Origin of the sequence: Actinomadura sp. 9N407 (genome assembly GCF_044326315.1) — a bacterium.
In the GTDB taxonomy this organism is placed as follows: domain Bacteria; phylum Actinomycetota; class Actinomycetes; order Streptosporangiales; family Streptosporangiaceae; genus Spirillospora.
This window is the reverse complement of the sequence record NZ_JBIRAW010000054.1, coordinates 1-47445: the sequence shown is the minus strand read 5'-3', so window position 1 is coordinate 47445 and position 47445 is coordinate 1. Positions and strand designations below refer to the sequence as shown.

Sequence of the window (47445 nt, the reverse complement as noted above, 5' to 3'; positions counted from 1 at the left end):
TTTCCAGATCTGGAAGGGCGAACACGCCACGACTCAACGAAGGGACCAGCCCGCCAGAGACGGGGACTAGGGGGCGGAGCCCCCAGCCGGGGGGCGTGGGGGGCGGAGCCCTCCCACCCGGATCCGAGCGCGCCCCGAAGCGAGCGCCAGCGAGCGCAGGGGCGCGAACGGTCCGCCTGGGGGTCTGGGGGTGGTCCCCCCAGGAGACTCAGTGGAAGAAGTGGCGGGTTCCGGTGAAGTACAGGGTGATGCCCGCCTTCTCTGCGGCGGCGATGACCTCGTCGTCGCGGATGGAGCCGCCGGGCTCGACGATCGCCCGTACGCCGGCCTTGGTCAGGACCTCGAGCCCGTCCGGGAACGGGAAGAAGGCGTCCGAGGCGCCGACGGCCGTGGCGGTGCGCTCGTCGCCGGCGCGGGAGACCGCCAGCCGGGCGGAGTCGACGCGGTTGACCTGGCCCATGCCGACACCGACGGTGGCGCCGTCGGCGGCCAGCAGGATGGCGTTGGACTTGACCGAGCGGCAGGCCTTCCAGGCGAACGCCAGGTCGCGCAGGGTGGTCTCGTCGGCGGCCTGGCCGGTCTTGAGTTCCCAGCCGGACGGGTCGTCGCCGGGGGCGTCGACCTTGTCGACGGTCTGCATCAGCAGGCCGCCGTCGACGCGGCGGTACTCGACCTGGTTGGACGGGCCGTCCGGGCAGACCAGCAGCCGGATGTTCTTCTTGCGGGTGAGGATCTCCAGGGCCTCGGCCTCGAACGCCGGGGCGACCAGGACCTCGGTGAAGACGTCGGCGACCTGGCCGGCCATCGCGGCGGTCACCGGGCGGTTCACGGCGATGACGCCGCCGTACGCGGAGACGGGGTCGCAGGCGTGGGCCTTGGCGTGGGCGTCGGCCACGTCGGCGCCGATCGCGATGCCGCACGGGTTGGCGTGCTTGATGATCGCGACGGCGGGCTCGGCGAAGTCGTAGGCGGCGCGGCGGGCCGCGTCGGCGTCCACGTAGTTGTTGTACGACATCTCTTTGCCGTGCAGCTGCTCGGCGCCCGCGAGGCCGCCGCCGGTCTGCTCGCCGTAGAGGGCGGCGCGCTGGTGCGGGTTCTCCCCGTACCGCAGGACGGCCTTGCGCTCCCAGGCGGCGCCGAGGAAGTCGGGCCACTTGGAGTCGGTGCCGATCTCATCCGGCGCGTACTCGCTCGCGAACCAGGAGGCCACGGCGACGTCGTACGCGGCGGTGTGAGCGAACGCACGGGCGGCGAGCCGCTGCCGTTCGGCCTGGGTGAAGCCGCCCGCGGTGACCGCGTCGAGGACGTCGGCGTAGGAGGACGGGTCCACGACGACGGCGACACCGGCGTGGTTCTTGGCGGCGGCGCGGACCATGGTGGGGCCGCCGATGTCGATCTGCTCGACGCACTCGTCCGGCTTGGCGCCCGAGGCGACGGTGTCGGCGAACGGGTAGAGGTTGACCACGGCCAGGTCGAACGGCTCGACGTCCAGGTCCTCCAGCTGCTGCCGGTGGTCGTCCTTGCGCCGGTCGGCCAGCAGGCCCGCGTGCACCTTGGGGTGCAGGGTCTTGACGCGGCCGTCCAGGCACTCGGGGAATCCGGTGAGCTTCTCGACCTTCATCACCGGTACGCCGGCGGCGGCGATCCGGCCGGCCGTGGAGCCGGTCGAGACGATCTCCACGCCGGCCTGGTGCAGGCCCTTGGCCAGCTCCTCCAGCCCCGTCTTGTCGTACACGCTGATCAAAGCGCGCTTCACCGGCACTTGCCGGGGGGTTTGGGGGGTCGTCCCCCCGGAATTATTCGCGACCCGAGTCACCGGCCCTAGTCCCCTCGTCGTCTGCGCCCTCAGCTACTGCGGGCGTGTTGCAGGTCCTGCATTTCATGGAGACCCGCCTGCCCTGCACGGTCCAGCCGTCGCGGGCCAGGCGCCCGATGACCTCGACCATGAGCCGGCGTTCCACCTGCTTGATGCGTTCGTGCAGGGAGTCTTCGTCGTCGTGCCAGCGGACGGGCACGGCCTCCTGGGCGATGACGGGTCCGGTGTCCACGCCTTCGTCGACGAAGTGCACGGTACAGCCCGTGACCTTGACACCGTGCGCCAGGGCGTCCCGCACCGCGTGGGCTCCGGGGAACGACGGCAGCAGCGCGGGATGGGTGTTGATCGTGCGGCCGCCGAACCGGGCCAGGAAGCGCGGGCCGAGGATCTTCATGAACCCGGCGGACACCACCAGATCGGGCTCGTGCTCCTCGACGGCCGCGGCGAGCGCCTCGTCCCAGCCGCGGCGGTCGCCGAAGTCGGGGATCCGGACGGTGAACGTGGGCAGCCCGGCCCGTTCCGCACGGTCCACACCGCCCGTTCCGTCGCGGTCCGCGCCGACCGCGACCACCTCGGCCCCGTAGGCTGGATCCGCGCACGCGTCGAGCAGCGCCTGTAGGTTGGTCCCCGCGCCGGAGACGAGGACGACGAGCCGGGCGGGCACCATGACTCCCCTGGTGGACGGTACTGGTGGGGTGGGGTTCGAGCGAGGCCGTGGCTTCACCGGCCGCAACGAAGCTTATCGGCCGGGTTCGGCGCGTCGTCATCCGCACCACAGGTCGGCACCAGCCGGCAGCAGGAGGAAGAGAACGTGAGTGAGCAGCCGGGACAGGGCGACGGCGACACCGGCCGGGACACCGTCCCCACCACCGGCGGGCCCGCCGGGAAGGACGGCGAGGCCGGCGATGCCGCGCGCGCGGGCCGCAGAGCCCTCTGGCTGGGCGGTGGTGCCCTCCTGCTGACCCCCTTCTTCTTCCCGGTCGGCATGGTCCTCGGCATCGCGGCACTGGTCGTCGGGATCAAGGCCCGCAGACTCGCGAGCAAGGAGCGTTCCACCGCTCCGGGCGCCGTCCCCGGCATCGTGCTCGGTGCGATCGGCCTGGCTTTCGCGAGCCTTTCACTGGTGACGACGGCCGTGCTGTGGCCGGAGTTGAGCGACCGCCAGGAGTGCCTCAGCTCGGCCAACACCACCACTGACGAGAACGCCTGCCGCGACAGTTTCGTCCAGAACGTCGAAGAGAAGCTCAATCTCCCCAAGGGGAGCATGGACCCCTACAAGGACATGTTCTGAGCCGCCGGCCCTGAGCTTCTGAGCCGCTGGCACTGAGCGGCCGCCCCTGAGCCTCTGGGCTCCTGGTCAGTCCTGGTCCTCTCTGAGGACGTAGATGGCGCCGCCCCGGTTCTCGATGCGTTCGGGATCGTCGCGGGGCGAGGGGACGTCGCGGGGGCGAGGCTCCGGCTCCCGAACGGCGCGTTCGATCGGCTCCTCCTCGGCGGTCCACTCCGGCTCCGGCTCGGGGTGGGACGGATCGTCCTCGGTGGGCTCGGGCCGTGGCGGCGCGGGAGTCCGGCCGCCTCTGGGCCTGGCCGCCTTGCGGGGCGCGAGGATGGGCTCGGCCTCTTCGAACTCCAGCGGGTCCGCGGTGTACGGGGCGGGCTTCCGCACGGGTGGGGCCGGCCTCTCCCGGCGCTCGGGCGCCGGGGCGTCCTCGGGGACGGGGGCGGCCAGCACGGGCGCGACGGGAGTCTTGCGGGACTTGCCGCCCTTACCCGCCTTGCCTTCCTTGACGTTCTTGGCTTCCTTGCCTTCTTTGGCAGCCTTGGCGGCCTTGCGGGTGTCGCGCCGGCTCGGGGGCTCCGGGTACGGCTCGGCGGGACGGCGTGCGGCCCGCCGGTCGGCCAGCCAGGCCACGATGGCCGCCGAGATGCCGACCTCCAGGGCCGCCATCATGCCCACCTGCCACGGTGAGGGGCCCACGGTGGCCATCCGGCCGCCGCCGAGGGGTCCGCCCGCCAGGGCGCTCAGGAAGGCCGCCACAACGCCTGTGAGAGCTCCGCAGACGAATCCCCAGAGCGGGGCCGCCTCCGAGGTCGCGCTCGGCATCGCGCGGACCGTCAGGACGCCTCCGACGGCGCCGGCGACGAACGGGGCGGCGAGCGCGAGCAGCGAGATCAGCGGGGCCGGGCCGGCCTCGGGCAGCGCGGCCAGCGGCGGGAACGCGGGCACCGAGTCCAGGAAGATCCCCGATGGCGAGACGCCGGTGCCGGCACCGATCGAGAAGCCGGGGCCGATCGCGTAGGCCATCCCCCAGATGACCGCGTTGGGCAGGAAGGCCACCTCGACCACCAGCAGCAGGATCCCGCCGACGATCCCGGGCGCCAGCGTGTCGTACACCTCGGTCGATTCGGGGACGTGCATCGCCAGCGAGGCACCGACCAGGATCGCCCCGGAGGCGAGCAGGACGGCGGTGGCCCCCGAGACGCCGATCACCAGGGAACGGGGCCGTTCCGGCAGGAGCTTCAGCAGGGCGCCCAGGCCCGAGCGGACACCCGGGCCGCGGGCGGCGACCAGTGCGCGGGCGGCGCCGAGGCCACCGGAGACGACGGCGACGATGAACGCGCCGAGCAGTGCCTCCCAGGCGGGCGTGCTGACGCTGGACGAGGCGGCGGCGAGCGCGAGCAGCCCGGCCAGGACGGCGTAGGGGGCGGCCAGCGCGACCGCGACGTGCAGGACGCCGGTCCGAGGGCGGCCCGGTACCCCGGCGGCCCGGATCATCCAGGCGCCGCTGCGGTACAGCAGCGCCCCGGGCAGGACGAGCGTGCCGAGCGGCAGCAGCCCGATCCGGCCCTGCGGAACGGAGATCCCGGCATGGTGGGAGACCAGCCACAGGTTGACCGCCGTGCGGAAGACGCCGGGCAGGCCGGGCCCCATGGTCGTCCGGGGGGCGGCGATCCAGCCGATCAGCGTGACGGTGGTGAGCACGGCGAGCCCGATGCCGATGCACCAGAGCGCGCCCACCAGGCCCGTCACGTACAGCGGGCGGGAGGTGCCGTCGGGCTCCGGTCGGTGCTGTCTGTCGGTCACGGCCTCAATGCTGACAGCCCGCGCCCGTCCCGGCGGGCGCGTCCGTCCGGCGTGTCGCCTTTGTCGAAGCTGATCGGCCGAAGCTGATCAGTCGAAGGTGATCGGTTGAAGGTGATCGGTTGAAAGTGATCAGCCGGCGTAGAGCTCCGAGAGCCGGGGGATGTGGCGGCGGTTCTCCTCCTCGTCATCGAAGTCCCAGCCCGGACCGGGATCCGGGTAGGTGATCGTGTACGAGCCGCGCGGCGGTTCCTCGCCGAAGGCCGTCCGGTAGGCCGCCGAGGCGACGCCGAGCATCGACTCGTTCCATAGGTCGCAGTTCTTGGCGGCGGCCTGGACGACGGGGTGGCCGGCGAGCGAGTCGGGATCGGCGACGGCACTCTCGTACGTCGCGCGCCCCTGCCCGATCAGCCAGCCGCGGAAGTAGTCGAAGCCGTCGTCGGAGCAGCCACCGTTGATCGTGTAGGCGGCACCCCACAGCGGCTCCCGGAAGGAGGCGCCCATCAGATTCCAGAAGATCTGCTGGAAGGCCAGGATGTCCTCGCGCGGCCGTACGGCCAGGAGAGCCGTGGCCCGCTCGGCGACGGCCTCGAAGGCGTCCCAATCCGGGGAGTCGGCGGGGGCGGCGGCACGGGCCTCGTCGATGAGGGCCCAGAAGGCGTCGGTGTCCATGGCGCCCGAGCATGCCAGAGCCGTGCGACGAAACCCTCGTCCGGCGGCCGCCGGACGGGCAGCGGGCGGGCAGAGCGCGGCGGGAACGAAAGACGCCCGGGCCGACGGGCGGCTCGGGCGTCTTTCGACACGGTCCTCTGGAATCAGAGGTTCTTCATGATCTCCCGCATCAGGCGGGCGGTCTCGCTGGGCGTCTTGCCCACGCGGACGCCGACCTTCTCCAGGGCGTCCTTCTTGGCCTGGGCCGTACCCGAGGAGCCGGAGACGATGGCGCCGGCGTGGCCCATGGTCTTGCCCTCGGGGGCGGTGAACCCGGCGACGTAGCCGACGACCGGCTTGGTCACGTTCTGCTCGATGTAGGCCGCGGCGCGCTCCTCGGCGTCGCCGCCGATCTCACCGATCATCACGATCGCGTCGGTCTCCGGGTCCTCCTGGAAGGCCTTGAGCGCGTCGATGTGGGTGGTCCCGATGATCGGGTCACCGCCGATGCCGACGCAGGTGGAGAAGCCGATGTCGCGCAGCTCGTACATCATCTGGTACGTCAGCGTGCCCGACTTGGACACCAGCCCGATCCGGCCGGGGGTGGTGATGTCGGCCGGGATGATGCCGGCGTTGGACTTGCCCGGGGAGGCGATGCCGGGACAGTTCGGCCCGATGATCCGGGTCTTGCCGTCCTTGGACCCGGCGTACTTCCAGAAGTACGCCGTGTCGTGGACCGGCATGCCCTCGGTGATGACCACGCAGAGCGGGATCTCGGCGTCGATGGCCTCGACCACGGCGTCCTTGGTGAACTTCGGCGGTACGAAGATCACCGACACGTCGGCGCCGGTCTGGGCCATCGCCTCGGTGACGGTCCCGAACACGGGCAGCGACGTGCCGTCGATGTCGACGCTCTGCCCGGCCTTGCGGGCGTTGACGCCGCCGACGACGTCGGCGCCGGAGGCGAGCATCCGGCGGGAGTGCTTCATGCCCTCCGAGCCGGTCATGCCCTGGACGATGATCTTGCTGTTCTCAGTCAGCCAGATGGCCATGCTCATGCACCTGCCGCGGCGAGTTCGGCGGCGCGCTTGGCCGCATCGTCCATGGTGTCGACCTGCTCGACGCCGGTCAGCGCCGCGTCGGTCAGGATCTTGCGGCCGAGCTCGGCGTTGTTGCCGTCCAGCCGGACCACCAGCGGCCGGTCGACGGTCTCGCCGCGCTCGGCGAGCAGCTTGTAGGCGGACACGATGCCGTTGGCGACCGCGTCGCAGGCGGTGATGCCGCCGAAGACGTTGACGAAGACCGACTTGACGTCGGCGTCCGACAGCACGATCTCCAGGCTGTTGGCCATCACCTCGGCCGAGGCGCCGCCGCCGATGTCGAGGAAGTTCGCCGGCTTCTGGCCGTTGAACGCCTCGCCGGCGTAGGAGACCACGTCGAGGGTCGACATGACCAGGCCCGCGCCATTGCCGATGATGCCGACGCTGCCGTCGAGCTTGACGTAGTTGAGGTCCTTCTCCTTGGCGCGCTGCTCCAGGGGGTCGGCGGCGGCCTTGTCGGCGAGGCCCTCGTGCGACTCCTGCCGGAAACCGGCGTTGTCGTCCAGGGTGACCTTGCCGTCCAGCGCGACGACCTTGCCGGCGGCGGTGAGGATCAGCGGGTTGACCTCGACGAGGGTGGCGTCCTCGTCGGTGAAGACGGCCCACAGCCGCTCGATCAGCTCGGCGGCGCCGTCCTGCGCCTTCTCCGGCAGCCGGCCGGCCGCCGCGATCTCCTTGGCCTTGGCCAGGTCGACGCCGTCCAGCGCCGAGATCTGCACCTTGGCGACGGCGTCGGGGTTCGTCTCCGCGACGACCTCGATCTCCACCCCGCCTTCGGAGGAGCAGATCGACAGGAAGGTACGGTTCGCGCGGTCGAGCAGGAAGGAGAAGTAGTACTCCTCCGCGATCGCGCTGCCTTCCTCGACCAGGACCTTGTGGACCGTGTGGCCCTTGATGTCCATGCCGAGGATCTGGCCGGCGAGCGCTTCCGCCTCGTCGGCGTCATCGGCGAGCTTCACGCCGCCGGCCTTGCCGCGGCCGCCGGTCAAGACCTGGGCCTTGACGACGACCTTCGAGCTTCCCGCGGCGAACAGTTCCGCCGCGATGGCCCGGGCTTCCTGGGGAGTACGGGCGACCTTGCCGGTGGGCACCGGTACCCCGTACTCGGCGAAGAGTTCCTTCGCCTGATGTTCGAACAGGTCCACGAGGCGTCCTTAAACGGATCGACAGCTAACGACCGCTCAAGTGTGGTCACACGAATGTCCGTAGGTGACGGTTTTCCGTGCGGCCGTCCCACCCGGCGGTCCGCTCCGTCGATGCAGCCTAGTCTGCCCGCTCACCTGGTCACGTCGCCGGGTCCCGTACAGGGCGGCCGGCCCGAGGAATGGGGCCCGATAGAGGGGGGTTGTCCGGGGGTATGCCACTTAGGGAGGAAGCCGGGTTCCCTCCCTCAGGAGGAGGATCCGATTAGTGGTGATTGATCTACTTATGTTCCGTGTGGTGGCGAACGCCGGGTAAACACGAGCGGAAGCACGAGGAGACGATGATCACGAGGGGATGGGCCGGTGGCCGACGACCTGGCCGGTGACCGGATCGGGTCCCGCGCGGGGGGCACGTTCAGAACGGTCCGGCGGATCACGGCGCTGCTCCTCGTCGCCACGCTCGTGGCCACCTGCGGCGCCACCCTCCCCGACCTGGGCAAGCCCGGCTGGGGTGGTGCCGGTCTGATCGGCGGCGGCGGCTGGCCGTTCGCCGGGGACCCGGTCTCCCGCGAGGACGCGGCCGGAGCCTCCTACATCCCCGGCAGCTCCGTGGTGCGGCTCAAGAACGGCCGCGTGCAGCTGGTCCCGTTCGGGGCCGAGACCGCCATCACCGTGAACGCGGACGACCCGCGCGTGGCGGCCGCCGTACGTTCCGACCAGGCCTGGCTCGCTCGCGGGACCGTTCCAAGCGGGGGACCGACCGTCCCGGACGGCAACAGGCTCGTCTACCAGGAGATGGCCTCCAGAGCACTGCTCGACCTGCGGCTGCTCACGCGGCCCAACGGGGCCTCCCAGGCGTCGTGGTACGGGGCGTGGCGCTATTCGTGGCCGCGCGACTCCGCCTTCACCGCCGCCGCGTTCGTCGCGACGGGCCACTACGCCGAGGCACGGCGCGTCCTGCGTTTCCTGTCCCGCGTACAGCATGAGAACGGGCAGTGGGCCGCGCGCTACCACCCTGACGGCACCGCCGTGACCGATGGCAGGGAAGCGCAACTCGACTCCCTGGGCTGGGTCATGTGGGCGGCATGGTTCTTCCATGCACAGGCTCCCGAAGCCGCCGCCGAACTGCCCGAGCTATGGCCGATGGTGGAACGGGCCGCGAACCACCTCACCCGTTCCCTGGACGTCGAAGGGCTGCCGCCGCCCTCGTCCGACTACTGGGAACGCGATCCCGACACCGAAGAGGACCCGCGCCGTCCCACACTGGGAGTCGTCGGCCCTGCCCTGGCGGGGCTGCGTTCCGCGGCCTCCTTCGCCCTGGGGAACGGCCACACGAAGAAGGCGCACGACTGGCAGAAGGCCTCGAACCGCGTCTCCAAGGCGGTCGCCCAGCAGTTCGCTCCGTACGGCTATCCGCGTTCTCCCATCGAGGACGGCCTCATGGACACTTCTGTGACGTTCATCGCGCCGCCCTTCGCCCCTCTGGATGCCGGAGTGACCGCCGCGATCGCCGACGCGGCCGTACGGCAGAGCCTGCCGAACGGGGGCGTCCTCCCAGGGGAGCGCTGGTCCGGGGACCCGAACACTGCCTGGACTCCGGAAGTGGCCCTTTTCGCCTTGTCGGCCGCGGCCTCGGGCCGTACGGGCGAGGCCGTGAACCGTCTCGACTGGCTGGCGGCGCATAGGACGTCCCTAGGCGCCCTGCCCGAAAAGGTCGACGAGGACGGCGACCCCTCCTCCGTCGCCCCGCTCGGCTGGACGGCCTCACTCGTCCTGCTGACCCTGGCCGCGCTGGAAAGTCCCCTGCCGCTCCCCCGGGTGCGTTAGCGAACCCCGATCCGGAGGCTACCGATCGCCGGGCCAGGGACCGGGGGCATCGGGGAAGCAGGCGCGGAGGGCTTCGCCCTGCGCCGGGGAGCCGCCGTTCAGCCGGATCCAAGAGGAGTCGGCGAAGCCGAGACCGAAATCCCCCTCGCGGTAGCCACGGCTGGCCGGAACCTGGACGCGCCGGACCCACCACGGCACGATGGCGGGCCCGAGTTTCCGGCCGACCCCGCTGCGAATGCGGACCAGCATCAGCCGCTGGTCCGTCACGGCCAGGACATGCTCACACCCGCTGGTCACCGGGTTGAACTGGACGAGAAGCTGCCCCGCCAGACTGTCGGGCCCGCCGTGGAGCGCCGTGGTCAGCAGGGACCTGGTGTCGGGTTCCCACTCCCCGCTCAGGACATCCGCGATCCCGATCGCGACGCCCGCCATCTTCCGGACCGGCGTCTTGCCGCCGAACCCGTCCTCCACCCGCCGCCTGCGCGGCACTTTCGGGCAGTCCGGATGCGGCCGAAGACCCGCGTGGGCCTCCACTCCCTCCCCGGCATCGATCACCCCGGCGAGGAACGACCGGACCTCCCCGTCGCTCAGCGAGAGAAAGACCCCACGCCGCCGAGCCTGCCGCGCGACGACCTTGGCCGTCCTGCCGGCGATGTCACGGAATTCCCTGGCCACCGGGCGCACCTCCCTGTGCAGAGCAAAGATCATGACCCAGGTGGGACGATCACGACAACCCCACTGCTCGGGAAACCATTCGGGGGAGATGCTCGGGGGAGATGCCCGCGGGAGATGCCCGGGGGAACCGGGAGGCGGGTGCGTCAGGCGAACTGCTCGTACCCGAGCTTGACCACCAGCGCCAGCACCACGACCAACAGGACGATCCGGACGAAGCCCGCGCCGCGGTTGATCGCCATCCGGGCACCGGCCAGCGCGCCGACGATGTTGCAGGCGGCCATCGCGAGCCCGATCGCCCACAGCACATGGCCCTGGGTGGCGAAGACCAGCAGCGCGCCGAGGTTGGTGGCGGTGTTGATGATCTTCGCGTTGGCGGAGGCGTTGACGAAGTCGGTGCCCAGCAGGGTGGTGAACGTCAGGACCAGGAACGTTCCCGTGCCGGGCCCGACCAGCCCGTCGTAGAAGGCGATCACGACGCCGGGGATCAGTACCGCCGCGGCGGTCCGGCGGCGGGTCCTGAGCACCAGCTGGGGCACCCGGCCGAGATCGGGCTTGAGCACCACGATCGCCGCCACCGCCAGCAGCACCACCATGATGATCGGCTTCAGCACCGCCGAGGAGATCGCGGCGGCGCACAGCGCGCCCGCCGCCGCGCACACCACGGCCACCCCCGCGCCGGGCAGCGCGACCGGCAGGTCCGGCTTGGCCTTGCGCAGGTAGGCCACCGCGGCCGACGATGTGCCCGCGATCGAGGCGAGCTTGTTGGTCGCCAGCGCGCTCGCGACCGGCGCGCCGGGGTTCAGCAGCATCAGCGCGGGGAGCTGGATCAGCCCGCCGCCGCCGACGACCGCGTCCACCCAGCCCGCGGCCACGGCGGCGAGCAGCAGCAGGACCACATGCTCGACGTCCAAGGGGAGGCTCCCGGGGGGCTAGTAGAAGCACAGCGACGGCGAACACGGCGCCGGTAAGGAGTCAAAGAAATGACGCGGCTGACCCTACCGGCCGCCGCGTACCGTTCCGGCGGGCGCCCCGGCACGACGGAGGGCGGCGATGGACCGCGCCATCGGCCACTGCGGGGCGCCGTTGTCGCCCACACCTGCTGACCGGGTTAGCCCGGAACGCCCGGACGCCAGATAACTGGGGCGATGCCGTCGATTGTCCGACCGGCACAGGGAGCAAACAGTGCTCATATGCCTGTAGTGGTACTGATCGGTATGTTGGACACCCAGGACGTGGAGTACGCGTGGGTCCGTGACCGCCTGCAAGTCCTGGGCACCGAGGTCATGCTGGTCGACACCGGCGTCCTCGGTCCCCCGCGGGTGGCCCCCGACATCACCCGCGACGAGGTCGCCCGGGCGGGCGGCGCCGACCTCGCCCGCTGCGCCGGTGACGACCGGAACCCCGCGATGGCCCGAGGCGCCGCCGAGGTCATCGGACGACTCTTCCGCGCCGGGCGGCTGCACGGTGTCCTGGCGATCGGCGGTCCCGGCTCCCCCGTCTCCACCACCGCGATGCGAGCGCTACCACCGGGCGTTCCCAAGCTGATGGTCTCCAGCATGGCCGCCGACGACCCGTCGTCCTTCGTCGGCGTGCCCGGCCTCACGCTCATGTACAGCGTGACCGATATCACCGGCATCAATCGCGTCTCGTCCCGGGTACTGGCCAGCGCCGCCGCCGCGGTCGCCGGCATGGCCACCGGCTATGCCGCGGGCCGTCCCGTCCCCATCGGCGGCCCGCCGATCATCGCCGCCACCCTCGCGGGGGCCACCACTCCCGGCGTCCGGTCGGCGTGCGAGCTGCTGGACATCCTCGGGTACGAGGTGCTGGCCTTCCACGCCGCCGGGGGCCGCTCGTACGAGGCGACGGCCGTCGGCGGCCGGCTGACCGCCGCCCTCGACGCGACCCTGTTCGACCTGTCCACCGAACTGCTCGGCGGGCTCCATCCGGCCTGCCCCGAACGCCTGACCGCCGCCGTGCGGGCCGGCGTCCCGCAGGTGGTGAGTCTCGGCGGCCTCGACATGGCCGAATTCGCCCCCGGCCATCCGGTCGAACGCCGCGTCCACCTGCGGGACCCGGCGGCCACCCTGGTCCGCACCACGCCCCTGGAGTCGGCCGAGCTGGGACGCCGCGTCGCGGCCCGGCTGCGCGACGCCGTCGCTCCGACCGCGCTGTACGTCCCGCTGCTGGGCCTGTCCACGCTCAGCGCCCCCGGCGGCCCGTTCCACGACCCGGTGGCGGATGAGGCGCTCTTCGCGGCCCTGCGCGAGGGCCTGGCCGGCTCACTCGTCGAGATCCAGGAGATGGAGACCCATTTCAACGACCCCGCCTTCGGCCGCGCGATGGCCGACCGCCTGCACGCCATGCTCACCCGCGCACCGGCGATCCGCGCCGCCGCCTCCTGACACCCGCGAGGGAGTCAGGTGCCCTTCCCCCACGGGATCCATGGTGCGATGTCGTCCCGGACCCGCACGACGTGGTCGAGGAACTCCGCCGCCTGCCACGGCTCCAGCGGACGTAGCTCGGCACCCTCACCCAACGGCACGGCGAACATGGATCTCCTAAGCGCGGGAAGCGGTCAGAGCTTCTCCACCTTGGCGTAGCGGAGAACGAGGCGCTTGACGCCGTACTCGCCGCCGAAGTCGATGCTGGCGGCGGCCCGCTCGTCTGCACCGTCGACGGTGACGACGGTGCCGAGGCCGAACGAGTCGTGGGTGACCTTGTCGCCCGCCGACAGGGCCGGAACGGGGTGGCTGCCCGGGGAACGGACGCCGGGGCGCGAGGCCATCCGGGACAGCGCCGGAGACGATCCCGCGGACGCCTTGCGCTCCCAGTTCAGCAGCGGGTCGGGGACCTCGCCGAGGAACCTGGACGGAGGGTTGACCTGGGGGGCTCCCCACGAGCTGCGCATGGTCGCGCGCGTCACGTACAGGCGCCGGCGGGCCCGGGTGATGCCGACGTAGGCGAGGCGGCGCTCCTCTTCGAGCTCCTTGGGGTTGCTCATGGCGCGCAGGTGCGGGAAGACGCCGTCCTCCATGCCGGTGAGGAACACCACGGGGAACTCCAGGCCCTTGGCCGTGTGCAGGGTCATCAGCGTGACGACGCCCTGGTCGGTCTGCTCGGGCTGCTCGCCGGGCGGTACGGGGTTGCCCTTGGCGCCGCCGGGGATGGAGTCGGCGTCGGCGACCAGGGCGATCTGCTCGAGGAAGTCGACCAGGCGGCCCTCGGCGGACTCGCCGTCGAGGCGCTCCTCGAACTCGCGGGCGACGGCCTCCATCTCCTGGAGGTTCTCGATGCGGGTCTCGTCCTGGGGGTCCTTGGACGCCTGCAGCTCGGCCAGGTAGCCGCTCTTGACCAGGACCTGCTCGACCAGGTCGGCGGGGGTCAGCGACTCGGCGGCCGCGCGCAGCTCGTCCAGCAGGGCGACGAACTCGCGGATGGCGTTGCTCGACCGGGTGGCCAGCCCCGGGACGTCCTCGGGCCTGCGCAGGGCCTGCCAGAACGAGATCCGCTCGCGGGAGGCGTACGCCTCGACGCAGGCCTCGGCGCGGTCGCCGATGCCGCGCCTGGGCACGTTCAGGATCCGGCGCAGCGAGACGGTGTCCTCGGGGTTGCCGAGGACGCGCAGGTACGCGAGCAGGTCGCGGACCTCCTTGCGCTCGTAGAAGCGGACGCCGCCGACGACCTTGTACGGCAGGCCGACGCGGATGAACACTTCTTCGAAGACACGGGACTGGGCGTTGGTGCGGTAGAAGATCGCGACGTCGCCGGGACGGGTATCGCCCTCGTCGGTGAGCTTGTCGACCTCCTGCGCGACGAACGCGGCCTCGTCGTGCTCGTTGTCGGCCACATAGCCGACGATCTTGTGTCCCTCGCCCTGGTCGGACCAGAGCTTCTTGGGCTTGCGGTCGGCGTTGCGCTCGATCACCGCGTTGGCCGCCGACAGGATCGTCTGGGTGGAGCGGTAGTTCTGCTCCAGCAGGATCGTGGTGGCGTCGGGGTAGTCGCGCTCGAACTCCAGGATGTTGCGGATCGTGGCGCCCCGGAACGCGTAGATCGACTGGTCGGCGTCGCCCACCACGCACAACTCGGCCGCACCCACCCCCTCAACCGGCGCGGTCAGCTCCCTGACCAGTTCGTACTGCGCGTGGTTGGTGTCCTGGTACTCGTCCACCAGCACGTGCCGGAACCGGCGCCGGTAGTGCTCGGCCGCCTCCGGGAACACCTGCAGCAGGTTGACCGTCAGCATGATCAGGTCGTCGAAGTCCATCGCGCCGGCCTGCTGCAGCCGGGCCTGATACATCTCGTACGCCTCGGCGAGCGTCTGCTCCATGTGCGTGGACGCCCGGTCCTTGAACGTCTCGTAGTCGATCAGCTCGTTCTTGAGATTGCTGACCTGGTTCGAGAACGACTTGGGCGGATAGCGCTTGGGATCGAGGTCCAGCTCCCGGCAGACCAGCGCCATCAGCCGCTGCGCGTCCGCCTGGTCGTAGATCGAGAAACTCGTCGGGAAGCCCAGCCGCTTGGCCTCGCGGCGCAGGATCCGCACGCAGGCCGAGTGGAACGTCATCACCCACATCGCCCGCGACCGGGGACCCACCAGCGCGTCCACCCGCTCCTTCATCTCGGCCGCGGCCTTGTTGGTGAAGGTGATCGCGAGGATCTGGCCGGGATGCACCTCCCGCTCGCCGAGCAGGTGGGCGATCCGGTGGGTGAGCACGCGCGTCTTGCCCGAACCGGCGCCGGCGACGATCAGCAGCGGACCGCCGGAATGCAGGACGGCTTCGCGCTGCTCCGGATTGAGGCCGTCGAGCAGGGAGTGGGCTTCGGTCTTTGACATCAGATTGAGTTTACGGCTCGGCAGGGACAACAACGCTGCGCACGGCGAACCCGGGGCTCGTTCACCGGTATCGGCGGAGGCGCGGAAGGCGGTACGCGGCGCGGTCGCAAGGTGGCAGTCCGGAACCGGACAGCGGACCGGGTTCTGGGTTGACTGGCCTTCCTGACGGGCGGAACGTAAGCCGCGCAGGGCGGAGACGTCGGTCTCCATGATCCAGTCAAGGGCATCCCGACAGGGCCCCTTGACGCCCGTCCTGTGTCGCGTAGGGCCATGAGGGGCCCACGCCCGGTGACGAAAGGTGGCATCGACGATGATCCACCAGCAGGAACCACAGATCCGGCAGGACCGCGAGCAGGCGGCGACCCGCGTCCGGGTGCCCGAACCGCGGATGGAGCAGCTTCCGCCGCTGCTCCGCATGGAGGGGGCCTCCCAGGAGGCGGCGCCGCGCGCGGTGCCCGTACCGGCGCCCGTGATGGTGGGCCACCGGTTCCTCGTCTACAAGCAGGACCCGTCGGTCTCCCAGCCAGGCGTACGGGTGACGTTCGTCCCGTCGGTGGTCCTGAACGGGCCGACCGACGCGCGCATCACGACCCAGCTGGCCGGCGTGACCCCGGTCGCCCGCAACGTCAACGGCGACTTCATCTTCCCGCCCGACTCGCCGCAGTTCGACTGCGAGCACACGTTCGCGGTCGTACGGCAGACGCTGTCGATGTACGAGCGGCATCACGGCGCCCCGATCCGGTTCGCCTGGAACACCGGCGGCAACACCGACCGGATCACCGTCCACCCGAGGGCCGGCGTGGACCGCAACGCGTTCTACAGCCGTACGGCCAAGGTCCTGAAGTTCTTCTTCTTCGCGCCGACGGGCCAGACCCGGGAGGTCTTCACCTGCCGGTCGCTGGACATCACCGCGCACGAGATGGGCCACGCGATCCTGGACGGCCTCAAGCCCGGCTGGCTGGGCGCGGCCAACCCGCCGCAGACCGGCGGGCTGCACGAGGCGTTCGGCGACCTGACCGCGGTGTTCCTCACGCTGTCCCAGCCCGACCAGGCCGAGGCGCTGGTCGCACTGACCCGCGCCAACCTGCACGACAAGAACTTCCTGTCGTCGGTGGCCGAGGAGTTCGGCAAGGCCGCGCTGAACCGCGACTACGGCCTGCGCAACGCCGACAACGACCTCAAGCTCAGCCAGGTCGGCAACGAGGTCCACGACATCTCGCAGGTGTTCACCGGCGCGGTCTACGACATCCTCGCCGACGTCTACGCGTTCGAGCGCCGCCGCCAGGCCGGCCGCAAGGACCTCACGCTGCTGCTCATCGAGGTGGCCGACCGGCTGTGCAAGCTGCTGCTGGACGCGATCGTCGCCGCTCCGGCGGTCGGCGCCACGTACGTGGACGTGGCCAACAAGATGCTCCAGATCTCGGCCCAGCGCCGCGAGCCGGCCATCTACCGGACGTTCATCCGCAACCGGTTCGCGGTCCGCGAGGTCACGACGGCGGCGACCCCGCTGCGCGACCTGATGAGCGGCCGGATGGACATGGCCAACGCCGAGTACACCGGGGACGGCAGCGACGTGACCGAGGTCGAGTCGTACGACGAGCACTCGGCCAGCCTGCGCGCCGAGCAGTACCGCGGCCGCTGCTGCGGCACCATGCAGATGCCCGAGTACATGGTCATCGAGCCCGACAAGCTCAACCAGGGCGGCGCACTGGAGGACGACGACATCCTGCGACACGAGATCGACGAACTACGCAGGGCCTTCTCCAAGTAGCCCCGGCCACCGGGAAACACAGAGCGACCCGAAGGGGAGCGGGAAACACTATGCGTGTGACGGTCGAGCGGGTCGGTGGTCTGACCGGGCAGGTCAGTGTGGTCGCCTCGTACGAGACCGCGGATCTGCCCGGACCGGAGGCGGCCCGGGTCCGGGCGGCGGTGGAGGAGCTGGCCGCGGCGCGCGAGCGCGGCGCGGCCGGCGAGGTCGGCGCCGACCTGCCCGGATACCGGGTGTCGGTGGGTGGCAAGGGCGACGCCGCCCTCCGGGTCTTCGAGGTCCGCGGCGACCCCTCCGCGGACCTCGGCGGCCCGCTGGACGTGCTGCTCGGCCCGGACGGCTGACGGCCGGCGCGGGGGCGTTCAGCTCTTGCGGTGGTCGTAGGCGGACTCGGCGGCGGCGACCACGGCGCCCAGATCGGCGCCGGTCGCCGCCATCGAGGCGGCCGCGACGGCGCCCTCGACCAGCGGCGCGTCGGCCAGGACGACATCGCCCACGGCCTCGTCGATCACCAGTTTGGCGGTCAGGACCGAGCTGCCGATGTCGGCGAGCAGGACGATGCCTTCGCCGCCGACCGCTCTGGCGCGTTCCAGGGCGTCCTCGACGACCTCGATGCTGGTGCCGAGGCCGCCGTCGGCGTCGCCCCCGGCGGGCTCGACCACCGCCTTGCCGACGCCCATCGTGCGGGCCAGTTCGGCGACGCCCTCCGCGAGCGTCTTGCTGTGGGAGACCAGAACGAGCCCGATCATGTGCCCTCCCCTGCGACGTCGGCCAGCGCGCGCAGGATGAGCGCGGTGGAGGCGGCTCCCGGGTCAAGGTGGCCGGTGCTGCGCGGGCCCAGATAGCTGGCGCGGCCCTTGCGCGCCTGCAGGGGAACGGTCGCTTCGGCGCCCTTCTCGGCGGCTTCGGCGGCGGCGCGTACGCAAGCCGCGAGGTCCGCGCCGTCTGCCAGGGCCGTCTCGTACGCGGCGACGGCGGGGGCGAGCGCGTCCACCATCGTCTTGTCTCCCTCTTCGGCCTGCCCCAGCTCGCGTACCCCGTCCAGGGCGGCGCGCAGGCCCTCGCCGAGCAATGGCGCGTCGATGTCCTCCGCGTCGCCGAACGCCTTGCCTGTACGGCGCAGTGCCGTTCCGTACAGGGGCCCGGAGGCGCCGCCGGTCTTGGACACGATCGCCCGGCCGGCAGCGATCAGGGTCTTGCCGGGCGGAGCGTCCTCGGGGAGTGCGGCCACGGCGGCCGAGAAGCCGCGGTCGAGGTTGTGGCCGTGGTCGCCGTCGCCGATCGCGGCGTCCAGCCGGGTCAGCCGTTCGGTGTCGGCGGAGACGAGGTCGGCGGCGTGCCTGATCCAGGCGGCGAGGTCCCCGGCGTTCACCGGCCCCACCGGAGCCCGGGGGTCTCGACGGGGGCGTCCCAGAGCCGGGTCAGGTCGGGGGTGAGGCGGCAGACCGAGATCATGCAGCCGGCCATCTCCAGGCTGGTCACGAAGGGCCCGACGAGGGGGCGTACGACGGTGGCGCCGTGCCCGGACAGCCAGTCCGAGGCCGCCGCGTACGCGATGTACTGCTCGATCAGCGGCGTCCCGCCCATGCCGTTGACCAGGACCAGGACGTCCGCGCCCGACAGCGGCATGTCGGCGTCGATCGCGGTGAGCGCGGCGTCCACGACCTCGGCGGCGGGCATCGCCTTCTCGCGCCGCCTGCCGGGCTCGCCGTGGATGCCGATGCCCAGCTCGATCTCGTCCTCGGCCAGCTCGAACGTCGGCCGCCCGGCGGCGGGCACCGTACTGGGCGACAGGGCCACGCCGAACGAGCGGCTGCGCTCGTTCACCTCGCGGGCCACGGCGGCGACCTCGGCCAGCCCGGCGCCGGTCTCGGCCAGCGCGCCGGCGATCTTCTCCACGAACAGCGTGCCGCCGGTGCCGCGCCGGCCGGCGGTGAACGTGCTGTCCTCGACCGCGACATCGTCGTCGATCACGACGGAGGCGACCTCGATGTCCTCGTCCTCGGCCAGTTCGGCGGCCATCCGGAAGTTGAGGACGTCGCCGGTGTAGTTCTTGACCAGATGGACGACCCCGGCGCCGCCGTTCACGGCCATGGTCGCGGCGAGGATCTGGTCGGGAACGGGGCTGGTGAAGACCTCGCCGGGGGCCGCCGCGTCGAGCATCCCGTACCCGACGAACCCGCCGTGCAGCGGCTCGTGCCCGGAGCCGCCGCCCGAGACGAGGGCGACCTTCCCGGTACGCGGCGCGTCCGCGCGGACGATCGTCCGGTTCTCGAGGTCGACTCGCAGGGAGGGGTGGGCGGCCGCCATGCCGCGCAGCGCGTCGGCGACGACGTCCGCTGGGGCGTTGATGAGTTTCCGCATGCCTCAGCTCTACCCCGCCCAGAGCCCGCCTCCCAGGCCCAACCCTGCCGGGAGGCAGAGCTTGTCATTGGCAGGGCTTGTCGTCGGCAGCGCTTAGGGTTAAGCGTGTGACGGACGTACTGGACGACAGCGAGGTACGGCGCGTTCTCGCCGTGATGGCCCATCCCGACGACGTCGACTTCGGCTCGTCCGGGACGATCGCGCAGTGGACCGACCGGGGCATCGAGGTGTCCTACCTCATGGTCACCGACGGGGACGCGGGCGGCTTCGACGACGCCGTGACGCGGCCCGAGATGGCCCGGCTGCGCCGGGACGAGCAGCGCGCCGCCGCCAAGTGCGTGGGCGTGGAGGACGTACGGTTCCTCGGCTACCCGGACGGCCGCGTCGAGGCGACGCTGGACCTGCGCCGCGACATCGCCCGCGTGATCCGGCAGGTACGTCCCGACCGGGTGCTGACGTCCAGCGCCGAACGCAATTACGAGCGCATCTACCCCAGCCACCCCGACCACCGGGCGGTGGGGGCCGCGGCCCTGGACGCCGTCTATCCGGACGCGCGCAACCCGTACGCCTTCCCCGAACTGCTGGCCGATGAGGGCCTGGAGGCCTGGACGGCGCGCGAGGTGTGGATCAGCGGCGGCCCGACGGTCAACCACTACAGCGACATGACCGACGCGTTCCCGCGCAAGCTCGCCGCGCTGAAGGCGCACGCGAGCCAGACCTCGCACATGGGCGACGAGCTGGAGCGGATGCTGCGCGGCTGGCTGTCGGGGAACGCGGCCGCCGCGGGCCTTCCCGAGGGACGGCTGGCCGAGGCGTTCCAGGTGGTCGGCACCGCCTGAGCCGCCTGCCCCGCGAGGCCACCGGCTCCGCCTGAGCCGCCGGAGGGCCGCCCGCCTTGTCCCGTTTATTCGCGTTGGCTACGGTGCGGAGATCACGTCCTCAGGGAGCGCCATGCCGCAGCCGGCCGGTCCGTACACCATCGGCGCCAGCGCCACCTCGCGCGCCGGCGCCGAGGTGATCTTCAAGCATCTCGCGGTCGCGGAGGCCTGGAGCGAATGGGGCTCGTTCCCGTCCCGGGCCCGGCGCGAGCGCGCGGGCGACGACGCCCCCAACGGCGTCGGCGCGGTCAGGGCGATCCCGCCCGCCCGCGAGCAGGTCGTCGAGTACGACCCGCCCCGGCACTACGCCTACATCGCGATCTCCGGCCTCCCGCTCAAGACGTACCGGGCGGACGTCACCCTGGAGGACAAGGGCGGCAAGACCCTCATCCGCTGGGAAGGCGCCTTCGAGCCCAAATACCGGGGAACGGGCGCGTTCCTGAAGCTGTTCCTCAACAAGATGCTGACCTCGTTCGCCCGCCGCGTCGCGTACCACTGCGAGCACTGCGAGCCCGGCTGCCCCGCACGCCTCCCCGACGCCGCCCTCTGAGCTCCTGGTACGGGCGGGCCTACTCGTACGGTGTGGCGCGGGCCAGGATCTCGTCCACGGTCTCCTCCGGAGTCTGCCCGGAGGAGTCCAGCCACAGCCCGATCCGGGGCGTCGTCTCGCGCAGCGTCCGGTCCAGATCCTCGACGGTGAACGCACCGTACGCGCGCTTGTCACGTCCCGCCTCCCTTTGGGTGACGGCCTCGGGACTTGGGGCGAGGACGACCACGTACAGGGGCCGAGTACGGATCAGGCGTACGAGCCAAGGCAGCATCTCCCCCAGCACCACATCCTGCAGAACGACCGAGAAACCGGCCTCCGCATAGGTGTCGGTGGCATCCGCGGCCAGCCGATGCCTGAGCCGCAGTTGGGCCAAGGCCTCCTTGCCGGGCTCGGGGCCCATATCGGCCCGCCCGCTCACGATGAAGCGCCGGAACGTGTCGCCGCGTACATGCGCCGCCCTGGGCAGCCTCGCCGCGAGCGCCTGCGCCACTGTGGACTTCCCGGCCGCTTGCACACCGGTGATGAGATAGACCGCCGCCGTGCCGTTCAGCGCTTGAACCTCCGCATATCGGCAGATGCCACGATGGCCTTCTGTATGGCCCCCAGCGCCGGGTCGGCGTCGAGGGTGTAGAAGGCGACGCGGACGTCCGCCACGTACCAGACCTTGGTGCTGAACTTGGAGCCGTTCTGGCACGGTACCGCCCACTCCCGGTAGGCGGCCTTGCGGCCATCGGCGAGCGTCACCGTCTCCTTGGCGGCGATGCGGGCCCCGCCATGGTCGGCGAAGTCGGTCTCCTTGGAACCCGCCGCCATGCAGTACGGCGGATCACCGGCCGCCCACCCGGTCCGCTCGTCCAGGCGTTCCGAAGGCCACGCGCTGTATTCGCCGCCGACGAGACTGACCCGCAGGACCTCGTTCCCCTTGGCGCAGTCGCCCTTGCCGGGCGCCTGGAAGCACGCGAAGCCCTCGCCGTCGGCGCGCAGGTTCCAGCCTTCCGGAATGGACAGGCGCATCCCCATCCACTCCACCTGCTTCAACGCGGGCGTCGACCGGGGAGCGACGGACTGCGCGTCACCGCAGCCGGCGACGGCCGTCGCGGCGAGCAGGACCGAGATCGCCAGGCCGTATCGGGGAGCCATGCGCCCACGGTTTCACACAAGTCCCCCGCGCATCGACCGTCTTCCCGAGGGTAGGGCGCAACCAAGATCATTGGCGGCGATGACCGCCGGTCGCATGAAATCGGGGGATATCGATGCGACGCAAGGTACTGGTCTGTGCCCTGACCCTGGCCGCTTCCGGGGTGGCGGTCACCCACTGGCTGCCGCCGTCACTCGGCGTACCCGACCTTCCGGCCAGCGTCCTGCCTGATCAGGCGCCTACCCGGAACGCCCGGCAGGCCGCCCAAGGCCAGGCCGCCGCCCCGCTCGGCCCCATACGGCGGTTCGACCGTACGAGGCTGGCCGAGGTCGTGCGGTCCTACCTCGCCCGGCGCCCGGGCAAGGCCGGGATCATGGTCTCCGACCTGCGGACGGGCACCTCGTTCGGGGTGAGCGAGCACATCAGGATCGTGACCGCGAGCATCGTCAAGGTCGACATCCTGGCCGGCCTCCTGCTCCAGCGGCAGGGCGAGAAGCGCCGGCTGTCCGGCGGCGAACGGGCCCTGGCGTCCGAGATGATCCGGCTCAGCGACAACAACGCCGCCGACGCCCTCTACGCCGCCGCCGGAAACGGCGCCGGCGTGACGCGCGCCAACAAGCGGCTCGGACTGAAGGAGACCGTCCCGTACCCGAACGTCTGGGGCGCGTCCCGGACAAGCCCCGCCGACCAGGTCCGCCTGATGAACGCCCTGGTGAGCCCCAAGAGCCCCTTGAACGCGACCAACCGCCGCTACATCCTCGGCCTGATGGGCGCGGTCATCGGCGAGCAGCGCTGGGGGATCAGCGCGGCCGCCCGGCCCGGCGACCAGGTCGCCATCAAGAACGGCTGGGTCCCCCTGCATCTGCAGGGCACCGGCTGGGCCGTGAACAGCATCGGCCGCATCACCGGCCCGGACCACGACTTCCTGGTCGCGGTATGCAGCCAGGGCCATCCCTCGATGGAGAGCGGAGTCGCCACGGTCGAACACGTGGCCGACCTGGTCGTCTCCGCCATGCGCCGCGTCTCCCCCACCGGCCGGGAGACCCGGCCCCCGCGCTAGACGAGGCGGCGGGCGGCCGCCCAGCGGGACAGTTCGTGGCGGTTGGAGAGCTGGAGCTTGCGCAGGACGCTCGACACGTGGCTCTCGACCGTCTTGACCGAGATGAACAGCTCCTTGGCGATCTCCTTGTACGCATAGCCGCGGGCGATCAGGCGCAGCACCTCGCGCTCGCGCTGGGTGAGCTGGTCCAGCTCCGGGTCGACGGCGGGCACGTCGCTGGCGGAGAAGGCGTCCAGGACGAACCCGGCCAGGCGCGGCGAGAAGACGGCGTCGCCCTCGGCCACGCGGGCGATGGCGTCGGTCAGCTCGGGCCCGGAGATGGTCTTGGTGACGTAGCCACGCGCGCCACCGCGCACGACGCCGATCACGTCCTCGGCGGCGTCCGACACCGACAGCGCCAGGAAGCGGGACGGGACGGCGCCGGCCAGCCGCCGCAGCACCTCGATGCCTCCGCCACCGGGCAGGTGCACGTCCAGCAGGACGACGTCGGGCTTGTGCTCGCGGATGACCGAGACGGCCTCGTCCACGTCCCCCGCCTCACCCAGGATCTCCACGCTGTCGCCGAGCTCCGCCTTGACCCCCGTACGGAACATCTGATGATCGTCAACCAGCACCACTGTGTTCATTGGCTCGCTCCGCTCGCCGGCGAGCGGCCGTCTTCACGCGACGGCTTCCCTCGTCGCGTGCTCACTTCTTCGTCGCTCCGCGCGCTCCTCAGTCCAGCCGCCGCGCGGCCGCTCGCAGTGTTCATGCTCATTGCCTCGCTCGCGCTCACTGCTTCTTCATCTCCAGCCGTACTTCGGTGCCCTCGCCGGGGGCGGTGCGGACCTCGGCGGTGCCGCCGTTGCGTTCCATACGTCCGATGATGGACCCCCGGACGCCCATTCTGTCCGCCGGGATCTTGTCGAGGTGGAATCCCTTGCCGCGGTCGCGGACGAAGATGGCCACGTCGTCGCCCTCGACCTCGGCGTAGACGGAGACGGAGGGGGCCTCGGCGTACTTGGCGGCGTTGACCATGGCCTCGCGGGCGGCTTGGAGGCCGGCGCCGAGGCGGTCGTCGAGGTCGGTGTCGCCGACGCAGACGACCTCGATCTGGACGCCGTGGTCGTCCTCGACCTCGCCGGCGATCTCGCGGATCGCGGCGGCGAAGGTCTGGTCGGGGTCGGCCTTGGGCTGGTAGAGCCAGGAGCGCAGGGTGCGTTCCTGGGACCGGGCCAGGCGCTGGACCTCGCGCGGGTCCTGGGCGTTGCGCTGGATCAGGGTGAGGGTGTGCAGCACGGAGTCGTGGACGTGGGCGGCGAGTTCGGCCCTTTCCTGGGAACGGATGCGCTCGTGCCGTTCGGCGTCCAGGTCCTGCCAGAGGCGGACCACCCACGGGGTGACGATCACGGTGATGCCGGTGAGGATGATCAGCATGGCGATCACCACGGAGCGGGCCTGCGCCACGTCGACGCGCTGCGCGACGAATCCGCCGATGCCGCCGCCGACCAGGAGTACGCCCAGCAGGCTGCGCAGCCACATCTGGCGGAGCGGGACGACCCAGCGCTGCCGCTGGTCGCGGTCGGCCTGCTGCCAGAGGATGGAGGCGCCCACGCCGCCGGCGACGAACGGCCACAGGGCGGCCTGGGCGAACCCGGCGCCCCAGGTCAGCGCCGACAGCCCGGCGGCCACCGCCGTGTAGGCGAGCAGCTGGCCCCAGTCGCGTACGGCTCGGCTGGGCCACGGGGCCTCGTCCCGGCGCAGCGGCACCAGGACCCAGAACGCTATGTACGCGGCGACGCCGAGGCCGCTCGCGAGCGTCAGCAGGACGAACGCGGTCCGGATCACGAAGGTGTCGACGCCGAGGTGCGCGGCGAGGCCGCTGCAGACGCCGGCCAGCAGCCGGCCGTCGCGGCGCCGTTCGAGCGGCGCCGCCTTCTCGTTCACCATGGTGTCCCCCACGTTGACGATCGTCACACGGCGCGGGCGCGGGCGCATCAGGGCCCGGCCCTGAACAGGTGGGGTTTTCCTCAGGGTCGTCTCAGGGGTGTCCCGGATACCGCTCGGCGGAGGGAACCGGAACGATGGGGGCATGGCGGACGAGCAGAAGACCACCCCGGCGCGGCTGGCCCGCGAGCCCGAGGGCCGGATCCTCGCCGGAGTGTGCACCGGTCTCTCCCGATACACCGGCATCGACCCGGTCGTGTACCGGGTCGGGTTCGCGATCCTGGTGCTGGCGGGCGGGCAGGGAATTCTGCTGTACGTGGCGGCGGTGCTGGTCATGCCGTCCGGGCCGGGCCAGGAGGCGGTGGCCGAACGGCTGTTCCGGCGCCGGTTCGACGCCACCGGGACGCTGTCGATCATCGCGGCGCTGCTGTGCGCGGCGGTGGTGCTGAGCCTGCTGGGCACGGGGCTCTTCGGTGCGGGGGCGGGCGCGGACGCGGTCGCGGTGCTGACGGTGTTCGGGCTGGTGCTGCTGGTCGCGCACGGCCGGGGCATCGACCTGGCCGGGGTGGCCCGCTCCTTTCCCGAACGGCTGCAGGGCCTTCCGCCCGAGGCGAAGTTCGAGGACCGGCCGGCGCCCGTCTCGTTCGAGAAGCCGGCACCGGACGGGGGCCTCCGCGAGGGAATGATCGATCTCGCCCGGCTCGGGGCGCCCAGGGTCGATCCCGTACCGGAGGCCATGCCCGACCGGCCGAAGGCCGCGGTGGAGAAGTGCAAGGGCGGCCGTCCCGCGCTGACGTCGATCACGCTGCTGGGCGCGCTGGCGGCGGGCGCGGCGATGATCCCGATGGCCCGGACCTATCCGGGGCCGGAGGGAGTGACGCTGGTGACGGCGACCGCGCTGGCCGTGGTGGGGGCCGGGCTGCTGATGGGCGGCTGGTTCCGGGCGCGCGGGCTGGCCGCCATGGGCACGGTGCTCACCTGCGCGCTGCTGACCACGTCCGTGGCCGCGGAGGCACCGCCCGGTTCCCGGTACGGGGAGGTGGAGTGGCGGCCCACGGAGGCCCCGGTCACCCAGAACTACAGGATCGCGGTGGGCAGCGGGCGGCTGGATCTGACCAAGCTGCCGCTGCGGCCGGGGCAGCGGGTGTCGGTGAACGCGGAGATCTGGTTCGGCGAGCTGGACGTGACGCTGCCGAAGGCGGCCCGGGTGGAGATCGACGCGAGGGTCAGGCTGGGTGATCTCGGCCTGCCGGACCGGACGATCGGGGGCCCGAACGCCAAGGCCTCGCTGGTATTGGAGCCGGAGGGGCCGGCCGCGGAGAGCCCGCCGGTGATCGTGCTGCGGGTCCGCGGCCAGGTCGGCGATGTGCAGGTGACCCGTGGCTGAGACCTCGCCCGCGGACAAGGCTTCCGCGCCGGTACGGAAGGCGCGGCGGTTCGATCCCGGCTCGGTGGTGACCGGGCTGTTCTTCCTCGCGGTCGCGGGGGTCTTCTTCGCGGGTGCGCTGTCGGGCGATCCGGTCGCGGGGCCCGAGATCCTGGGCCCGGCGCTGCTGGCCGGGCTGGGCTTGATGGGGATCGTCCGGGTCGTCACCCGCTCCCGCCGGCACTGAAATGTCGGGCATGCCACGGATCGGGCGCTGACGTGCTGTAAGTCACGCCTTGTACCGGGAACACCGAGGTCAGGCGCCATGGTTATCAATGGCCGTGAGGTTCGCTAGGAAGAGCATCCTGCTGGTGGAACGGCTGCACATCGATCTGTGCCGCCTCGCCGGCGCGCTGTGTCGCGCCTGAACCAGCCCTCGCCCCGCCCCTCTCTCCTCATCGTTCCTGGCCGCTTGCCGGACGATGCCTCATGTTCCCGGAGATTCCCGTAGTGAATTTGCGTGTCTGGAAATGGCAGTTCTGGCAGCAGATCGTGCTGGCCCTCGTCCTCGGCGTGGTCGCCGGGGCCCTGATCAACAACCTCGGTGACGGCGCGAAGATCGCCGAATCCTGGCTCGACCCGTTCGGCGGCGTCTACACGAGCATGCTGCGCGTGATCGTCGTCCCGCTGGTGCTGGCCGCGATCGTGGTGAGCATCGGCCGGCTGCGGAACGTGGGCAGCGTGGCCCGGCTGACCGCCAAGACCCTGGGCTGGTTCGTGGTCACCTCCGCGATCGCCACCGCGATCGGCGTGGCCATCGGCCTGCTCGTACGGCCCGGCGAGGGCCTCGGGCAGCTGGCCAGCTCGGCGGCCGAGACCGAGGAGGTGACCTGGACGCAGATCCTGGACAACCTCTTCCCCGCCAACATCGTCGAGGCGATGTCCGAGGGCAACATCCTCGGCCTGGTCACGTTCGCCGCCCTGCTGGGTGCGGCGCTGGTCGCGGTCGGCGAGCGCGGCGAGCGGCTGACCGCGCTGTTCGACGACCTGTACGTGGTCATGCAGAAGATCGTCTGGTGGGTCGTGCGGCTCACCCCGATCGGCTCGTTCTTCCTGATCGCCTCGGTCGTCGCCACGTACGGGCCGAGCTCGCTGGCCCCGCTGGCCAAGTTCACCGGCGCGATCTACCTGGCGGTCGCGCTGATGCTGCTGGTCGCCTACCCGGTGCTGCTGCGGGTGTTCGGCCGCGTCTCGCCGCTGCGGTTCTTCCGCAACACCTGGCCGGCGCTGCAGTTCGCGTTCGTGTCGTCCTCCTCGCTGGCCACGCTGCCGATCGCGCAGAAGGTCCAGATCGAGCGGAACGGCGTGCAGCCCGCGTACGCGAGCTTCGCGCAGCCGCTGGGCGCCACCATCAAGTTCGACGGTTGCGGCGCGATCTACCCGGCGGTGGCCGCGATCTTCGTGGCGCAGTACATGGACATCCAGCTGGGCCTGACCGACTACCTGCTGATCGCGCTCGCCGCGGTGATCGGGCAGCTCGGTACCGGCGGTACGCCCGGCCCGGCGCTGGTCGCGCTGACGCTGACGCTCACCACCGTGGGCCTGCCGCTCCAGGCGGTCGGATACCTGATCGCCATCGACAAGGTCATCGACATGGCCCGGACGGCACTGAACGTCGCCGGCCAGCTCACCGTCCCGGTGATCGTCGCCCGTTCCGAGGGGTTGCTGGACGACGACGTCTACAACGCCGCTCCGGCCGAGCTGACCTCCGACACGGCGCCGCTCTCCGACCGGGAGCCGACCCGGAAGGCACCCGAGCCGGTCCCCGCCTGATCGGTCCCCGCCTGATTGAGGGCGGCACCGAGCAGCACCATGCGCAGCGCGCGCTCCGCGCCGTCCGCGAGGAACTCCTCGCCCCGGGACATGGCCTCCGCGAGGCCCACCGGGGCGGGGAGGATCCCGGCGAACGCGTCGATCCCGCTGCCGTAGACGAGATGGGCGTCGGGCCCGATCGTCCCGGCGAGCGCCAGCACCGGCTTGCCGTACCGCTTGGCCCGGCGCGCCACCTCGGACGGGATCTTGCCTCGCGAGGTCTGCCGGTCGATCGCCCCCTCGGCGGTGATCACCAGATCGGCCCGGGACAGCAGCCCGTCCAGATCCACATGCTCCAGCAGGACCTCGAACCGGGGCAGCAGCCGCGCCCCCACGGCCGCGAGTCCCGCGCCCAGGCCGCCCGAGGCGCCGGTTCCCGGGCCGGTACGGAGGTCGCCGGTCACGCCGAAGTCGCGTTCCAGGACCTCGGCCCAGCGGCACAACGCCGCGTCCAACTCGTCCACTTGGGCTGGGCTCGCACCCTTCTGCGGGCCGTACACGCGGGCCACACCGTCCGGTCCGCACAGCAGGTTGCAGGGGTTGCAGGCGACGAGCAGTTCCGTGTGCTTCAACCGGGGGTCGAGCCCGGACGGGTCGATGCGGTCCAGCCGGGTCAGTGCGGCGCCTCCGGCCGGGAGTTCGTTCCCGTACGCGTCGAGCAGGCGAGCGCCTAGGGCCTGGAGCGCTCCGGCGCCGCCGTCGGACGTCCCCGAGTCGCCGCAGCCGACCAGGATCCGCGCGGCCCCCGCGTCCAGCGCCGCCGCGATCAACTCCCCCACGCCCGCGGTCGTCGTTCGGCCGGGGTCGCGCTCGTTCCGCGGTACGAGGCGCAGCCCCGCCGTGGCGGCCATCTCCACGACCGCCGTACGCGGGCCGGGCCCACCCATGATCGCGAAGTGCGACGCGACCGGCCGGCCGACCGGCCCGGTGGTGATCCGCGGGACGATCCGCCCGCCGGTGCTCCCGGCCAGCGCCGCCGCAGAGCCCTCACCGCCGTCGACCAGCGGAAGGCGGTCGATGGTCGCGTCCGGTACGACCCGTCGCACGCCCCGGGCGATCCCGGCGGCCACCTCCGCGGCGCTCAGTGACTCTTTGAACCCACTCGGGGCGATGACGATGCGCACGGGTTCTCCTTAGACGGGCGGGACGGTTCGAGGGGCAGGACGGACGGTCAGACGGGACGGCCGGGTCAGAGGGGCAGGCCGAGCAGCGGCCAGACGTAGAGGGCGAACGCGAGCACCAGCGCGACGATCAGCGGCGCGAGCACCGACGAGATCCGCAGCAGGTCACGCGAGGTGTAGGTGGCGACGCCCTCGACCTGGTGGAAGAGCGCCACCGGCTTGGCCGAGGACGGGAGCGTGAGGCAGAACCCCGCTGCGGCGGTGGAGGCGAACGCGGCGGCGGCGGGCGATACTCCCGCGCCGACCGCGGCGGCGACCACCAGCGGCACCAGCACGCTCGACCGAGCCGAACGCGATTGCAGCACCAGGTGGGCGAGCGCGCTCACGACGACGACGGTGCCGAGGAACAGCCACGCGGGAACCGCGCGCTCGCCGTCCCCGAAGAGGCCGCCGGCGAGCCAAGCTGCGGCTCCCGTGGTGGTCAGCGCCGCGCCCATGGCCATCGTCGCGGCCATGAACAGCAGCATCGACCAGGGAACGGTCTTCAGCGAGTCGCCCATCCGGACCGTTCCCAGCCAGGGCGAGCAGCTGACGATCGCGCCGACCAGCGCGACCACGGCCGGGGACACGCCGTGCAGCGGTTCGCTGCACCACAGCACGACCACCACGGCCAGGAGCGCGGCCGAGCGCTGCTGGTGCTCGGTGAGCGGGCCGGTCACCCGGATCCCGGCGGCCTCGCCCACGTCCTCGGCGCGGATCGACACCGGCGAGCGGCGGTCCTCGCGCGTGGTGGTCATCAGCAGCACGACCTCGGCGGCGAGATGGGACGAGACCAGCGCCAGCGGCGTACCGAGCAGCAGCCACTGGACGAACCCGATCCGTTCGCCGGTGGCCTGCGCCAGCATCTCGGCGGTGATGAGGTGCGCTCCGGCGCCGATCAGCGTGGCGACGGCCGACAGCAGGATCACCGCCGGGAAGATCAGCGCCAGCGCGAGCACGACCCGGCGCCGTTCCCGCAGCGTGGCCGCGAGCGCGAGGAAGACCGGGAGCGCCAGCGCGGCCCGTCCGGAGGTGGCGGGGATCGCGAACGCGCTCGCCACCAGCGCGGCCGTCGTGAGGTGCGCCAGCTGCCGTACGGTCCGCGCCCCCGCCACGAAGAACGCCGCCGCGCGGGTCGCCAGGCCGGTACGCGAGACCCCGGCGGCGAGCACGAACGCGCAGATCAGCAGCCAGATCGTCGGATCGCCGAGGCTGCCGAACAGCACCTCCGCCTCCAGCGCGCCCGCCGTGATCAGGACGAGCCCGGCGGCCAGCGCGACGAACGTGTCGTCGATCGGCGTGAACATCCACAGCAGCGTCGCCACGGCGAACACCGCGAGCGTGATCCGGCCCGTCATGCCGAGGCCGCCGGCCCCGAGCACGAGGCCCGCGCTCACCGCCACGGCCGCCGCCGCGAGCGCCGCGTACCGGAGTACGGGCCCGGACGGTCCCGCCGCCTTCACCGCCGTCGTCGCCTGCACCGTTCTCCCCTCGCTCGACCGATATGTCGATCATGCGAGCGGGCGGTGAGCCGATCATGAACCGTGCATGAAGGCGCCTTCATCTGCACGAAGGCAGGCCCTGGAACCGCAGGTCAGGGCAGCCGGTAGCCCATGCCCCTGACGGTCTCGACGCAGCCGTCCCCGAGCTTCTTGCGCAGCGCTCGTACGTAGACGTCCACGATGTTGGAGCCGGGGTCGAAGTCGTACCCCCACACGTGGGAGAGGATCTGCTCGCGCGACAGCACCTGCCCCGGATGGCGCAGGAAGAGCTCCAGCAGGACGAACTCGCGCGCGGTCAGATCGACCGTACGATCACCCGCCCGGGCCCGCCGCGTCCGCAGGTCCAGGGTCAGCTCACCGGAACGCAGCAGCGTGACCTCGGGGGTCCGCCCGGGGCCGCGCAGCCGCAGCCGCACCCGCGCCAGCAGTTCCTCGAACCGGAACGGCTTGGTCATCCAGTCGTCCGCGCCGCCCTCCAGCCCCGCCACGGTGTCCTGGACGGAGTCGCGCGCGGTCAGCACGATCACCGGGGTCGTCACCTGGGCCTCGCGCAGCGCCCGCAGCACCGTGAACCCGTCCCGGCCCGGCAGCCCGATGTCCAGCAGGATCAGATCGAAGCCGAGCCCGGTGGCGTACGCGAACGCCATGTCGCCGTCCTCGGCCACCGACGTGCTGAACCCGTTGGCCCGCAGCCCCTTCTCGATGAACGTGGCGATCCGGTGCTCGTCCTCGACGATGAGGATCCTGTTCACGATGCCTGTCCCTTCCCTCGGCCGGCCCTCGGCAGGTCGAGCTCGAACGTCGCGCCCTTCCCCGGGGCGCCGCCCAGCCGTACCGTCCCGTCATGACCGGCGGCGATCGCGGTGACGATCGCGAGCCCGAGCCCCGCGCCCGTACGCGGCCGGCGCCCGCCGCCGCTGCCGTGCGCGAACCGGTCGAAGATCCGTTCCGCGTCCTCGGGGCGCACGCCCGGACCCGAGTCCGCGACCCAGAACCGCACCCGCTCGTCGTCCAGCGCCGACCCGACCCGTACGGCGTCGCCCGGCCCGGTGTGCTGGACGGCGTTCTGCGCCAGCTGCACCACCGCCTGGGTGACCCGCTGCGGATCGACCCGCGCGTCGCCCTCGCCGATCCCGTCCAGGACCCAGTCGCGATCGCCCAGCGCGCGGACCTTGGCGTAGATGTCGCTGGTCAGCTCGGTCACCGGCGTCCACTGGGGCTGGACGAAGTCGGGCCGCTCGGCCTTGGCCAGCAGCAGCAGGTCCTCCACGATGCGGCTCATCCGGTCCAGCTCGTCGCTGACCAGCCGCATCGTCTCCTCCCGTTCACCCGGATCGTCCCCCATCAGCTCCAGATGGCCGCGCACGATCGTGATCGGCGTCCGCAGCTCGTGCCCGGCGTCGTCCACGAACCGCCGCTGGGTCGCGAACGCGTGGTCCAGCCGGTCCAGCATCGCGTTGAACGTCGCGGCCAGCTCCCCCACGTCGTCGCGGCGGTGCACCGGGATCCGGCGGGCCAGGTCCTGCTCGGTGATCTCCGCGGCGGTCCGCCGTACGAGCCGTACCGGGGCCAGGATCCGGCCGGAGACGATCCAGCCGATCCCGGCACCGCCCAGCAGGGCCAGTGCCGACACCGCGCCCATCACCCGCATCATCCGGTCGATCTCCGCGTAGTCCCGTTCGATGAAGTAGGCGATCACGAACGTCGCGGGCCGCTGTCCCGCCGTGTCGACCTTGGCCCAGCGGATCTCCCCGGCCGGGCTCGCGGTCCGTCCCGAGGGGCCCGGCGCGTTCAGGATGCGGCGCAGCACCGCGGTGTCGTCGGGGAGGTTGTACGGTCCCTCGCGGTCCTGCCGGATGATCCGCCCGCCGGGCTCCACGCCCAGCAGCAGCTCGTCGTCGTCGGCGTGCTGGCGGCGCAGATGGGTGAACAGCAGCCGGCCCGGATCCTCGAACCTCCGCCCGGTGTCAGGGTCGAGGCCCTCCCGGGCGAACTGCTCGAACTCGCGCGCCTCCTGCTCCAGCAACTGGATGCCGTCGCCCTCGACCTCGGCGATCAGGATGGCCCGTACCGCGAACGCCACCGAACCCAGCGCCACCGCCATCACGACCAGGAGCCAGGCGAGGATGCGCAGCCGCGCCGAGAACCCCCGCCGTGGCCGCCCGTCAGCCGTCATCCGTGTCGTCGCCGTTGTCGTCGGCCCCGTTGTCGTCGAGATCGTCGTCGTACACCGGCGGCGGCGCCGGGACGAGCGAGGGCTGCGTCGAGGGAGATTTCGAGGGGGAATGCGAGGGAGCAGGGGAACGCGGCGGCAGCCCGGTCCACGGGGACGGGTCGGTTGACGCGGGCGGGCCGCTGTCGCCGACCTGGACCTGCTGCGGCACCTTCGGCTCCCCGGCGGGCTCCGACAGGGCCTGGCTGATCCCGGCGATCCCCAGCGGAACCGCCACGATCGCACCGATGATCGCGATGCGTTGCACGATGGTCATGGCGTTCAGCCTGGTCGCGCCGGGCGAACCCCGGATGAGGCCAGGATGAGGATTTCTTCATCTAGACCAGAGTGGCATGCAGGGTGATCGCGTACGCGGGGCCGGGGTTGGTGAGCTCGTGCGTACGCCCGCCGCCGTGCACTTGGACCCGATTGGTCCGCAGCGGCCGCTCGGTGACGCCCTCGGCGGTGATCCGGATCTCCGCCAGCTCGCCCGCGATCACCGTGCTGACCTCGGTACCGGCATGGTCGTGGAGGTCGGTCCGGTGCCCGGGCGGCCAGGTGGTGAGCCACAGCCGGACACCGTCCACCTCGTCCAGCGGCACCCGTACCGGGCCCGCGGGCTCGAACCTCACCCGGTGCCACCAGTCGGCGGGACGGGCGGACAGCTCGTGGATACGCGTGGCCAGCTGTCCTACCGTGGGGGGACGCCGGACGACCGTGCGGCCGTGGGGATCGTCCTGGCCGCGCATCGTGAGATCGGGAACCATGTGGGAACGCCTTCGTGTACGGCCGGAGATCGGCCGGTCAAGCCGGAAAGGGACGTCGGGCTCAGCTACACGAAGGACACAGCGCGCTGGCCGCGCGGCGCAGGGCCACGGGGCAGACGGAGATGCGCGCTGACATGCCGCCTACCTCACCCTGGTCACGCAGCGTTGTCAAGTCGATCAGTGGAAGATCCCCTGATGTCCGGAGTTCACGCCGCGTCCACCAGCCGACGGGAGCATGCCGACCATGGAGTCCATGAAACGCCGGACCGTCCTCGCGGCGGGCGCCGGAACAGCCCTGAGCCTGCTCGGCGGTGGAACGGCCACCGCGTCGCCCGCGCTGATCCGTACCCGTCCCCGCCTCACCCACGGCGTCCAGAGCGGCGACGTCACCGCACACGAGGCCGTCGTCTGGGCCCGTTCCGACCGTCCCGCCCGGATGCTCGTCGAGGTCAGCCGCCGCCCCGACTTCAAGGGCCTCAAGCAGATCCGCGGCCCGCTCCTGACACCTCGTACGGACCTGACCGGCAAGACACACCTCCGTGGCCTGCCCGCCGGTGAAGAGCTGCACTACCGCGTCCGCTTGGACGACGATCGCCGACGCTCCGAGCCCGTCACCGGACGCCTCCGTACCGCGCCCCGCCGCCGTACGGACATCGGCTTCGTCTGGTCGGGCGACCTGGCGGGCCAGGGCTGGGGCATCAACCCCGACATGGGCGGCTACCGCATCTTCGATTCGATGGGCGCGCTCGACCCGGACTTCTTCCTGTGCAGCGGCGACCTCGTCTACGCCGACGGCCCCCTCACCGAAACGGTCGCCCTCCCCGACGGACGCACCTGGCGCAACCTCGTCACCCCGGAGAAGTCCAAGGTCGCCGAGACCCTCGCCGAATACCGGGGCCAGTTCCGCTACAACCTGCATGACGACAACCTGCGCGCGTTCAACGCCCACGTCCCGATGATCTACCAGTGGGACGACCACGAGGTCGTCAACAACTGGTACCCCGGCGAGATCCTGGACCTCCCCCAATACACCGAGAAGCGCGTGGACGTATTGGCCGCCCGAGCCCGCCAGGCGATGCTCGAATACACCCCGATCCAGGGCGACCGCGTCTACCGCAAAATCTCGTACGGACCCTTGCTGGACGTCTTCGTCCTGGACATGCGTACCCACAAGGACGCCAACGGCGCCAACAACTCCGCCACCCAGCGATCGGGCGTCCTGGGAGCCGAACAACTCGCCTGGCTCAAGCGCGAACTGCGCCGTTCCAAGGCCACCTGGAAGGTCATGGCGGCCGACCTCCCCATCGGCCTCATCGTCCCCGACGGCACGGCCCAGGAAGGCATCGCCCAGGGCGACGGCGGCGCCCCGCTTGGCCGCGAACGCGAGATCGCCGACCTCCTCTCGTACGCGAAGAAGAACAAGGTCGCCAACATGGTCTGGCTGACGGCCGACGTCCACTACACGGCGGCCCACTACTACGACCCGGCCAAGGCGGCGTTCAAGGACTTCGACCCGTTCTGGGAATTCGTCACCGGCCCCCTGAACGCCGGCGCCTTCGGCCCCAACAAGCTCGAAGGCACCTTCGGCCCCCAGCTCAAATTCCAGCAGGCGCCCCCGCGCGCCAACACCTCACCCGCCGAGGGCTACCAATTCTTCGGCGAAGCGTCCATCGACGCGCACTCGTCGGAGCTGACCGTCAACCTCCGCGACATCGACGGCAAGAAGCTCTACACGCAGGCATTGCGTCCGAACTGAGTCCAAGAACGGGCGAGCACCACCCGACCCGTACACACGGCCGAGTCACACCAGCGGACGTACCTCGGGGAACGCCCCGTCGAGACGGCCGACATCATCGTCCCAGCCGACCGGTACGAGCTGGCGTACAGCATCCCCGTCGACTGACGCGAACCAACCCGCCCACTGGCCCCCGTCCGCGTTGACTCGTGGCGTGTTCGCCCTGTCTGCGCCTTGGACGGGCGAACACGCCACGAGTCAACCGGCAGGCGGGGCCGAGGCTTCGCGAACGGCGGCACGCCCACGGTGGTGCCCTGGTGTCACGGAACCGGCCGAGAAACGGTAGCCATCTGATCACTCTTGGTGAATCCATCGCGCCCTACGGGGCCAGAGGCAAACTGAGGGGGAGGAGCGAGGCTCTACGGCCTGCCCTCGAGTGTCGGCGAGAGGACACCGCAATGCCCTCGGACAAGGAAGCGATCGGCGCCCGGTTGCGTCAGGCCCGGGAGGCGCCGCCCTATTGGACTCGGGGAGAATTCGCGCGCCTGCTACGGGCGCAGGCCACCCCGGACGAGCGACCGTACGTCGCGCACGTCGGCACCCTCACTGACATGATCAAGCAGTGGGAGTCCGGCAAGCACCTTCCGAGCCACCGCTACCGCAGGCTGTACGCCCGCGTGACAGGACGCGCTGAGGCCGAGCTCTTCGGCCGTTCGAGCATTTCCGCCGCGCATGCCGCACAGGCATCTCCGGCGGAGGCCGAATTCCTCGAACTGGCGGCACGCGCCGACGTCTCTGCCCTGGCGGCCCACACGCTCGAACTGCTGGACGTGGTGGTGGATCGCTTGTGCCGCGACTACCCGACGGTCTCCCCCGTCGTGCTGACTCAGCGCGGAAAGGCGCATCTGGACTCCGTCATGCGGCTGCTGGACGGGCGCACCACTCTGGCGGAGCATCGAGAGCTGCTCGTCCACGCAGGGTGGATCTCCGCGCTGCTCGCATGCACGCTCTACGACGCCGGAGACCCGGCGAACGCCGAGGTCGCACGCCGTACCGCACTGCGGCTCGGCGAGCAGGCCGGGCACGGCGAGATCATCGGCTGGGCGTGGGAGATCGCGGCCTGGTTCGCGCTCGTCGAGCGCCGTTACGACGCCGTGGTCACGCTCGCGGAAGAGGGACTCCGGCACGCGGGCGAGACCAGCGGCGCGGTGCAGCTCACCCTGCAGGCGGGGCGCGGGTACGCGCGCATGGGCGATCGGCGCGCTCTTGAGTCGCTCAAGGCCGGGCGGGCGATCCTGGACCGGCTGCCGCGTCCCGACCACCCCGATCACCACTTCGTGTTCGATCACGACAAGTACGAGTTCTACTGCTCGACGATCTACACCATGCTCGGCCATGACGAGGCGGCCGAGGAGCACGCACGGGAGGTCGTCGCGCAGTGCCGGCGGCGCGCCGATCCCGTGCGCTGGCCGATGCGCCTTTCCATGGTCCACCTGGACCTGGGCCAGGTGGCAGGGCGGCGCGGTGATCTGGACGAAGCCGTGCGGCACGGGCGCGCCGCGCTGGTGCCGGTGCGGCGGTCCGGCGATCTGCTGCCGCGAGCGGCGGAGTTGCACCGGCAGTTGGAAGGCCGCTGGGCGAGCGAACGCCGCGTGGCGGACTTCGCCGAGCAGCTCAGGCACGAGCAGCGCGGCTGACTCGGCGAAGTCCGCCACGATCCGTGACAACCGTCCGGTCGACCGGTACGAGCTGGCGTACAGCATCCCCGTCGGCTGACGGGAGGTGGAGCGTTCAGGCTGGGTCGAGGCCGAAGAGGGGGAGGCACGGCGCCAGGCCCTCGATGGTGACCGGGGTGGTGTTGTGGTGTTCCCAGGCGGCACGGGTCAGGCGCCGGCGGTGGTCGATGACCAGGGCCTCACGAATGGCGCGGCGTTCGATGCCGTCGGGCTGGTAGCCGAGTTTGCGGGAGACGGCGAGGGAGGCGTGGTTGTCCTCGAAGGCGCTGGAGACGGCTTCCTGGACGCCCAGCCCGGCGAAGGCCAGGTGCAGAACAGCGGCCCGCATCTCGGTGCCGATCCCCTGCCCCTGGTGGCGCCGCCCGAGCCATGAGCCGGTGCCCACCTGGCGCGTGATCGCCAGGTCGCGGCCGCTGATGCCCTGCGTCCCGACGACGGCGCCGGCGTGGAGGACGGTGAGGTTGAGCGACCAGTCCTGCGGCGTCCAGGTGCCCAGCTGTCGCCAATAGTGCTGGACGACCCCGCGCGCGATCTCGGCGGGCGTTCCGTTCGTCCACGGGACCAGGAACGGCATCGTCTCCGGAGGGTGGATGCCCTCCGCCGCGAGCTCGGCCAGGGCCGCGAGTTCTTCGGGTGACGGGAGCCTCAGCTCGAGCCGCGGCGTGGTCAGCCGCAGCCCGAGCAGCGGGAAGTGGTCCACGATCATCTCCCCATCCTGGCCATCGTGTCGCCGGGGACGCATCCGGTTTTCGAGGCGGCGCGTGGTCAGAGGGCGAAGAGGAGGGCGGCGTTGAGGAGAACGACGACGGCGGTGGCGAAGTGGATGCCGTAGGCGACCGCCTTGGTGCCGCCGTTGCGGAGGACGACGAGGGTGTCGCCCAGCGGGTTGATGGCGACCACCAGCATGAACAGGGCCACGGCGTGGGCGTCGGCGAAGGCGATCAGGGCCAGGCCGAGGACGCCGTAGCTGAAGTCGCGCAGGCCCTTGATGGTCAGGTAGGCGGGGTCTCCGTCCGGCTTGGCGGGGACGCCGTAGCCGGCGGCCGAGGCCTGGGGCACCAGGAGGAAGCGGGCGCCGATGAAGACGATCATGAGGTTGAGCAGGATGGCCAGGCCGTAGGCGATGGGGGCGAGCATGGCGTACTCCAAAAGTTAGCAGCGCTAGGAATGCGGTCGACACTAGCAGAGCGATGACAGTGGAGCTAGCGCTGCTAGGATCCAGCCATGTCGATTCAGGCGCGCCGGGAGCGCGAGCGGGCGGAACGGGAGCGGCTGATCGTCGCGACGGCACGGGAGCTGGCCGAGACCGAGGGGTGGGACGCGGTGACGACACGGCGGCTCGCCGCGGAGATCGAGTACAGCCAGCCGGTGCTCTACAGCCATTTCAAGGGCAAGGGCGCCATCATGGCCGCGGTCGTGGTCGAGGGGTGCGCCGAGCTCGCGGTGCAGATGCGCGAGGCCCGTACGGCGGCCGGTCCGGGGCGTGCGCCTGCCGCGGTCGGTGCGGCGTACGCGGCCTTCGCGGAGGAACGGCCCGCGCTGTACGACGCGATCTTCACGCACGATGTCGACCTGCCGTTCGGGACTCCGGAAGCGCCGGCCTCCCTGCAGGAGGCCTTCGGGGAGTTGCGCGAGACCGTGCGGCCGATCGCCCGTGGCGATGAGCTGGAAGTGCTGACCGAGACGTTCTGGAGCGGGCTGCACGGACTGGTCACGCTCATGCGCAACGGGAGGCTCCGCCGGGAGGATCACCAGCGGCGGCTGGAGCTCATGATCGGCCGCTTTTCCAGCTGACCAGCGGATGGTGACCGTCCGTTGACTTCTTTTAACCGCTGGTCATTGAACTCCAGGTAGTTGTTTGCTTACGCTATGTCCAGACGTGGCGGGTCAACTGCCGGAGGTGCTGTGAGTTCCAAGGAATCTGAGCAGCCGAACGGCCTGGACGAGGTCGACGTTCATCCCGATGTGCATCGGGCCACCGAGGAGGACGAGGAACAGGTCCTGCGGGCCCTGTACGGGGAGCCCGACGAGGACGGGATCTACCGCGGGGAGGAGATCTGATGGGGTCCGCCGGCGGGATGGTACGGGCGGCGCGCAGGTCACTGGGCATGGCGGGGCGTCCCAACCGGATCACCAAGGCGTACGCGAAGAAGCACGGGGACGAGTTCCTGAACGCGGCGTGGTGCAACATGGCCATCACGTACTGGGCGCGCAAGTCCGAGAACGCGGGGGCCGTGCTGCCCGAAGGCGATCGGGCCTACACGGTGTCCCACGCGCAGGACTTCAAGAAGGCCGACCGGTGGTTCAAGGGCACGACCGCGAACGTGAACCGGGCCAAGCCGGGCGACATCGTGTTCTTCGACTGGGGCAACTCCAACTCCGTCGGGGCCATCGACCACGTGGGGGTGGTCGAGAAGAGGCTCGGCGGCGGGCGGGTCCAGACGATCGAGGGCAATACCGGCAACGCGTGCAAGCGCAGGGTGCGCTCGTCGAGCGTGATCGCCGGGTTCGGACGGCCGGAGTACGGGTCGTCGCACTGGACGGAGGACATCGTGGACAAGCTGCCGACGCTGCGCAAGGGCGCCGAGGGCGAGCACGTGCAGACGCTGCGGGCGCTGCTGATGGCGCGGTCGCATCTGGAGATCCGGGACGTGGACGGGCCGTTCGACACGAAGGTGGAGCTGGCCGTACGGGCGCTTCAGCTGTGGGGCAAGGTCGAGGCCGACGGGATCGTCGGCCCGAAGACGTGGCCGGTGCTGCTGCGCGTCCACAAGTAGGCAACGTTCACCAGGAGCCAAAAAGGGCCACGCCGGGGGCTAGTGCAAGATTCAACCGCGTCGTAGGTTCGTAGGGTCGCCCAGCCTTCCAGGCCGGAGGTGGCCCCGATGCCGTGGCCTGACCAGCGTGCTCCGCCCCTAGGGACGTCTCTCCCTGCCTGCCCCACCCCCCGAGACGTCCCTGGGAGAACGAATGCCACGAATCAGTGTCGAGGTCGACGGCGCGACGTACGAGGACGATGTCGAACCGCGCCTCCTACTCGTCCATTATCTGCGCGACCGGCTGGGCAAGGTCGGTACCCCGATCGGGTGCGACACCACCAACTGCGGCACGTGCACCGTCCTGGTGGACGGGATGAGCGTGAAGAGCTGCTCCATGCTGGCCGTCCAGGCGGACGGCAAGCAGATCACCACGATCGAGGGCCTGGGTCTGGACGGGGAACGCCATCCGATGCAGCGGGCCTTCCATGAGGCGCACGCGCTGCAGTGCGGCTACTGCACCCCCGGGATGATCCTCGCCTCGATCGACCTGCTCCGCGAGAACGCCGACCCCTCGGACGACGAGATCCGCGAGGGGCTCGAAGGCAACCTGTGCCGCTGCACGGGTTACCAGAACATCGTGCACGCCGTACGCGACGCGGCGGCCGAGATGCGGCGGCCCGCCGCCGAGCGCGAGGTGACCTCATGACCGAGGTCGGCTCGCCGCGGAAGCGGTCGGAGGACGCCCGCCTCGTCACGGGGCGGACGAAGTGGACCGACAACATCCAGGCGCCGGGCACGCTGCACGTGGCGTTCCTGCGCAGCCCGCACGCGCACGCGCGGATCGAGAGCGTGGACGTGGCGGAGGCCCGGCGCAGGCCGGGCGTGGTGGCGGTGCTCACCGGCGCCGATCTGGCCGCCGAGCAGGGCAGCCTGCCGTGCGCGTGGCCGGTGACCGAGGACATGAAGCTGCCCGACCATCCGCCGATGGCGGTGGAGGAGGTGCGGTACGCCGGGGAGCCGGTGGCGTGCGTCATCGCGCGGGACCGGTACGCGGCCGTCGACGCGCTCGAAGAGATCGACGTGGACTACGCGCCGCTGCCCGCGGTGGTGGACATGGAACGGGCGGTACGCGGAGACGACGGGCTCGTGCACGAGTCGCTGGGCACCAACGAGAGCTACACGTGGGTGTTCGAGAACGGTGACGTCGAGGCGGCGATGCGGGACGCGCCGGTCGTCATCGAGCGCCGGTACGTCCAGCAGCGGCTCATCCCGACGGCGATGGAGCCGCGGGCCGTCCTGTGCGTTCCGGACGGCGACGAGTTCACGCTGTATTCGGCGACGCAGATCCCGCACATCCTGCGGCTGATGCTGGCGGTCGTGACCGAGATCCCCGAGCACCGGATCCGGGTGGTCGCGCCCGATGTGGGCGGCGGGTTCGGGTCCAAGCTGCAGGTGTACGGGGAGGAGGTCCTGTGCCTGCTGCTGGCGCGGCGGCTCGGACGGCCCGTGAAGTGGACCGAGTCGCGCAGCGAAGGGAACATGACCACCCATCACGGCCGCGACCAGATCCAGCGGCTGACGCTGGCGGCGGAGCGCGACGGGCGGATCCGCGGGCTCAAGGTCGAACTGCTGGCCGACATGGGCGCGTACCTGATGCTGGTCACGCCCGGGATCCCGATCCTGGGCGCGTTCATGTTCAACGGCATCTACAAGATGGACGCGCTCTCGTTCACGTGCACGGGCGTCTTCACGACCAAGACGCCGACCGACGCGTACCGGGGCGCGGGGCGGCCGGAGGCGACGTTCGCGATCGAGCGGCTGATGGACGAGCTGGCCGAGGAGCTGGACCTCGATCCGATCGAGGTGCGGCGGCGCAACTGGATCAAGCACGAGGAGTTCCCGTACGAGACCATCGCGGGCCTGACCTACGACTCGGGCAACTACGAGGCGGCGACGGACCGGGCGCTGGCGCTGTTCGAGTACGACAAGCTGCGCGCCGAGCAGTCCGACCGGCGCGAGCGCCGCGATCCGGTGCAGCTGGGCATCGGGGTGTCGACGTTCACCGAGATGTGCGGGCTGGCGCCGTCGCGGGTGCTGGGCTCGCTGTCGTACGGCGCGGGCGGCTGGGAGCACGCGGCGGTACGGGTGCTGCCGTCCGGCAAGGTCGAGGTCGTCACCGGTTCGTCACCGCACGGCCAGGGACATGCGACCGCGTGGGCACAGATCGCCGCCGACCGGCTCGGCGTGCCGTTCGAGGACGTGAAGGTCCTGCACGGTGACACGGCGGTGTCGCCCAAGGGCATGGACACCTACGGCTCGCGGTCGCTGGCGGTGGGCGGCGTCGCCCTGTACGGGGCGTGCGAGAAGGTGATCGACAAGGCCCGCAGGATCGCCGCGCACCTGCTGGAGGCGGGTGAGCAGGACCTGGAGTTCAGCGAGGGCCGGTTCAGCGTGCGCGGGGTCTCCGAGGAGGGCCGGACGCTGCAGGAGGTCGTCACGGCGGCGTTCGCGGCGCACGACCTGCCGGACGGGATGGAGCCGTCGGTGGACGCCGACGCCACGTTCGATCCGGAGAACTTCTCGTTCCCGCACGGGACCCATCTGTGCGCGGCCGAGGTCGACACCGAGACCGGCATGGTGAAGCTGCGCTCGTACGTGGCGGTCGACGACATCGGCAAGGTCGTCAACCCGATGATCGTCGAGGGCCAGGTGCACGGCGGGCTCGCGCAGGGCATCGCGCAGGCGCTGTACGAGGAGGCCGTGTACGACGCCGAGGGCAACCTGACGACGACCACGATGGCCGACTACCTGGTGCCGTCGGCGGCGGATCTGCCCGACTTCACCACCGACCGTACCGAGACGCCGGCGACGTCCAACCCGCTCGGCGTGAAGGGCGTCGGCGAGGCCGGGACGATCGCCTCGACACCGGCCGTGGTCAACGCGATCGTCAACGCGCTGCGCCCGTACGGCGTGAACGACATCGCGATGCCCTGCTCACCCGAACGGGTCTGGCGCGCTCTGCAGGAAGCGGGCGGCCACGATCCCGGGTCGGGAAGCGGCGTCCAACCAGGTGCCGGTGGCGGCCTCGGATCCGTAGGGGGTGCGGCATGATTCCGGCGCAGTTCGAGTACGTCCGGCCCGCCTCGCTCGACGACGCCGCCAGGGCGCTGGCGGACGCGGGCGAGGACGCCAAGGTGCTGGCCGGCGGGCAGAGCCTGATGCCGCTGCTGCGGCTGCGGCTCGCCTATCCCGACGCGCTCATCGACCTGGACCGGATCGGGCCGCTGCGCGAGATCCGCGACGAGGGCGACGCGCTGCTGATCGGCGCGATGGCGACGCACCACCAGGTGCTCCGCGATCCGCTGGTGAACGAGCACGCGCCGCTGATCGTGAAGGCGACGGCGACCGTGGCCGATCCCGCGGTACGGCATCGCGGCACGTTCGGCGGCTCGCTGGCGCACGCCGATCCGGCCGGTGACCTGCCCGCGGTGGCGCTGGCGCTGGACGCGGTGTTCCTGGTCCGTTCGGTGAACGGCGAACGGGAGATCCCGGCGGCCGACTTCTTCGTCGACTGGATGACCTCGGCGATGGAGCCGGACGAGCTGCTCGTGGGCGTGCGGGTGCCCAAGCTCGGGCCGGGCTGGGGCGTCCACTACGAGAAGTTCCACCGGACGGCCCAGGCGTGGGCGATCGTCGGGGTGGCGTGCGCGGTGCGGCGCGACAACGGCGCCATCGACGGCGCCCGGATCGCGCTGACCAATATGGGCCCCGTTCCGGTACGGGCGAGCGGTGTCGAGGAGTCCGTCCAAGGCCGGGCGATCTCGCCGGACACGTTCCGTTCGGCGGCGGAGTCGGCCGCCGAGGGGACGTCCGCCTCGGCGGATCTGCACGGATCGGCCGAGTACAGGGAGCATCTGGCCCGGGTTCTCACCGCGCGCGCGATGGCCGCCGCCGCGGCGGTCTGACGGCCGTTTCCGTCGTGGTCATGTGGCCGGGACCGTACATCGCAGGGTACGGAGACCGGCCGCATGACCGCCCCCGCCTACGCGCGGTAGCCGGGGGGCATCTGGCGGCGGGACGGGCGACGGTCGTAGGGTCACGGGCAAGCCCCCGGATGAGAAGGACCGAAAACATGGAGCTCGACCACGAATTCACCGTCCCCGTACCGGTGGATCAGGCCTGGTCGGTGCTGCTCGACGTGGAGCGGGTGGCATCCTGCATGCCGGGCGCGACGCTGGACTCGGTGGACGGCGACGAGTACGCGGGCCGGATGAAGGTGAAGGTCGGCGCGATGACCATCACCTATCGCGGGACGGCACGCATCACCTCCGCCGACGAGTCCGCCCGTACGGTCACGCTGGAGGCGTCCGCCAAGGAGGCCCGCGGTTCCGGCACCGCGTCGGCGACCGTGGTGTCGCAACTGCACGACGAGGGCGACTCGACGCGTGTGACGGTGCACACCAAGCTCAACGTGACCGGGCGCCCGGCGCAGTTCGGCCGCAACATCCTCTCGGAGGTCGGCGGCAAGCTCGTCTCGCGGTTCGCCACGTCGCTCGCGGAGGAGCTGGAGTCGCCCGAATCGACCGGCCCCGCGCCCGCCGACCCCGCTCCGGCCGACGCGGCGACGCCCGACGGCGGGCTGATCGAGGCGAAGCCTGTGGAGGCACCCGCGGACCCGGCGGCCGGCGAGCCGGCGGCGGGCGAGATCGCCGAGGCGAGCGCGGCCCCGGGCGGCACCGGATCGGGCGGCGAGCCGACGCCGATCGCGCCGCAGGTACCGCAGCAGCGTCCGGCCAGCGCGATGGAGTCGACCTCCTCGGACGGCGTCGTGTCCCCGATCCGGCGGCGCCGGGAGGCGGACGACGCGATCGACCTGCTGGAGATCGCGGGCCCGTCGGTGGCCAAGCGCGCTCTTCCGGCGGCGGGCGCAGTCCTGGCCCTGCTACTGGTGATCCGCTTCCTGGTCCGGCGGCGCCGCAAGGGCTGACCAGGCAGCTGATCAGGCTCCTCGGGCGGCATCGACGAGTACGGAAGGGCGGGATTCGGCCTCGCGTCGCAGGACGGGCCGCCCGCCCTTCGCCGTGGAACGAACGCCAGCCCGGCCGCCAGCGCGCCGAGCGGCATCGCCGGCAACACGTACCGGTAGTCGAAGTCGGCCGTGGCCGCCGGGACGACGAGAAGCACGGCCGAGACCATCCACGGGAACACGGCCCGCCGCCGAGGCCCTCGGTGCAACACGACCCCTACTCCGGCCACCAGCAGCAGTGCGCCGAGTTCCGTACCGGGTAGGTGGACCCAGTCCTGGTAGGCGCGCACCCATCCCGCGTAGGGCTCCACAACGGGACGAGACTCACCGGCATGCGCGTAAGGGTCGGCCACCTTTGACTGCCGGTTGTTCAGCGACTTCTCCTTGCCGGGGAATTCGTACTTCTGGAACGTCCACGGGGTCGGGTGCACCGTCCGTTCCCAACTGAACGCCCGCAGCGTGTCCCGTACGACGACGCGCGCATAGTCGCCCGGCTGCGCGCGAATGGCGGCGATGGCGAATTCGCCTGCCATCTCATTGCCTCCGACCTTTCCGCCCTTGATGTCGGTGAACGGTGACTGCTCTGTCCACAGGGCCGCGTACGGCGGTGACACTTCCTCCGGCGCTGGAGGGGGGCAGAGCCGTTCGAGTTCGGGACGTGGCTTGATGACCGAGCAGTCAGCGAAGCTCGCCGTCCGCCCGTACAGGAAGACCTTCTCCGTACCCGTCATCGCGAGCTTTCCGTGCTCCTGCTGGTACCAGAGCATGTAGAGCCCGATGGGCATGGCGGCCGCCATGACGACGGCCACGGCAGGAACGATCGCGGCCCGGAAGTCCTTCCGTCGTAGGAAGAGCCACAGCAGAACGACTCCCAGCAAGGGCAAGCCGACCGAACGGACCGTCGCAGCGAGCCCTAAGCAGAGCCCGGCAACGGCTGCCCTCTCCCATGTCAGCTTGGGCCGCCACAACAGCACGGTGACCATCGCCGCCACGAAGAACATGAACAGCGTGTCGGACAGGATCAGGTGCTCCAACTGAAGCTGGTAGGCATCGAAGAGCACCGGTGACGCCACCGCCGTACCCAAGACCCCTGGCAGCCATCTACGTCCGGGCCAGGCGGCGTGGGCATGCCGCCACACAAGCGCGTACAGCATCACGCCTGTGGCGACACCGATCAGATGCTGTACGGACACCACCGCGATGAAGCTGTGCAAGGGCTCCAGCAACCACAGCAGTAGGGAGTAGCCGCTGGCGCGCGTCGAGGAAGGCGAAAGTGTCAGCGCGCTGCGCAAGTAGCCCACCGAATCACCGAGCCACATGCCGGTCGGATAGCCGACCACCGCAAGGACTCGCAGTGCCACCGCCACCAGCACCGCCACGAACATCAGAACATGCGCTCGGTACGGCTTCGCCACCCCGTCTGGCTTCGCTACCTCGTCTGGCTTGACTACACCCTCTGGCCTGACTGCGCCGTCTGGCACAACGGCAGCGCGGCCCCTGGCCCCCACGCGTTCCTCCCCTGAGCGCCGAGCGGAATCCTCCCGTTAGCCCGTACCCCCACTGTCCGTTTCATGCCGGTGAGCGCCGACAGGACCGGCACGGGCCCGGCCAGCGAGGCGAAACGCAGTAAAAAGCCAGGTCAACGATCCGATCTCGACCGGCGGCGCGAGTGGCCCGGCCCCGCCGCGATGCCGTCGGGTGGTCCTGTGGACACCATCGAGATTCAGCGGATCGTCGAGGTCGAGGACGACAACTGGTGGTACCGCGAACGCCGCCGCGTCGTCGCCCGGGAACTGCGCCGCACCGGCGGCAGCGGGCTGGCCGTGGACATCGGCGCGGCCGGCGGCGGCAACACCCGCGTGCTGAAGGACCACGGCTGGCAGGCCATCGCCGTCGACAGCTCCGAGACCGCCGTGGACCTCTGCATGGCCCAGGGCATCGACGCGTACCACGGCGACGCCTGCTTCCTGCCGCTCCCGTCCGGGGAGCAGGATCTGGCGCTCGCGCTCAACGTCCTGGAGCACGTCGACGACGACCGCGCCGCCGCGTCCGAGATCGCCCGGATACTGCGGCCCGGCGGAACCGCGCTGATCTCCGTACCGTGCGACATGGCACTGTGGTCGGCGCACGACGTCGCCCTCGGCCGCGTCCGCCGCTACTCACGCCGCGCGCTCACCGACCTCCTGGAGGAGGCGGGGCTGGCGGTCGACCGGATGTGGAGCTGGAACGTCCTGCTCCGCCCGCTGGTCCGGCTGCGCCGCCACCGTTCCGCGCACTACGAGGACATGGCGCACCTGCACCCGTTCCTGAACGAGACGCTGCACATGGTCGCGGCGCTGGAACGGCGGCTGCCCGTCAAGACGTGGCCGGACGTCACCCTCGTCCCGCCCGCGGCCCACCTCACACGTGGAACTGCTCACCGCCGGCAAGCGCGCATACTTCCAAGAGTGTCGCCAATGGATCACGAGGACGAACCGACCGCCTGAATCTCCC

The 47445-nt window shown here is 71.2% G+C and carries 47 protein-coding genes; 22 read left to right on the top strand and 25 right to left on the bottom strand.

Features of this window, described 5'->3' with window-relative positions:
* Window positions 1–208: 208 nt before the first annotated feature.
* Window positions 209–1762: a bifunctional phosphoribosylaminoimidazolecarboxamide formyltransferase/IMP cyclohydrolase gene (gene purH / locus ACH34Q_RS45310; protein WP_395989452.1), complete on the bottom strand. Its 1554-nt coding sequence runs from the start codon at window positions 1760–1762 to the stop codon at window positions 209–211.
* Between the two features lie 34 nt (window positions 1763–1796).
* Complete coding sequence (gene purN, locus ACH34Q_RS45305; RefSeq protein ID WP_395989451.1) at window positions 1797–2483, bottom strand: phosphoribosylglycinamide formyltransferase; 687 nt, start codon at window positions 2481–2483, stop codon at window positions 1797–1799.
* Window positions 2484–2627: 144 nt separating this feature from the next.
* On the opposite strand from purN, the gene ACH34Q_RS45300 reads away from it, so the two are divergent.
* Window positions 2628–3107, top strand: a complete 480-nt coding sequence (locus ACH34Q_RS45300) for a DUF4190 domain-containing protein (protein ID WP_395989450.1) — start codon at window positions 2628–2630, stop codon at window positions 3105–3107.
* 66 nt (window positions 3108–3173) lie between these two features.
* Here ACH34Q_RS45300 and ACH34Q_RS45295 read toward each other — a convergent pair whose 3' ends face one another.
* The 4 genes from ACH34Q_RS45295 to sucC form a co-directional block, all read right to left on the bottom strand.
* Window positions 3174–4901, bottom strand: a complete 1728-nt coding sequence (locus tag ACH34Q_RS45295) for a DUF6350 family protein (protein ID WP_395989449.1) — start codon at window positions 4899–4901, stop codon at window positions 3174–3176.
* A 129-nt stretch (window positions 4902–5030) separates the two neighbouring features.
* Window positions 5031–5570 carry a DUF4240 domain-containing protein gene (locus ACH34Q_RS45290; protein WP_395989448.1) on the bottom strand — a complete coding sequence of 180 codons (540 nt, stop codon included), beginning with the start codon at window positions 5568–5570 and terminating at the stop codon, window positions 5031–5033.
* Between the two features lie 143 nt (window positions 5571–5713).
* On the bottom strand, window positions 5714–6601 hold the full coding sequence (gene sucD, locus ACH34Q_RS45285) for a succinate--CoA ligase subunit alpha (protein WP_395989447.1): 888 nt from the start codon (window positions 6599–6601) through the stop codon (window positions 5714–5716).
* 2 nt (window positions 6602–6603) lie between these two features.
* Window positions 6604–7794 carry an ADP-forming succinate--CoA ligase subunit beta gene (sucC, locus tag ACH34Q_RS45280; RefSeq protein WP_395989446.1) on the bottom strand — a complete coding sequence of 397 codons (1191 nt, stop codon included), beginning with the start codon at window positions 7792–7794 and terminating at the stop codon, window positions 6604–6606.
* Window positions 7795–8154: 360 nt separating this feature from the next.
* Here sucC and ACH34Q_RS45275 point away from each other — a divergent pair, with 360 nt between their 5' ends.
* Complete coding sequence (locus ACH34Q_RS45275; protein ID WP_395989445.1) at window positions 8155–9618, top strand: glycoside hydrolase family 15 protein; 1464 nt, start codon at window positions 8155–8157, stop codon at window positions 9616–9618.
* Window positions 9619–9636: 18 nt separating this feature from the next.
* Here the strand turns inward: ACH34Q_RS45275 and ACH34Q_RS45270 are convergent, their stop codons facing one another.
* Window positions 9637–10293, bottom strand: a complete 657-nt coding sequence (locus tag ACH34Q_RS45270) for a hypothetical protein (protein ID WP_395989444.1) — start codon at window positions 10291–10293, stop codon at window positions 9637–9639.
* A gap of 143 nt (window positions 10294–10436) precedes the next feature.
* Window positions 10437–11204, bottom strand: a complete 768-nt coding sequence (locus ACH34Q_RS45265; RefSeq protein WP_395989443.1) for a TSUP family transporter — start codon at window positions 11202–11204, stop codon at window positions 10437–10439.
* A 279-nt stretch (window positions 11205–11483) separates the two neighbouring features.
* On the opposite strand from ACH34Q_RS45265, the gene ACH34Q_RS45260 reads away from it, so the two are divergent.
* A complete protein-coding gene (locus ACH34Q_RS45260) occupies window positions 11484–12695 on the top strand; it encodes a Tm-1-like ATP-binding domain-containing protein (RefSeq protein ID WP_395989442.1) in 1212 nt (403 codons plus the stop codon).
* Between the two features lie 14 nt (window positions 12696–12709).
* On the opposite strand, the gene ACH34Q_RS45255 is transcribed toward ACH34Q_RS45260, so the two are convergent.
* Both ACH34Q_RS45255 and pcrA read right to left on the bottom strand, forming a co-directional pair.
* Window positions 12710–12844, bottom strand: coding sequence for a hypothetical protein (locus ACH34Q_RS45255; RefSeq protein ID WP_395989441.1), 135 nt, complete (start codon window positions 12842–12844; stop codon window positions 12710–12712).
* 24 nt (window positions 12845–12868) lie between these two features.
* Window positions 12869–15130: a DNA helicase PcrA gene (gene pcrA / locus ACH34Q_RS45250; RefSeq protein ID WP_395989440.1), complete on the bottom strand. Its 2262-nt coding sequence runs from the start codon at window positions 15128–15130 to the stop codon at window positions 12869–12871.
* A gap of 310 nt (window positions 15131–15440) precedes the next feature.
* Here pcrA and ACH34Q_RS45245 point away from each other — a divergent pair, with 310 nt between their 5' ends.
* Window positions 15441–16901: a hypothetical protein gene (locus ACH34Q_RS45245; RefSeq protein ID WP_395989439.1), complete on the top strand. Its 1461-nt coding sequence runs from the start codon at window positions 15441–15443 to the stop codon at window positions 16899–16901.
* A gap of 56 nt (window positions 16902–16957) precedes the next feature.
* Complete coding sequence (locus ACH34Q_RS45240; protein ID WP_395989438.1) at window positions 16958–17245, top strand: hypothetical protein; 288 nt, start codon at window positions 16958–16960, stop codon at window positions 17243–17245.
* Between the two features lie 18 nt (window positions 17246–17263).
* Here ACH34Q_RS45240 and ACH34Q_RS45235 read toward each other — a convergent pair whose 3' ends face one another.
* Genes ACH34Q_RS45235 through dhaK form a run of 3 tightly spaced genes read right to left on the bottom strand, consistent with a single transcriptional unit; the run spans window position 17264 to window position 19265 of the window.
* Window positions 17264–17650, bottom strand: a complete 387-nt coding sequence (locus tag ACH34Q_RS45235; protein WP_395989437.1) for a PTS-dependent dihydroxyacetone kinase phosphotransferase subunit DhaM — start codon at window positions 17648–17650, stop codon at window positions 17264–17266.
* Window positions 17647–18273, bottom strand: a complete 627-nt coding sequence (gene dhaL, locus ACH34Q_RS45230; protein ID WP_395989436.1) for a dihydroxyacetone kinase subunit DhaL — start codon at window positions 18271–18273, stop codon at window positions 17647–17649. The genes ACH34Q_RS45235 and dhaL overlap by 4 nt, the downstream gene beginning before the upstream one ends.
* The gene (dhaK, locus tag ACH34Q_RS45225; RefSeq protein ID WP_395989435.1) at window positions 18270–19265 is read right to left on the bottom strand and encodes a dihydroxyacetone kinase subunit DhaK; all 996 of its coding nucleotides are present in this window, start codon (window positions 19263–19265) and stop codon (window positions 18270–18272) included. Before dhaK ends, dhaL begins: the two co-directional genes overlap by 4 nt.
* Window positions 19266–19420: 155 nt before the next feature.
* Between dhaK and ACH34Q_RS45220 the strand changes: the two genes are divergently transcribed.
* Window positions 19421–20104 (top strand): PIG-L deacetylase family protein, encoded by a 684-nt coding sequence (locus ACH34Q_RS45220; RefSeq protein ID WP_395989455.1) that lies wholly within the window; start codon window positions 19421–19423, stop codon window positions 20102–20104.
* Window positions 20105–20216: 112 nt separating this feature from the next.
* On the top strand, window positions 20217–20693 hold the full coding sequence (locus ACH34Q_RS45215; RefSeq protein WP_395989434.1) for an SRPBCC family protein: 477 nt from the start codon (window positions 20217–20219) through the stop codon (window positions 20691–20693).
* A gap of 19 nt (window positions 20694–20712) precedes the next feature.
* Here the strand turns inward: ACH34Q_RS45215 and ACH34Q_RS45210 are convergent, their stop codons facing one another.
* Window positions 20713–21243, bottom strand: a complete 531-nt coding sequence (locus ACH34Q_RS45210; protein WP_395989454.1) for an AAA family ATPase — start codon at window positions 21241–21243, stop codon at window positions 20713–20715.
* Entirely contained in the window at window positions 21240–21833 is a 594-nt protein-coding gene (locus tag ACH34Q_RS45205) for a hypothetical protein (protein ID WP_395989433.1), read from the bottom strand. Before ACH34Q_RS45205 ends, ACH34Q_RS45210 begins: the two co-directional genes overlap by 4 nt.
* Window positions 21834–21946: 113 nt before the next feature.
* Between ACH34Q_RS45205 and ACH34Q_RS45200 the strand changes: the two genes are divergently transcribed.
* On the top strand, window positions 21947–22891 hold the full coding sequence (locus tag ACH34Q_RS45200; RefSeq protein ID WP_395989432.1) for a serine hydrolase: 945 nt from the start codon (window positions 21947–21949) through the stop codon (window positions 22889–22891).
* Here the strand turns inward: ACH34Q_RS45200 and ACH34Q_RS45195 are convergent.
* Together ACH34Q_RS45195 and ACH34Q_RS45190 are read right to left on the bottom strand one after the other, a co-directional pair.
* Window positions 22888–23517: a LuxR C-terminal-related transcriptional regulator gene (locus ACH34Q_RS45195; protein WP_395989431.1), complete on the bottom strand. Its 630-nt coding sequence runs from the start codon at window positions 23515–23517 to the stop codon at window positions 22888–22890. The two genes, ACH34Q_RS45200 and ACH34Q_RS45195, sit on opposite strands and share 4 nt — an antisense overlap.
* A 145-nt stretch (window positions 23518–23662) precedes the next feature.
* Entirely contained in the window at window positions 23663–24820 is a 1158-nt protein-coding gene (locus tag ACH34Q_RS45190) for a PspC domain-containing protein (protein ID WP_395989453.1), read from the bottom strand.
* Window positions 24821–24962: 142 nt separating this feature from the next.
* Between ACH34Q_RS45190 and ACH34Q_RS45185 the strand changes: the two genes are divergently transcribed.
* The 4 genes from ACH34Q_RS45185 to ACH34Q_RS45170 all read left to right on the top strand — a co-directional run bounded on the left by ACH34Q_RS45185 (window position 24963) and on the right by ACH34Q_RS45170 (window position 28016).
* The gene (locus ACH34Q_RS45185; RefSeq protein ID WP_395989430.1) at window positions 24963–26204 is read left to right on the top strand and encodes a PspC domain-containing protein; all 1242 of its coding nucleotides are present in this window, start codon (window positions 24963–24965) and stop codon (window positions 26202–26204) included.
* A complete protein-coding gene (locus ACH34Q_RS45180) occupies window positions 26197–26430 on the top strand; it encodes a hypothetical protein (protein ID WP_395989429.1) in 234 nt (77 codons plus the stop codon). The genes ACH34Q_RS45185 and ACH34Q_RS45180 overlap by 8 nt, the downstream gene beginning before the upstream one ends.
* An 88-nt stretch (window positions 26431–26518) precedes the next feature.
* A complete protein-coding gene (locus ACH34Q_RS45175) occupies window positions 26519–26611 on the top strand; it encodes a putative leader peptide (RefSeq protein ID WP_395989428.1) in 93 nt (30 codons plus the stop codon).
* 82 nt (window positions 26612–26693) lie between these two features.
* On the top strand, window positions 26694–28016 hold the full coding sequence (locus tag ACH34Q_RS45170; RefSeq protein ID WP_395989427.1) for a dicarboxylate/amino acid:cation symporter: 1323 nt from the start codon (window positions 26694–26696) through the stop codon (window positions 28014–28016).
* Here ACH34Q_RS45170 and ACH34Q_RS45165 read toward each other — a convergent pair.
* The 6 genes from ACH34Q_RS45165 to ACH34Q_RS45140 all read right to left on the bottom strand — a co-directional run bounded on the left by ACH34Q_RS45165 (window position 27923) and on the right by ACH34Q_RS45140 (window position 33696).
* Window positions 27923–29179 carry a glycerate kinase gene (locus ACH34Q_RS45165; protein WP_395989426.1) on the bottom strand — a complete coding sequence of 419 codons (1257 nt, stop codon included), beginning with the start codon at window positions 29177–29179 and terminating at the stop codon, window positions 27923–27925. The two genes, ACH34Q_RS45170 and ACH34Q_RS45165, sit on opposite strands and share 94 nt — an antisense overlap.
* A 65-nt stretch (window positions 29180–29244) precedes the next feature.
* Window positions 29245–30696 carry an SLC13 family permease gene (locus ACH34Q_RS45160; RefSeq protein ID WP_395989425.1) on the bottom strand — a complete coding sequence of 484 codons (1452 nt, stop codon included), beginning with the start codon at window positions 30694–30696 and terminating at the stop codon, window positions 29245–29247.
* Window positions 30697–30809: 113 nt separating this feature from the next.
* Window positions 30810–31469, bottom strand: coding sequence for a response regulator transcription factor (locus ACH34Q_RS45155; protein ID WP_395989424.1), 660 nt, complete (start codon window positions 31467–31469; stop codon window positions 30810–30812).
* Complete coding sequence (locus tag ACH34Q_RS45150; protein WP_395989423.1) at window positions 31466–32893, bottom strand: sensor histidine kinase; 1428 nt, start codon at window positions 32891–32893, stop codon at window positions 31466–31468. Before ACH34Q_RS45150 ends, ACH34Q_RS45155 begins: the two co-directional genes overlap by 4 nt.
* On the bottom strand, window positions 32883–33206 hold the full coding sequence (locus ACH34Q_RS45145) for a hypothetical protein (protein WP_395989422.1): 324 nt from the start codon (window positions 33204–33206) through the stop codon (window positions 32883–32885). Before ACH34Q_RS45145 ends, ACH34Q_RS45150 begins: the two co-directional genes overlap by 11 nt.
* A 61-nt stretch (window positions 33207–33267) precedes the next feature.
* Window positions 33268–33696: a cysteine dioxygenase gene (locus ACH34Q_RS45140; RefSeq protein WP_395989421.1), complete on the bottom strand. Its 429-nt coding sequence runs from the start codon at window positions 33694–33696 to the stop codon at window positions 33268–33270.
* A 253-nt stretch (window positions 33697–33949) separates the two neighbouring features.
* Here ACH34Q_RS45140 and ACH34Q_RS45135 point away from each other — a divergent pair, with 253 nt between their 5' ends.
* Both ACH34Q_RS45135 and ACH34Q_RS45130 read left to right on the top strand, forming a co-directional pair.
* Window positions 33950–35452: an alkaline phosphatase D family protein gene (locus ACH34Q_RS45135; protein ID WP_395989420.1), complete on the top strand. Its 1503-nt coding sequence runs from the start codon at window positions 33950–33952 to the stop codon at window positions 35450–35452.
* 437 nt (window positions 35453–35889) lie between these two features.
* On the top strand, window positions 35890–37128 hold the full coding sequence (locus ACH34Q_RS45130; protein ID WP_395989419.1) for a hypothetical protein: 1239 nt from the start codon (window positions 35890–35892) through the stop codon (window positions 37126–37128).
* A gap of 94 nt (window positions 37129–37222) precedes the next feature.
* On the opposite strand, the gene ACH34Q_RS45125 is transcribed toward ACH34Q_RS45130, so the two are convergent.
* Together ACH34Q_RS45125 and ACH34Q_RS45120 are read right to left on the bottom strand one after the other, a co-directional pair.
* On the bottom strand, window positions 37223–37873 hold the full coding sequence (locus tag ACH34Q_RS45125) for a GNAT family N-acetyltransferase (RefSeq protein WP_395989418.1): 651 nt from the start codon (window positions 37871–37873) through the stop codon (window positions 37223–37225).
* Between the two features lie 59 nt (window positions 37874–37932).
* Window positions 37933–38304 carry a DUF4267 domain-containing protein gene (locus ACH34Q_RS45120; RefSeq protein WP_395989417.1) on the bottom strand — a complete coding sequence of 124 codons (372 nt, stop codon included), beginning with the start codon at window positions 38302–38304 and terminating at the stop codon, window positions 37933–37935.
* Between the two features lie 87 nt (window positions 38305–38391).
* Between ACH34Q_RS45120 and ACH34Q_RS45115 the strand changes: the two genes are divergently transcribed.
* From ACH34Q_RS45115 to ACH34Q_RS45080, 8 genes are all read left to right on the top strand, one after another.
* Window positions 38392–38961, top strand: coding sequence for a TetR/AcrR family transcriptional regulator (locus ACH34Q_RS45115; protein WP_395989416.1), 570 nt, complete (start codon window positions 38392–38394; stop codon window positions 38959–38961).
* A 111-nt stretch (window positions 38962–39072) separates the two neighbouring features.
* Entirely contained in the window at window positions 39073–39228 is a 156-nt protein-coding gene (locus ACH34Q_RS45110) for a hypothetical protein (protein WP_395989415.1), read from the top strand.
* Complete coding sequence (locus ACH34Q_RS45105) at window positions 39228–39944, top strand: CHAP domain-containing protein (protein ID WP_395989414.1); 717 nt, start codon at window positions 39228–39230, stop codon at window positions 39942–39944. The genes ACH34Q_RS45110 and ACH34Q_RS45105 overlap by 1 nt, the downstream gene beginning before the upstream one ends.
* Before the next feature lie 193 nt (window positions 39945–40137).
* Complete coding sequence (locus ACH34Q_RS45100; RefSeq protein WP_395989413.1) at window positions 40138–40632, top strand: (2Fe-2S)-binding protein; 495 nt, start codon at window positions 40138–40140, stop codon at window positions 40630–40632.
* Window positions 40629–43037, top strand: coding sequence for a xanthine dehydrogenase family protein molybdopterin-binding subunit (locus tag ACH34Q_RS45095; protein ID WP_395989412.1), 2409 nt, complete (start codon window positions 40629–40631; stop codon window positions 43035–43037). Before ACH34Q_RS45100 ends, ACH34Q_RS45095 begins: the two co-directional genes overlap by 4 nt.
* Window positions 43034–43891, top strand: a complete 858-nt coding sequence (locus tag ACH34Q_RS45090) for an FAD binding domain-containing protein (protein WP_395989411.1) — start codon at window positions 43034–43036, stop codon at window positions 43889–43891. Before ACH34Q_RS45095 ends, ACH34Q_RS45090 begins: the two co-directional genes overlap by 4 nt.
* Window positions 43892–44058: 167 nt before the next feature.
* Window positions 44059–44913 (top strand): SRPBCC family protein, encoded by an 855-nt coding sequence (locus ACH34Q_RS45085; protein WP_395989410.1) that lies wholly within the window; start codon window positions 44059–44061, stop codon window positions 44911–44913.
* Between the two features lie 1745 nt (window positions 44914–46658).
* A complete protein-coding gene (locus ACH34Q_RS45080; RefSeq protein WP_395989409.1) occupies window positions 46659–47438 on the top strand; it encodes a class I SAM-dependent methyltransferase in 780 nt (259 codons plus the stop codon).
* Window positions 47439–47445 lie beyond the last annotated feature (7 nt).

What these genes read in the sequence shown, in the direction of transcription:
- purN (WP_395989451.1), bottom strand. Translation starts at nt 2,483, where the DNA reads ATGGTGCCCGCCCGGCTCGTCGTCCTCGTCTCCGGCGCGGGGACCAAC.
- ACH34Q_RS45290 (WP_395989448.1), bottom strand. Translation starts at nt 5,570, where the DNA reads ATGGACACCGACGCCTTCTGGGCCCTCATCGACGAGGCCCGTGCCGCC.
- sucD (WP_395989447.1), bottom strand. Translation starts at nt 6,601, where the DNA reads ATGGCCATCTGGCTGACTGAGAACAGCAAGATCATCGTCCAGGGCATG.
- ACH34Q_RS45260 (WP_395989442.1), top strand. Translation starts at nt 11,484, where the DNA reads ATGCCTGTAGTGGTACTGATCGGTATGTTGGACACCCAGGACGTGGAG.
- ACH34Q_RS45255 (WP_395989441.1), bottom strand. Translation starts at nt 12,844, where the DNA reads ATGTTCGCCGTGCCGTTGGGTGAGGGTGCCGAGCTACGTCCGCTGGAG.
- pcrA (WP_395989440.1), bottom strand. Translation starts at nt 15,130, where the DNA reads ATGTCAAAGACCGAAGCCCACTCCCTGCTCGACGGCCTCAATCCGGAG.
- ACH34Q_RS45245 (WP_395989439.1), top strand. Translation starts at nt 15,441, where the DNA reads ATGATCCACCAGCAGGAACCACAGATCCGGCAGGACCGCGAGCAGGCG.
- ACH34Q_RS45235 (WP_395989437.1), bottom strand. Translation starts at nt 17,650, where the DNA reads ATGATCGGGCTCGTTCTGGTCTCCCACAGCAAGACGCTCGCGGAGGGC.
- dhaK (WP_395989435.1), bottom strand. Translation starts at nt 19,265, where the DNA reads ATGCGGAAACTCATCAACGCCCCAGCGGACGTCGTCGCCGACGCGCTG.
- ACH34Q_RS45220 (WP_395989455.1), top strand. Translation starts at nt 19,421, where the DNA reads ATGGCCCATCCCGACGACGTCGACTTCGGCTCGTCCGGGACGATCGCG.
- ACH34Q_RS45215 (WP_395989434.1), top strand. Translation starts at nt 20,217, where the DNA reads ATGCCGCAGCCGGCCGGTCCGTACACCATCGGCGCCAGCGCCACCTCG.
- ACH34Q_RS45205 (WP_395989433.1), bottom strand. Translation starts at nt 21,833, where the DNA reads ATGGCTCCCCGATACGGCCTGGCGATCTCGGTCCTGCTCGCCGCGACG.
- ACH34Q_RS45200 (WP_395989432.1), top strand. Translation starts at nt 21,947, where the DNA reads ATGCGACGCAAGGTACTGGTCTGTGCCCTGACCCTGGCCGCTTCCGGG.
- ACH34Q_RS45195 (WP_395989431.1), bottom strand. Translation starts at nt 23,517, where the DNA reads ATGAACACAGTGGTGCTGGTTGACGATCATCAGATGTTCCGTACGGGG.
- ACH34Q_RS45190 (WP_395989453.1), bottom strand. Translation starts at nt 24,820, where the DNA reads ATGGTGAACGAGAAGGCGGCGCCGCTCGAACGGCGCCGCGACGGCCGG.
- ACH34Q_RS45185 (WP_395989430.1), top strand. Translation starts at nt 24,963, where the DNA reads ATGGCGGACGAGCAGAAGACCACCCCGGCGCGGCTGGCCCGCGAGCCC.
- ACH34Q_RS45175 (WP_395989428.1), top strand. Translation starts at nt 26,519, where the DNA reads ATGGCCGTGAGGTTCGCTAGGAAGAGCATCCTGCTGGTGGAACGGCTG.
- ACH34Q_RS45150 (WP_395989423.1), bottom strand. Translation starts at nt 32,893, where the DNA reads ATGACGGCTGACGGGCGGCCACGGCGGGGGTTCTCGGCGCGGCTGCGC.
- ACH34Q_RS45145 (WP_395989422.1), bottom strand. Translation starts at nt 33,206, where the DNA reads ATGACCATCGTGCAACGCATCGCGATCATCGGTGCGATCGTGGCGGTT.
- ACH34Q_RS45140 (WP_395989421.1), bottom strand. Translation starts at nt 33,696, where the DNA reads ATGGTTCCCGATCTCACGATGCGCGGCCAGGACGATCCCCACGGCCGC.
- ACH34Q_RS45135 (WP_395989420.1), top strand. Translation starts at nt 33,950, where the DNA reads ATGAAACGCCGGACCGTCCTCGCGGCGGGCGCCGGAACAGCCCTGAGC.
- ACH34Q_RS45130 (WP_395989419.1), top strand. Translation starts at nt 35,890, where the DNA reads ATGCCCTCGGACAAGGAAGCGATCGGCGCCCGGTTGCGTCAGGCCCGG.
- ACH34Q_RS45125 (WP_395989418.1), bottom strand. Translation starts at nt 37,873, where the DNA reads ATGATCGTGGACCACTTCCCGCTGCTCGGGCTGCGGCTGACCACGCCG.
- ACH34Q_RS45120 (WP_395989417.1), bottom strand. Translation starts at nt 38,304, where the DNA reads ATGCTCGCCCCCATCGCCTACGGCCTGGCCATCCTGCTCAACCTCATG.
- ACH34Q_RS45115 (WP_395989416.1), top strand. Translation starts at nt 38,392, where the DNA reads ATGTCGATTCAGGCGCGCCGGGAGCGCGAGCGGGCGGAACGGGAGCGG.
- ACH34Q_RS45105 (WP_395989414.1), top strand. Translation starts at nt 39,228, where the DNA reads ATGGGGTCCGCCGGCGGGATGGTACGGGCGGCGCGCAGGTCACTGGGC.
- ACH34Q_RS45100 (WP_395989413.1), top strand. Translation starts at nt 40,138, where the DNA reads ATGCCACGAATCAGTGTCGAGGTCGACGGCGCGACGTACGAGGACGAT.
- ACH34Q_RS45095 (WP_395989412.1), top strand. Translation starts at nt 40,629, where the DNA reads ATGACCGAGGTCGGCTCGCCGCGGAAGCGGTCGGAGGACGCCCGCCTC.
- ACH34Q_RS45090 (WP_395989411.1), top strand. Translation starts at nt 43,034, where the DNA reads ATGATTCCGGCGCAGTTCGAGTACGTCCGGCCCGCCTCGCTCGACGAC.
- ACH34Q_RS45085 (WP_395989410.1), top strand. Translation starts at nt 44,059, where the DNA reads ATGGAGCTCGACCACGAATTCACCGTCCCCGTACCGGTGGATCAGGCC.